This window comes from Pantoea vagans, from assembly GCF_004792415.1.
Taxonomy (GTDB): domain Bacteria; phylum Pseudomonadota; class Gammaproteobacteria; order Enterobacterales; family Enterobacteriaceae; genus Pantoea; species Pantoea vagans.
Window position 1 is genome coordinate 1,030,887 of the sequence record NZ_CP038853.1, and the last position, 57,671, is coordinate 1,088,557.

Below are 57,671 nucleotides of genomic sequence, written 5' to 3' on the forward strand. Positions count from 1 at the left end.
TTGCCGGAGGTTTAAGGCGGGTCACAAAATTTTGTTACTTATAGATTCTTTTCATCAGGAACGTTACTTTATAACATTATGAAATGCGCACTCTTTGCCTTACTGATGGTATTAAGTCCGGCTCTGCTGGCCCATCCTCACAGCTTCATCGACATGAAAACCGAGCTGGTGGTGCAGGGTGACACCTTTACCGGATTGAAGATGACCTGGACTATGGATGAGATCACCTCCGCCGACCTGCTGTATGACGCGGGCGAGGCGAAGCCAGGCAGCGTGGTGTGGAAAAAGCTGGCGGCGGGCGTGATGGCGAACGTACTGGGCCAGCACTACTTTTCTGAAATCTGGCACAACCAACAGCGGGTAAAGTTTTTGAATCTGCCAACGGAATATAATCTGTCACGTAGCGGTCACAAAGCGGTGCTGGAATTTGTTCTGCCACTGGCGGAACCCCCGACGCTGGCCGGGCAGCGCTTTGAGATCCTGACCTTCGATCCCACTTACTTCGTCGATATGTTCTATGACAATCCCGGCGCGTTAACGCTGCCGCCGGCGTTGCAGACCCGCTGTAAATTTGCGCTCAATACGCCAAAACCCAATGACTCTCTGAAGCAGTATGCGCTGTCGCTGGATAAAGCCGATGCGCCTGCGGAGGAGATGGATTTAGGTCGCCAGTTCGCACAAACGGTGGTACTGACATGTCAGTAATCTCCGCACCCCTGCGGGCTTCCCGGCTCTGGCCGCTGTGGTTACTGGCGGGACTCTTCATCGGCGGCGCATTGCTGGTCTGGCTTTACTGGTCGCAGATTCTGCTGCAGAGCGTGTTGTGGCAGAAAGATCTGCACCGGCAGATGACCCAGCTGTTACAACGGGTGGCGGAGCAGCCCAACAAGGCTGGCCTCTCGCTGGTGATATTCAGCCTGCTCTATGGCGTGCTGCACGCGCTGGGACCGGGCCACGGCAAAGTGGTGATCGCGACCTTTCTGGCGACTCATCCTGCAAAAGTGAAAACCAGTATCAGGCTGACGCTACTCGCCTCGCTGTTGCAGGGTTCGGTGGCGATTGGGCTGGTGACGGTGATGCTGGTGGTGCTGAAAACCTCGTCGCGCCAGCTGCATCTCAGCAGTTTCTGGCTGGAGAGGGGCAGTTATCTGCTGGTGATTGGGCTGGGCGTGATGATCGGGTATCGGGCGCTGCGTTCACTGTGGCGGGCATTGCGTCCAGCTCCGGTATTTCGTGCCTTCCGGCCCCACCACGAGCATGATGAGCATTGCGGCTGCGGACATGCGCATCTGCCGACGCCGCAGCAGATGAGTGGCAATGTCAGCTGGAAAACCCAGCTGCTGGTGGTGGTGTCGATGGGATTACGTCCCTGTTCCGGCGCGATTATGATGCTGCTGTTTGCCAAAGTGATTGGCGTTTATGGCTGGGGCATTCTCTCTGCTGCCGTGATGGCGGTCGGCACGGCGCTGACCATTTCGGCGATTGGCCTGCTGGTGCAGCAGGCGCGTTCAGTGGCGCAACGGCTGGCACAGCCTGGTGCAGTCTCAGGCATCTCGCGACTATTGATGCCAACGCTGGCTTTAACCGGCAGCCTGATTTTAATTGTGGCAGGTATCGTCTTATGGCAGTCAGCACAGCTGACGGCAGGTGGCGGAATTCGACCTTTCTGACTATAAACGCAGCGGGAATAAAATTCCCGCGGTTATGCTTACCTCGCTAATTATCTCTTAATTCATCTCTTTATTTTTTTCTCTGGGCAGTTTAGTGGAGAAATGACTATTCCCTGTCTACGCTGTTAATACCAAAACGGCATTCCGCCGTCGGGATGATAAAAGATCAGAACAGCTTTCTGTTTATTGCGAGGAGTATATTTCATGGCTGATACCCGTATTAATAATGGCTACACCGAAACGCTGGCGACCGGGCCGGCAGGACTACCGTTAAAACGTATTTCCTGGAGCGCGGTGTTTGCCGGTGTTATTTGTGTATTAATCGTTCATATCATTCTGACGCTGCTGGGAACCGCCATTGGTGCTACCACCATTGATCCGATGAAAGAACAGAATCCGCTGGACGGCCTTGGTACTGGCGCGCTGGTCTGGACAGCCATTGAAATGCTGGTCGCGATGGCGGCGGGTAGTTATGTTGCCGGTCGACTGGCACAGCGTGAAGGCGCACTGCACGGTTTACTGATGTTTGGCCTTAGCACAATTTTCACTATTTACCTGGCAATTGCGCTGGCAACCAGCGTATTAGGTGGCGCGATGAATATTGTGGGTTCAGGCTTCCAGGCACTGGGTAGTGGTATTTCCGCCGCTGCGCCTTCGGTCACTCAAATGGCAAAAGAAAAGCTGCAGGAAAATAATATTAATTTAGACAACCTGCAGAACGAACTTGAAACCACATTACGCCAGACCGGTAAGCCGGAATTACAGCCAGAGAATCTGAAGCAGGACGCAAATAAAGAAGCGCAGAATGCGGAAAACCAGGCTAACAACACCGCGAACCATCCGCAGACAGCCGATACCGATCTGACCAACTGGGTAAAAGGTGTGATGGATCGTCATTCAGATACCCTGCAGGCAGCCGATCGTGACGCACTGAAAAATATCATCAAAGCGCGCACCGGTAAAAGCGATGAGGAAGTGGATCAGATCGTTGCGAAAACCGAGCAGAGCTATCAGCAGGCCGTTCAGAAGTATAATGAACTGAAACAGCAGGCTGAGCAGAAAGCACGTGAAGCGGGTGAAAAAGCCGCTGCTGCGACTGCTAAAGCGAGCTGGTATGCCCTGATTCTGCTGATCATCGAAGCCGTACTGGCTGGTGTGATGGGTATGGTGGGTCGTCGTACTCAGCCCCGTCAGGTGCTGGCACACGAACGTCGTTAATCATCACTGATTCGCAGGCAATAAAAAAGGCGGCTGATAAGCCGCCTTTTTCTGTACTGAAACTCAGCGTTTTAACGCTTCGCTCAGTTCATCACGCATGTTCGACAGCATCGCTTTCACCACGCGCGGGTTACCCGCGACAAGGTTACCTGACAGCAGATAGCCGTGGTTACCGGTGAAGTCAGTGACCAGACCGCCCGCTTCACGAACCAGCAGTTCACCCGCCGCGAAATCCCACGGCTTCAGGCCAATCTCAAAGTAGCCATCTACGCGACCCGCAGCCACATAGGCCAGATCCAGCGCAGCAGAACCGGTGCGACGGAAGTCAGCGCACTGGGTGAAGAGTTTGGTCAGGATGTTCATGTAAGCAGGCGCGTGCTGCTTCATTTTGAACGGGAAGCCCGTTGCCAGCACGGTGCCATCCAGATCGCGGGCAATGCTGCCACGCAGACGATAGCCATTCAGCTGAGCGCCCTGGCCACGTGAAGAGGTGAACAGTTCATTGCGCATTGGATCGTAAACGACGGCGACTTCAGTGCGGCCTTTGATGCGCACAGCGATAGAAACAGCAAAGTGGGGCAGACGTTTGATGAAGTTGGAGGTGCCATCCAGCGGATCGATAACCCATTGAACATCCTGATCTTCGCCCGCCAGTTCACCGCTTTCTTCAGTGATGATGGTATGTTTCGGGTAAGATTTACGAATAATTTCGATAATCAGGCGTTCTGCTTCGCGGTCAACATTGGTTACGAAGTCGTTGCTGCCTTTCTGGCTGGCTTCGACGGCGTCCGGGGTTTCATAATATTTGGCAATTAAATTTCCGGCCTTGCGCGCTGCGCGCACGGCAATGTTGAGCATTGGATGCATCGGTATCTCTCGCTGGATGTTAAAGAACGGGGAAAACGGCGCGGAGTATAGCAGCGTGTTCGGTAAATGTCCTGCTTTATGTTACGATTCTCTCCACTGATTTTACTGACCCGTTTCTGAGTATCCCTAATCATGTTGCAAAATATTCGTATCGTGCTGGTCGAGACTTCTCACACCGGTAACATGGGCTCCGTTGCGCGCGCCATGAAAACCATGGGCTTAACCAACCTCTATCTGGTTAATCCGCTGGTCAAACCCGACTCACAGGCGATCTCGCTGGCCGCCGGTGCCAGTGACGTTATCGGCGACGCAAAAATCGTCGATTCACTGGATGAGGCAATCGCCGGATGCAGTCTGGTGGTCGGCACCAGCGCACGTTCACGTTCGCTGCCCTGGCCGATGCTGGATGCACGTGAATGCGGCGTAAAAAGTGTGGAAGAGGGCCAGCAGGCACCGGTCGCACTGGTGTTTGGTCGTGAGCGCGTTGGCCTGACCAACGAAGAGTTGCAGAAGTGTCATTATCACGTCGCGATTCAGGCTAACCCGGAGTACAGCTCGCTGAACCTGGCGATGGCAGTACAGATTATCGCCTATGAAGTGCGCATGGCATGGTTACAGTCGCAGGAGCAGGCCAGCCCGCCGCCGAAGTTTGAAGAATCGCCTTATCCGCTGGTGGATGACCTTGAGCGCTTTTATCAGCATATGGAACAGATGATGCTGAACAGCGGCTTTATCCGTGAAGCCAATCCAGGCCAGGTGATGAGCAAACTGCGTCGTCTTTATACCCGTGCCCGTCCGGAACGTGATGAACTGAACATCCTGCGCGGTATGCTTTCGTCGTTTGAAAAGCGAAAAAACGAGAAAAAAGAAGCAGATAATAGTTGAGTAAATTACCTGGTTAAATACCTGACTAATTTACCAGGTTAAATAGTTGACCAATTTACTCGGGAATGTCAGACTTCATGGCATCTGTTGCTAATCCTCCGATAACCGGACGCTATTGAGGTCGTACGCTATGAGACTGACATCCAAAGGACGTTATGCCGTTACTGCAATGCTGGACGTTGCCCTTCACTCCCATGAAGGTCCGGTCCCGCTGGCTGATATTTCAGAACGTCAGGGCATTTCGCTCTCCTATCTGGAGCAGTTATTCTCCCGACTGCGTAAAAACGACCTGGTTTCCAGCGTTCGTGGCCCGGGTGGCGGTTATCTGCTGGGTAAAGCGTCAGACACCATCTCTGTCGGCGAAGTGATTACTGCGGTTGATGAGTCGGTTGATGCCACCAAATGCCAGGGCAAAGAAGGCTGCCAGGGCGGCGAGCGTTGTCTGACTCACGTGCTGTGGCGCGATCTGAGCGTGCGTATCAGTGACTTCCTGAACAATATTACGCTGGCTGAGCTGGTGAATAATCAGGAGATTCTGGATGTGGCCGATCGTCAGAATGCGATCGATAATCGTCGCTTCCAGAGCCCGCGTTCGCAGGAAATTAACGTCAACCAGCGCGCATCGTAATCCCCGCTGTTGCGGCCCTTACTGCTAACGCGGTCAGGGCCGAATCTGCTATAAAGACGTATGATTTTCTATACGGAGCTGTAGCGCAATGAAATTACCGATTTACCTGGATTATGCCGCCACCACGCCGGCCGATCCGCGTGTGGCCAGCAAAATGATGCAGTTTCTGACGCTGGATGGCACGTTCGGTAATCCGGCTTCGCGATCGCACCGTTTTGGCTGGCAGTCTGAAGAAGCGGTCGATGTTGCCCGCAATCAGATTGCCGAACTGGTCAACGCCGATCCGCGCGAAATCGTCTTTACCTCTGGCGCCACCGAATCCGATAACCTCGCGATTAAAGGCGCAGCCCACGCCCATCAGGCGCGCGGCAAACATATCATCACCAGCCAGACGGAACACAAAGCGGTGCTCGACAGCTGTCAGCAGCTGGAGCGCGAAGGTTTTGATGTCACGTATCTGACGCCGGCAGCTAACGGCATTGTCTCGCCTGAACAGCTGCGTGCGGCGCTGCGCGATGACACCATTCTGGTTACTCTCATGCACGTCAATAATGAAACCGGCGTGGTTCAGGATATCGCCGCCTTTGGCGAACTCTGCCGCGAGCGTGAGATTCTGTTTCATGTGGATGCGACCCAGAGCGTCGGTAAGTTGCCCATCGACCTCAGCCAGTTACCGGTCGATTTGATGTCATTTTCGGCCCACAAACTCTATGGTCCGAAAGGCATCGGTGCACTCTATGTGCGGCGTAAACCGCGCGTGCAGATTGCTGCGCAAATCCACGGCGGCGGGCATGAACGCGGGATGCGCTCCGGCACCCTGCCGGTGCATCAGATTGTCGGCATGGGCGAGGCCTATCGTATCGCGACAGAAGAGCGCGAAACTGAGATGGCGCGTCTGCAGGCGCTGCGCGATCGTCTGTGGCAGGGTATCAGCGTATTGCCGGATGTGACACTCAATGGCGATCCGCATCAGCGTGCGCCGAACATTCTTAACATCAGTTTCGCTGACGTTGAGGGTGAATCCCTGATCATGGCGCTGAAAGATCTGGCGCTCTCTTCCGGCTCGGCCTGTACCTCTGCCAGCCTGGAGCCTTCCTATGTTTTACGCGCGCTGGGCGTAAGTGAGGAGCTGGCGCACAGTTCGCTGCGCTTCTCGCTGGGACGCTTCACGACCGAAGAAGAGATCGACTACGCCATTGCCCTGGTGCAGAAGTCGGTGACCCGGCTGCGGGCCTTAATGAAATCCTGATACCCGGTCATAATCCGGAAACTGCGCCAATATGGGCGCTTCGCTGGCAACGTCCGGCGGAATCTGTTATCAGGTCTCTGTGAAATACATTTAACATCTTATTAAAGCCGTCATAACAATCAGGCTGGATGAAACAGATAACGATTACGGAGCTTTTCGATGACCACACAACCCATGAACATTACGCTTAGCAGCCAGCCCGCCGATGCGCGCTGGGGCGAAAAAGCGATTCTGAGCAGCAACGACAGCGGCATGACGCTGCATCTCACCGGCGCGGATGCGCTGAATACTATTCAGCGTGCGGCGCACAAAATCGACAGCCAGGGCATCCGCCACGTGGCGCTGACCGGCGAAGGCTGGCACCTGGAGCAGTGCTGGGCATTCTGGCAGGGCTTCCGTGGCCCGAAAGGCCAGCGCCAGGTTGAGTGGCCAGCGCTGGGCGAACATGAGCAGGCGGAGTTTGATCGCCGTCTGAAAATCATCGACTGGGTCCGCAACGTGATTAACCTGCCTGCAGAAGACCTGGGGCCGGAACAGCTGGCGCATACTGCCGTCGATCTGATCAGTGAAGTGGGCGGCAGCGCTGTGAGCTATCGCATTACCAAAGGCGACGATCTGCGCGTTCAGGGCTATATGGGCCTGCACACGGTGGGACGGGGTTCAAATCGCCCGCCGGTTTACCTGGCGCTCGACTACAACCCAACCGGCGATGAGAATGCACCGGTCTACGCCTGTCTGGTCGGTAAAGGCATCACCTTTGATACCGGCGGCTACAGCCTGAAGCAGAGCAGCTTCATGGACTCAATGAAGTCTGACATGGGCGGCGCGGCGACCGTTACTGGCGCACTGGCAATGGCGATTTCGCGTGGCCTGAACAAGCGCGTCAAACTCTACCTCTGCTGTGCCGATAACATGGTCAGCAGTAACGCCTTCAAGCTTGGCGACATCATTCGCTATCGCAACGGCAAATCGGTGGAAGTCATGAACACCGATGCGGAAGGTCGCCTTGTCCTGGCCGACGGTTTAATCGACGCCAGCGAGCAGAACCCGACGCTGATCATCGATGCTGCCACGCTGACCGGCGCGGCTAAAACGGCGCTGGGCAACGACTATCATGCGCTGTTTACCTTTGATGATGTGATGGCGCAGTCGCTGATGGGCAGCGCGGTAAGTGAGAACGAGCCTTTCTGGCGCCTGCCGCTGGCTGAATTCCATCGCAGCCATCTGCCGTCTAACTTCGCCGATCTCAATAACATCGCCAGCCCGTCTCATGCGGCAGGCGCCAGCAGTGCAGCAGCGTTCCTGTCCCACTTCGTGAGCAACTATCAGCAGGGCTGGCTGCACATCGACTGTTCCGCCACCTATCGCAAAGGGGCGGTTGATCAATGGGCGGCGGGTGCAACAGGTCTTGGCGTGCGAACCATCGCTAATCTGCTACTGAAATAAGAAGGGCTCAGCGGTGGCAGATGCCGCCGCTGTTCAGAGGGAAACTATGAACCGTCTTGAAGAGGTGCTGAAGCTGGCAGCCACCGAGCCTGCCCATCGGCCCGAATTTTTTCAACTGCTGCTGGAGTCTGATGTCTTTGTTCCAGGCGAAAGCACTACGCAACAGCTTGATGCCAGCACGCCCGTTGATCTGCAGCACTGGGAAAAAGAGGATGGCAGCAGCATCATTCCTTTTTTCACGTCTGAAGAGGCGATGAGTGAAGCGGTGAGCGGTGAGCAGTCCTGGCTGCGTCTGCCGGTCCGGACGCTGTTTGAGATTACACGTGGCGAGACGCTGTTTCTCAATCCCAAACTGCCTTCCGGTAAAGAGTTTACTGCAGCCGAAATCACCCATCTGCTGGCTGAAGAGGGCAGTGCGCTAAGCCAGCAAACCGTGCTGGAAGGAGGACAGTCCCTGCTGCTCTCTGAAGTGGCCGAGCCGCCTGCGCAGATGATCGATTCGCTGACGCAGCTGTTCAGTAAGCATAAACAGGTGCGCCGGGCGTTTATCGCCAGCATTCGTGAGCGGGCAGACGAAGCGCCCAATCTGCTGATTGGTATTGAAGCAGACAGCAACATTGAGGCGATTATTCAGGCGGCGGGCAGTGTGGCAACGGACACGCTGCCGGACGATGCACCGATTGATATCTGTGAAGTCACGCTGCAGGACCGTGGCATCAGCCACTTCTTTACCGCCCACATCACGCCATTTTATGAGCGTCGCTGGGGCAGTTTCCTGCGTGACTTCAAGGGCAGTGAGCGGATTATCTGACGCACTAAAAAAACAGGCGGCTCATAGGTCGCCTCAGACAGTTGATAATCCCGAATCAGAGTGAATCTGGCCGCAACGAATAAGCTTAACGCGCAGGGCACAGGGTCAGAAGAGGAAAGCGTCCCGCGCCATGGACAAAAATGCCGGGAGTGTTTTTGAACAACGCGAAGCGTTGGCCCGGCTACGGGCGCACCTCAGGGATGAGGTGCGTAATCGCGCGGGACGAGCGGCCAGGGATTGGCTTAAGCGACTTTCCGATCTGACCCTGTTTCCTGTGCAGCGTCGGTATTACAGCTGAACGAACCAGGCATTATCAAAAAATCAGGCGGCTCATAGGCCGCCTGTTTTTTATTTCGCTATCGGTAAGTCGTCGCGACTGCCCCATTCGCCCCAGGACCCGTCATACAGCGTGACATCCCGAGCGCCCAGCGCCGTCAGCGCCAGAATCAATACCACCGCCGTTACGCCAGAGCCACAGCTGGCGACCACCGGCTGGGTAATATCCACGCCCGCGTCAGCAAACAGCCTGCGCAGTTCCGCTTCCGGCTTCAGTTTTCCCTGCTCAACCAGCGTATTCCACGGCACGTTCAGGCTGTTGGGAATATGTCCGCGATGCAGGCCGGGACGCGGTTCGTCCACTTCAGCGTTAAAGCGATTAGCGGCACGCGCATCAACAATCTGTGCACCGCCTTCATGACTGATCAGCAGCACGTCCGTCAGGCGTTTAACCCGGCTTTCATCTGCGTGCGCTTCAAACTCACCTTCCGGCAGATTCACGTCGCCGGTTGCCAGCGCAAAACCGGCTTCTTTCCAGCCCTGCAAACCACCGGCCAGAATCGACACCTGCGCCACGCCAAAGGTCTTCAGCATCCACCAGGCGCGCGGCGCGGAAAAGAGATTGCCCTCGTCATAGACCACCAGATGCTTATCACTGCTCACGCCCAGCTCGCGCATCGCGACGGCAAAGGTCTCGGCACGCGGCAGCATGTGCGGATAAGGGCTTGTGTGATCGGAGAGCGCTTCAATATCAAAGTAAGGCGCGTCGGGTAGATGACCTGCCAGATATTCAGCCTGGACATCGCGAACCGCTTCCATTCCGGGTGGCAACAGACGTGCATCCAGCACCTGAAGCCGCTCATCGTTGTAGTGCTCTTGTAACCAGTCGGCGTACACAAACAGTGGCGTCGTCATAACAACCTCATCTCAGCAATCTGTCATACCAGTGTCAGGGAATGTGCGCACCATCTCAAGAGAAGCGTTGATTAAATGCGAGCATTGATATGAAATTGCGTAGCGTAATCAAACGACACTCCCTGCGTCCCGGTGAAGGAACTACCATGAAGAAACGCACTACCCGGCTGCTGCTCAGCATGCTGATCGGTGGCTCGCTGCTGTCAGCGACCCTGTTACCTGCTTTGCCTCTCCAGGCAGCAGAGGCACCTGCAACCAAATATGTCAGCAAGCCGCTGACGATTATCGATCTCTCGGAACTGCAGATCGACGGTGCGGCGGCCCTGGTCTTAACCTTCAGTCAGCCGCTGGATGACAAACAGGATATCGCGCAGAAAGTCAGGCTGACCGACGACAAACAGGGACGGGTGGATGGCGGCTGGGAGCTTTCTGCTAACCGTAAAACGTTGCGCTTCCGCCATCCCGAACCGTCGCGCCACTTCACCGTCACGGTGGATGCGGGACTGCGTGCGGCCAGCGGTGAGACGCTCGCCGCCGATTACAGTAAAAAAATCGCGTCCAGCGATATCCAGCCGATGGTGGGCTTTGCCAGCCGCGGTTCACTGCTGCCGCTGCGTATCACGCAGGGCCTGCCGGTACTGGCGCTGAATGTTAACCAGGTCGATGTCGATTTCTTCCGCATAAAAAATGCCGGCCTGGCGGAATTTCTCTCGCAGTGGAATTACGGCAATAACCTCTCCAGCTGGCAGTCACAGGATCTGCTGAAAAGCAGCCAGCTGGTCTACACTGGTCGCTTTGAGCTTAACCCGGCGCGAAACACCCGTGAAAAACTGCAGCTGCCGATGAGTGACATCAAGGCGCTTCAGCAGCCCGGCGTCTATCTGGCCGTCATGAAGCAGGCCGGGACTTATCACTACAGCCAGCCCGCCACACTCTTCACTCTGAGCGATATTGGCCTGTCACTGCACCGCTTTCCGACTCAGTTCGAACTCTTCGCCCAGAGTCTGGCAAACGGCCAGCCGCTCTCCGGCGTCAGCGTCAGGTTGCTGGATGAGAAAGGGCAGGTGCTGCAGAGCGACACCAGTGACAGTACCGGTCATCTGCGCCTGAAAGCGGACGAAAAAGGCAAGCTCCTGCTGGCCGTGCAGGGTGAACAGACCTCAATGATCGATCTGGCGCGTCCGGCGCTGGATCTGGCGGAGTTTCCGGTAGCCGGGCCGCAGGGCTATGACAAACAGCTGTTTGTCTTTGGCCCGCGCGATATCTACCGGCCCGGCGAAATCGTCATCGTCAATGCGCTGCTGCGCGATGCCGACGGACGCCCGCTGCCCACCCAGCCGATCAAAGCGGAGCTGGTGCAGCCTGACGGCCAGGTGATGCGGACCTTTGTCTGGCAGCCAGAAGCGGGACTCTATCAGCAGCGACTGGCACTGCCCGCGTCCGCCATGACCGGCGACTGGATGCTGCGGCTCAATACCGGCGATAACCTTAAGCGTGAGTGGAAATTCCACGTTGAGGATTTCCTGCCGGAGCGCATGGCGTTAACCCTGAAAAATGATCCTCAGCCGCAGCCTGCTGATGCCAGCGTTGAGTTCGGTATTGAAGGACGCTACCTCTATGGCGCGCCAGCTGCCGGGAACACCTTACAGGGGCAACTCTATCTGCGACCGGCTCGTGAAGCCGTGGCTGCACTACCGGGCTACCAGTTTGGTGACATCACCGAAGAGGGATTAAAGCGCACGCTGGATGAGGTGGACCTCAAGCTCGATGCCAGCGGTAAAGCGCAGCTTACGGTAGAGAATCAGTGGGATCAGCTGCACTCCCCGCTTAACCTGATCCTGCAGGCCAGCCTGCTGGAGACCGGCGGTCGACCGGTCACACGTCGCGCTACCCAGGCTATCTGGCCCGCTGACGCCCTGCCGGGTATCCGGCCGTTATTCGGTAATAAGGCAGTTTATGACTACCGCAGCGACCGCTATCACGACGAGCCTACGGTGCCGGAAGAGAGCCTTGCCGAATTCGACATTGTCTATGCCAACAGTCAGGGCAGGAAACTGGCGGCAGACAAGCTGGATGTGCGCCTGATCCGTGAGCGCCGTGATTATTACTGGAGCTTCTCTGACAGCGAAGGCTGGCAGTCGCAGTATGGCGACAAAGATCTGCAGGAAGATGAACGCGCCATCTCAATCCCGGCTGACGGCAGCACCAAAGTCAGCTTCCCGGTCGAGTGGGGCCACTACCGGCTGGAAGTGCAGGCGGGCGAGAAGATCGTCAGCAGCGTGCGGTTCCAGGCCGGTTATGACTGGCAGGACAACACCAACGGCACGGGCGCATTGCGTCCGGATCAGGTCAGACTGAAGCTGGATAAAGCGGCTTACCAGCCGGGCGATACCGTGCATCTGCAGGTCGAGTCACCGGCTGCCGGTAAAGGCTACCTGATGGTGGAGTCGAGCAGCGGCACGCTCTGGTGGCAGCCGCTGACCGTACCAAAGGGCGGCACAACGGTGGATGTGCCGGTGGCTGAGAGCTGGCGGCGTCACGATCTCTACTTCAGCGCTATTGTGGTGCGTGATGGCGATAAAGTCAGTGGTGCCACACCCAAACGCGCGGTAGGGCTGTTGCACCTGCCGATGGCGACCGAAGCAAGTCGCTTAAACCTGACGCTTGCGGCACCCGATAAAATCCGTCCTGAGCAACTCCTGACGGTTAAGGTTCATGCCAGTCGTGACGGCGGTCCGCTGCCAGAAAAAGTGAATGTGCTGCTGTCAGCCGTGGACAGTGGCGTACTTAGCGTAACGGATTTTAAAACGCCCGATCCGTGGCAGGCTTTCTTTGGCCGTAAACGCTACAACGTCGATCAGTACGACGTCTTTGGTCAGCTGATCGAAGGCGGCGGCCGGCTGGCGGCGCTGCGTTTTGGTGGTGATGGCGAAGATGAATCGATGACGCGCGGCGGTAAAAAGCCGGTGACGCACGTTAATATCGTCGCGCAGCAGTTACAGGCGGTGACGCTGGATAAAGAAGGCAACGGGTCGATTACGCTGCCGATCCCGGCGTTTAACGGTGAACTGCGGCTGATGACGCAGGCCTGGAGCGATGACAGCTTCGGTGCCGCAGAGCGCAAACTGGTGGTCGCGGCACCGCTGATCAGCGAGCTGGCTACCCCACGTTTCCTTGCCAGCGGCGATACCGCATCCCTGGCGCTGGATCTCACTAACCTGACCGATCTGCCGCAAACCCTGAAGGTTGATCTCTCCAGCAGTGGCCTGTTGGATCTGGCCGGTGCTGCCAGTCAGAGTGTGACGCTGGCTAAAGGTGCACGCACCACGTTACAGATTCCGGTTACGGCGAAAACCGGCTTTGGTGATGGCGAGGTTACCGTACAGATTTCCGGTCTGAACCTGCCGGGTGAGCAGGTGAAGCCCGGCAGACAGCAGTGGAAAATGGGTGTCAGACCGCCTTATCCGGCGCAGACGCTGAACTTTGATGCCGTAATCAATCCCGATCAGCCCTGGGAGATCGCGGCGGCGGCGCTGACGGGGCTGGATGCACAAACCCTGAGCGGCCAGCTGACGCTGAGCAATCGTCCGCCGCTGAATATCGCCAGCTATATCAGTGCGCTTTACGCCTATCCCTACGGCTGCCTGGAACAGACCAGCAGCGGACTCTGGCCTTCGCTTTACACCAGCCATGCTGAGTTGACCGCCATGGGTATTAAAACCAGCAGCGATGAAGCACGACGGGCCGCCGTCGACACCGGCATTGCCCGTCTGGCAGGCATGCAGCGCGCCAACGGCAGCTTTGGGCTGTGGGATAAACAGAGTGAAGAGGAGTTCTGGCTGACGCCTTATGTGACGGACTTCCTGCTGCGCGCCAGCGAGGCGGGCTATGCGCTGCCGGATAATGTGGTGGAGCGCGCTAATGCCCGGCTACTGCGCTATCTGCAGGATCCCTCGCAGATCAGCGGCGGCGGTGATAACAACGCCGCGCTACAGTTCAGCGTACAGGCTTACGCCGGGCTGGTGCTGGCGCGTCAGCAACGTGCCCCGCTGGGTGCGTTGCGCGCCTTGTATCAGCAACGTGAGAAGGCCCGCTCCGGCCTGGCGCTAATGCAGCTTGGCGTCGCGCTGAAGCTGATGGGCGACGGACAGCGTGCACAGCAGGCGATCATGCAGGGTGCCACGCTGACGCGTTCGGACAAAGAGTGGTATGGCGACTACGGCAGTACGGTGCGCGATCAGGGGATGATGATTGCGTTGCTGGCGGAAAATAAGCTGCAGCCGGATGTGCAAAACAGTCTGCTGCTGTCGCTGTCTAGGGAGGTCAATGGCAAACGCTGGTTCTCGACTCAGGAAAATAACGCACTTTATCTGGCAGCTCACACTCTGCAACGTGCGCAGGGCAGCAGCTGGCAGGCGCTATTGTCGGGCAATCCTGAACCGCTGCAGGGCGATGCGCCACTGAATAAAGGGCTGTCTGCTGACCGCCTGTTACAGGGCTTAGCCATCCGTAATCCGGGCAGTGCGCCGCTGTATGGTCGTCTGGACGTCACCGGTTATCCGCTGGCCGCCCCGCAGCCGGAGAGCAATGTGCTCGGGATAAAACGTGAATACTTCACCCTGGATGGCAAAGCCGCCGATCTCAGTAATCTGCGCAGCGGGGAGTTGCTGGTGGTGCGTCTGACCGTTTCGTCAAAGCGCAGCATCAGCGATGCGCTGGTGGTGGATCTGCTGCCTGCCGGTCTGGAGCTGGAAAACCAGAATCTGGCCGACAGCAGCGCCAGCCTCGGCGACAGTGCGGATGCGCTGAAAGAGAGCATGGGCGATATGCAGCAGGCTGACATTAAGCACATTGAGTTCCGCGACGATCGCTTTGTCGCGGCGCTGGCGGTAGATACTTATCGTCCCGCAACGCTGGTCTATCTGGCGCGGGCGGTCACACCGGGTCGCTTCCTGATACCGCCGCCGCAGGTCGAGTCGATGTATGTGCCGGAGTGGCGCGCCATCGGCAGTACGCCGTCGCAGTTGCATATTCAGTAAGTGACGCGACGCGTGTTAAAACCTCGCACCCTTAAAAAGTGGTGGCTCGCGCTGCCGCTTTTTTTTGTGGTGTTATGGCTGGTGACGTGGGGACTGGATCGGCTGTTCCCGCTGCCGCTTAAACAGGTGCAGCCTGCGCGGGTCATTGTGGCCAGCGATGGCACGCCGCTGTGGCGCTTCGCTGACAGCAAGGGCATCTGGCGCTATCCGGTTACACCAGAAGAGGTGGCACCGGCCTATCTGCAGGCGCTGCTCACCTACGAAGATCGCTGGTTCTGGTATCACCCCGGCATCAATCCCCTGGCGCTGGTGCGCGCGGCCTGGCAGGATCTGCGTCATCAGAGTGTGATTTCCGGCGGCAGCACCCTGACCATGCAGGTGGCACGCCTTGTCGACCCGCAACCCCGCACGTTGCGGGGCAAGCTGATTCAGGCGTGGCGTGCGCTACAGCTGGAGTGGCATCTTTCCAAACGAGACATCCTGACGCTCTATCTTAATCGTGCGCCCTTTGGCGGTACGCTGGAAGGGGTGGGCGCGGCAAGCTGGAGCTGGCTGGGCAAAGCCCCGTCACAGCTGACGCCGGGTGAGGCGGCGCTGCTTGCCGTGTTGCCGCAGGCACCCAGCCGTCTGCGGCCCGATCGCTGGCCGGAGCGGGCGGAAGCCGCTCGCAATAAAGTGCTGGATCGGCTGGCGGAATACCACATCTGGTCCGCGGAACAGGTGGCGGAAATTCGTCAGGAGCCGGTGTGGCTGCCGCCGCGACAGATGCCGCAGATGGCACCGCTGCTGGCCCGGCGGCTGCTGTCGATCAGCCGCAGCGATAAGATTGTTTCCACGCTCGATCCTTCACTGCAGCGCGAACTGGAAAGCCTGGCGCTGAACGTTAAAAACCAGCTGCCGCCGCGCACCTCACTGGCGATGCTGGTGGTGGATCACACCACCATGGCCGTTCGCGGCTATGTCGGCTCGGCCGACTTTACCGATGACAGCCGTTTTGGTCATGTGGATATGATCGCCAGCGTGCGCTCGCCAGGTTCGGTGTTAAAACCCTTTATCTATGGCATGGCGCTGGACGAGGGACTGATTCATGCCGAATCGCTGCTGCAGGATGTGCCGCGTCGCTTTGGTGATTACCGGCCCGGCAACTTTGACACCGGCTTTCACGGACCGGTCAGCGCCAGCGATGCGCTGGTGCGCTCCCTGAATCTGCCCGCCGTTCAGCTGCTGGAGGCGCTGGGGCCGAAAAACGTCGCGGCGCGTCTGCGCAATGTGGGTCTGAATTTACGTTTTCCGCCTGGCGCTGAACCCAATCTTTCATTGATTCTTGGCGGCACCGGGGCGCGCATGGATGAAATTGTCGCGGCCTACAGCGCCTTTGCCCGCCACGGCAATGCCGCTCAGCTGCGCTGGACGCCCGATCAACCGTTGCAGCAGCGACCGCTGCTATCAAAGGAATCAGCGTGGATCATCCGGCGTATCCTGGCCGGGGAAGCGCAGCCCGCAGGCAACGGCAGCGTACCCGATGTGGTGCCGCTGGCCTGGAAAACCGGCACCAGTTACGGCTATCGCGACGCCTGGTCGGTGGGTATCAATCCCCGCTATCTGATTGGCGTCTGGGTCGGACGACCTGATGCGACGCCGGTTGCCGGCCAGTTTGGTTTTGCCTCAGCCGTGCCGATCATGAATCAGATTAACAGCGTGCTGATGAGCCGCCTCGGCAGGCGTGACGTGCCAGGCGATCCGCGTCCGGCTTCGGTCACGGTCGCGACCATCTGCTGGCCTGGTGGTCAGCCGCTGCCCGCCGGAGATGAAAACTGTCGTCAGCGGCGGCAAAGCTGGGTTGCTTCGGATACGCTGCCGCCAACGCTGCTGGCACCCGGCCAGGAGAGCCTCAGCGGATTACGCCTGAGTTACTGGCAGAATGCGCAGGGGCTGCGCGTTGCTGCCGACTGTCCCGGCGCTACCCGTCACGAACGGCTGGTCTGGCCGCTGCCGCTGGAAGCCTGGCTGCCGCCTCAGGAGCGGCGGGCGCAGCGTCTGCCACCTGTTGATATGCACTGTCCACCGTTACAGCAGGGCAGCAGTGCACCGCTGATCGTCACCGGCGTCATTGAGGGGCAAATCGTTAAGCCGCTGCCGGGCAGCAGTGCGCTGGCGATCCCGGTCGCGGTGCAGGGCGGGCAGGGTGCGCAGCGCTGGTGGTTCCTGAATGGTGAGCCTCTCATAACGCAAAATGCCGCAGAGATGTCGCTGCATCTCGATCATCCGGGCGAGTATCAACTGGTGGTGATAGATGAAGAGGGTCAGCTTGTCTCGGTCACTTTTAGCCGGGGCTGACGCTTTTCTGCGCTAAATCATAACCGTTGCGCTTCTGCTTCGACTCAGATCAAGAATTTTCAACAAATCAGGGATCTCTGGTAGGCAATGCCGGACTCAGCCCCTATAATCGGCGCCGTTTATTAACCGGGGCGAACGCCACCGGTTTCTTCAGAACGTCAAGACAGAGGTCATCATGGCAATCGAACGTACTTTTTCTATCATCAAGCCAAACGCCGTCGCTAAAAATGTGATTGGTGCTATCTACAACCGTTTTGAAAGCGCAGGCTTCAAAATCGTTGGCGCAAAAATGCTGCAGCTGAGCAAAGAGCAGGCTGAAGGCTTTTACGCTGAGCACCAGGGCAAGCCATTCTTCGATGGTCTGGTTGAATTCATGACCTCTGGCCCGGTTGTTGTTTCCGTGCTGGAAGGTGAAAATGCCGTTCAGCGTCACCGTGACCTGATGGGTGCCACTAACCCGGCAAACGCACTGGCTGGCACACTGCGTGCTGACTACGCTGACAGCTTCACCGAAAACGCGACCCACGGTTCAGATTCTGCGGAATCTGCTGCCCGCGAAATCGCTTATTTCTTCGGCGAAAACGAAATCTGCCCACGTACTCGTTAATCGCCTGGCGATAAACGTTACAGCGGCTTTACAAAAATCTGCGTAGGGGAGGTCACTCTCGCCTGTTATCAGGCCGCAGATGTTGTACAATATTGCGCCTTCATTGACATCGCTTAATGAAGGCGCAATTTTTTCACCTATCCCTGAACAGCGCCATAACGTGTAACAACGAGGCCAGAGAATATTATGTCCGAACAGATTGTGACGTCCGCGTCCGCATCCCCTATTGTCGTCTCCCCCAAAAGCCAGAAAATCAACCTGCTGGATCTCAACCGTCAGCAGATGCGCGAATTCTTCCTGTCGCTGGGTGAAAAGCCGTTCCGTGCCGATCAGGTCATGAAGTGGATTTATCACTACTGCTGCGATGACTTCGAGCAGATGACCGACATCAACAAAAAGCTGCGTAACCGGCTGATGGAGCTGACGGAGATCCGCGCGCCAGAAGTGGCGGAAGAGATGCGCTCTACCGACGGCACCATCAAATGGGCCATTCGTGTCGGTGACCAACTGGTGGAAACGGTCTATATCCCGGAAGGCGACCGCGCTACGCTCTGTGTTTCGTCACAGGTGGGGTGTGCGCTGGAGTGTAAATTCTGTTCGACCGCACAGCAGGGCTTTAACCGTAACCTGCGGGTGTCAGAAATTATTGGTCAGGTGTGGCGTGCGGCGAAAATTGTCGGCGCAGCGAAAATCACCGGCCAGCGTCCTATCACCAACGTGGTGATGATGGGCATGGGCGAGCCGCTGCTCAACCTCAATAACGTGGTCCCGGCGATGGAAATCATGCTGGATGACTTCGGCTTTGGTCTGTCGAAGCGTCGCGTGACCCTCTCTACTTCGGGTGTCGTTCCTGCGCTGGATAAACTGGGCGATATGATTGACGTCGCGCTGGCCATTTCCCTGCATGCGCCGAACGATAAGCTGCGCGATGACATCGTGCCGATCAACAAAAAGTACAATATCGAAACCTTCCTGGCGGCGGTGAAACGCTACATTGGTAAATCCAACGCCAATCAGGGACGTGTGACCATTGAGTACGTGTTGCTGGATCACGTCAACGACAGCACCGACGATGCGCATGAACTTGCCGCATTACTGAAAGAAACACCGTGTAAAATCAACCTGATTCCGTGGAACCCCTTCCCGGGCGCGCCGTATGGCCGTAGCTCAAACAGCCGCATCGATCGTTTCTCCAAGGTACTGATGGACTATGGTTTTACCACCATCGTGCGTAAAACCCGTGGCGACGATATTGATGCCGCCTGTGGTCAGTTAGCCGGAGAAGTGATCGACCGTACCAAGCGAACGCTGCGTAAAAAAATGGCGGGTGAAGCCATATCTGTGAAGGCTCTCTAGAAGAGTGACAGAGTGCGTTTCCTGAAGTGATGACGCGTGGCAGGCTGCAGCCTTTCAACGTCAACCGGATGGAAACGATTATGCATAACGGATTACCTGCAGTTTTACTGGCGCTGTTTGTTGTAAGCGGGTGTGTCAGCCAGCCGTATGAACCCGGCGCTGAAGAGGTGCGTCTGCAGTTAGGGATGCACTATCTGGCCGGTGGAGACTATGCCGCAGCTGAGCGAAACTTTCTGCGTGCACAGGCCGCCGCGCCCGAAGACTACCGGGTCTCGCTTGCACTGGCACGGCTGGCACAGCAGCAGGGTAATCAGACAGCGGCGCAGGCACGGTTTATACTGGCACAGCAGCAGGCCCCGGATAATGGTTTTGTTGCTAACAATTACGGTGCGTTTCTCTGCGCTTTAAGGCAGTATGACGAAGCGCATCAACAGTTTAGTCGGGCTGGCGCTGCACCTCAGTTTGATGCACGCAATGACGCGCGTGAACTGGCAGGGTTTTGTTATCTGCAGGCGGGCGATGTTGCCGCTGCCCGCAGGACGTTACGCCAGGCCCTTGAGGCCGACAGACGCAAAGCGGATTCGCTGCTGTCGGAAGCTGAAAAGCTGATGGCAGATAACCAGCTGGCAAAGGTGCAGGTTTTGCTCGACGTTTACCAGCAACAGTTGCCCGAAACGGCACGAAGTCTGGCGTTACACTTACGTTTCGCCGCGCTACAGGGAAATGCCGCTGACGTTTCACGTTATGGCGACCAGTTAGCGCGACGTTTTCCGCAATCGATACAGTACCAGCGTTATTTAGCTAATGAATACTGAAGCCACTCAAGAAAACTCTGCATTACATTCAACAGGTGAACGCCTGCGTCTGGCCCGTGAGCAGATGGGGCTGACGCAGCAGAACGTCGCTGAGCGCCTGTGCCTGAAACTCTCTACCGTGCGTGACATTGAGGAGGACAAATCGCCTGCCGATTTAGCCTCTACGTTCCTGCGCGGCTATATTCGCTCTTACGCGCGTCTGGTGCACATTCCTGAAGAGGAACTGCTGCCAATGATGGCGAAACAGACACCGGTTCGGGCTGCAAAAATCGAACCGATGCAAAGTTTCTCACTGGGTAAGCGCCGCAAAAAACGCGACGGCTGGCTGATGATTTTCACCTGGCTGGTGGTGTTTGTGGTGGTGGGGCTGACCGGCGCCTGGTGGTGGCAGAATCATAAGGCGTCGCAGGATGATCTGGTGCCGATGACCGATCAGAACAGCAGTAGCAGCGACAATGGCCAGTCGATTCCGCTGGGTGAATCCAGCGGTGACAGCGCGGCACCCGCCGCGCCGGACGAAAGTAATACCACTACCAGTAACAGCGCGGCCAGCACGCCAGCGAGTGCGGCTCCGGCCGCCAGCGCCAGCAATAGCGCGACTGCCGCACAGCAGGACACCAGCAGCAATGCGGTGGTGTCACCGAGTCAGGCACCTGTGGAAAACACGGCGGCTGCCCCTGCAGCCACCCAGTCCGTTACCAGCACAGCACCTCAGATGCCAGTAGGCGCAGCCGCAGTCAGTGAGCCGGCTGCTGATCCTAACGCAGTGGTCATGACCTTTAACGCCGACTGTTGGCTGGAAGTGAGTGATGCGACCGGTAAAAAACTGTTCAGCGGTATTCAGCGCAGTGGTGGTAAACTCAGCCTCGCAGGAACGCCTCCGTATCGTCTGAAAATTGGCGCGCCGTCCGCGGTTCAGGTGCAATATCAGAATCAGCCCGTTGATTTAAGCCGTTTTATCCGTAATAACCAGGTTGCTCGCCTGACGTTGGGTGCGCAATAACAGCGTATCGCGTACCGGGCAATTGTGGAGAAGAAATATGCATAACGAAGCACCCATTATCCGCCGTAAATCCAAACGCATTTACGTCGGCAAGGTGCCGGTCGGTGACGGCGCGCCAATCGCCGTTCAGTCGATGACCAACACCCGCACCACTGACGTGGAAGCGACGGTAAATCAGATCAAAGCCCTTGAGCGCGTCGGTGTCGACATCGTGCGTATCTCGGTGCCTACCATGGATGCCGCAGAAGCATTCAGACTGATCAAACAGCAGGTAAACGTGCCGCTGGTTGCAGATATTCATTTTGACTACCGCATCGCCCTGAAAGTCGCCGAATATGGCGTCGACTGCCTGCGCATCAATCCTGGTAATATCGGGAACAATGAGCGCATCCGTATGGTGGTCGACTGCGCACGCGACAACAATATTCCGATTCGAATTGGCGTGAACGCCGGTTCGCTGGAAAAAGATCTGCAGGAAAAGTATGGCGAGCCGACGCCACAGGCGTTGCTGGAATCCGCTATGCGCCATGTCGATCATCTCGACCGCCTTAATTTCGATCAATTCAAAGTCAGCGTTAAAGCGTCTGACGTCTTCCTCGCGGTTGAATCTTATCGCCTGCTGGCGAAACAGATCGAACAGCCTCTGCATCTCGGCATCACCGAAGCGGGTGGCGCACGTGCGGGCGCGGTGAAATCGGCGATTGGCCTGGGTCTGCTGCTGTCAGAAGGGATCGGCGATACGCTGCGCATCTCGCTGGCGGCCGATCCGGTTGAAGAAGTGAAAGTCGGTTTCGATATCCTGAAATCACTGCGCATTCGCTCTCGTGGCATTAACTTTATCGCCTGTCCGACCTGTTCACGTCAGGAATTTGACGTTATCGGTACGGTCAACGCGCTGGAGCAGCGTCTGGAAGACCTGATCACCCCAATGGATGTCTCCATTATCGGCTGTGTAGTCAACGGACCCGGCGAAGCGACCCTCTCTACGCTGGGCGTTACCGGCGGCAGCAAGAAGAGTGGTTTCTACGAAGATGGTGTGCGTCAGCGCGATCGTCTCGACAACAATGACATGATCGATCAGCTGGAAGCGCGCATTCGTGCTAAAGCGTCGATGCTGGATGCCAGCCGCCGTATTGATGTGCAGCATCTGGAAAAATAATGGCGTGCGCGGCCTGCGTACGTGACTTTTTTGACTGAACCTGTGCGGTTTCATCCTCATAAGGTATGATGCCGGACAGGTTTTTTTGCATTAAGAGATTTTAACGTGGCGAAGAATATTCAGGCAATTCGCGGGATGAACGACTACCTGCCTGCGGATACTGCCCTCTGGCAACGGATTGAAGGCGTTCTCAAGCAGACGCTGGCGAGCTACGGTTACAGCGAAATTCGCTTACCGCTGGTAGAGCAAACCCCACTGTTTAAACGCGCTATCGGTGAAGTCACCGATGTGGTTGAAAAAGAGATGTATACCTTCGATGACCGCAACGGTGAAAGCCTGACGCTGCGTCCGGAAGGCACGGCTGGCTGCGTACGCGCCGGTATCGAACACGGTTTACTCTACAACCAGGAACAGCGCCTGTGGTACATGGGACCGATGTTCCGCTACGAACGTCCGCAGAAAGGTCGCTATCGTCAGTTCTATCAGATCGGTGTGGAAGTGTTTGGTCTGCAGGGACCGGACATCGATGCTGAACTGATCATGCTGAATGCCCGCTGGTGGAAAGCCCTGGGTATCTCTGAGCACGTTCGTCTGGAACTCAACTCTATCGGTTCGCTGGAAGCCCGTGCTCACTATCGTGACGCGCTGGTCGCCTTTCTTGAACAGCACAAAGACGTGCTGGACGAGGATTGCAAACGCCGCATGTACAGTAACCCGATGCGCGTTCTCGACAGCAAAAATCCCGATGTTCAGCAGCTGCTGAATGATGCGCCACAGCTTGGCGACTATCTGGATGACGACTCCCGCGAGCATTTCAGCGGCCTGTGTGCCCTGCTGGATGACGCAGGTATCAGCTACACCGTCAATCAGCGTCTGGTACGCGGCCTGGATTACTACAACCGCACCGTGATTGAGTGGGTTACCGATAGCCTGGGTTCACAGGGCACGGTGTGTGGCGGCGGTCGCTACGATGGCCTGGTTGAGCAGCTCGGTGGTCGTGCAACGCCTGCCGTAGGTTTCGCCATGGGCATGGAGCGTCTGGTGCTGCTGGTTCAGGCGGTTAATCCTGAATTTGAACCGACGAGCAATGTGGATGTCTATGTTATCGCTTCAGGTCAGGGCGTGCAGTCTGCTGCGATGCAGCTGGCTGAGAAATTGCGTGATGAGGCGCCGGAACTGAGGCTGATGACTAACTTTGGCGGCGGCAACTTCAAGAAGCAATTTGCCCGTGCTGACAAGTGGGGCGCACGCGTTGCCCTGGTGTTAGGCGAAGACGAAGTCAAAGCCGGTCAGGTCGTGATTAAAGATCTGCGCCGTGGCGAGCAGCAAACGCTGGATCAGGCAGAGGCTGCTGCTGTATTGCGCACGCTGTTACAGTAAGCGTGACACAGCACCAACCATTGAAAGGAGAGGGATTGCGTGGAAGTGTATAGCAATGAGAACGAGCAGACCGACGCGCTGCGCAACTTTTTTGCCAGTAATGGCAAAGCGTTAGCCATTGGCGTAGTCATCGGCATTGCTGCGCTGGGTGGCTGGCGTTACTGGAGCAGTCATCAGGATGATACGGCGAAATCCGTGTCCGCGCAGTATCAGCAGCTCACCAGCGCCATGCAGGCGGGTAAACCGGAAACGCTGGAAGCGGTCAGCCGTTTTGCCAGTGAAAACAGCAATACCTACGGTGCGCTGGCTGCGATGGATCTGGCGAAACAGTATGTTGACGCCGGTCAGCTTGATAAGGCCGCGACGCTGCTGCAAAACGGACTGAAAGACACCAAAGATGCCAATCTGCAGGCGGTGATTAACCTGCGCCTGGCACGCATTCAACTGCAACAGAATCAAGCGGATGCGGCGCTTAAAACCCTTGACGGTGTGAAGGGTGATGGCTGGACAGCCATTGTGGCCGATATTCGTGGCGAAGCGCTGCTGACCAAAGGTGACAAGCAGGGCGCGCGCGATGCCTGGAGTAAAGGAGTCGAATCTGACGCCTCTCCGGCATTGAAGCAAATGATGCAGATGAAGATGAAGATGAATAACTTAAGCTAAGCCAGTCAAGAGAGCGCACATGGAATTACGTAAATACCTGCTGCCAGGACTGATTTCAGTCACTTTGCTCAGCGGTTGTTCGCTGTTTAGCGGCGAAGAAGATGTAGTAAAAATGGCCCCGTTGCCGAAGGTAGAAAACCAGTTCACGCCACAGAAAGTGTGGAACACCTCGGTAGGCGATGGCGTTGGTGATTTCTACTCAAATCTGCATCCTGCCTGGCAGGACAACACCGTTTTTGCAGCCGATCGTTTTGGTATTGTCAAAGCGCTGGATGCTGCAGACGGTAAAGAAAAATGGAAAGTCGATCTCTCTGAGAAAACCGGCTTCTTCTCTAAAAACCGCTCAGCGCTGTTATCAGGCGGCCTGACCGCTGATGGCGATCGGGTTTATGTCGGTAGCGAGCGCGGCAAAGTTTATGCCCTGAACAGCAGTGATGGCAGCCTGGCCTGGCAGACCAGCGTCGCAGGTGAAGCGCTGTCTCGTCCTGTCGTCAGCGATGGCCTGGTACTGGTGCATACCAGCAACGGCATGCTGCAGGGACTGGATCAGAGCAGCGGTGCGGTGAAGTGGAGCGTCAACCTGGATATGCCAGCGTTGTCTCTGCGCGGTGAATCTGCACCTGCTGTCGCCTTTGGCGGCGCGATTGTCGGTGGCGATAATGGTCGTGTCAGCGCCGTTGTGCTGAACCAGGGACAGCTGATCTGGCAGCAGCGTATTTCTCAGGTCAGCGGTGCTACTGAGATCGACCGTCTCAATGACGTCGATACCACGCCGGTTATCGTTAATGGCGTAGTGTATGCACTCGCTTACAACGGTAACCTGTCGGCGCTGGATCTGCGCTCCGGCCAGATTTTGTGGAAACGCGAAATTGGCGGTGTGAAAGATCTGATTGTCGATGCCGGTCGCATCTATCTGGTCGACCAGGATGACCGTGTGATTGCGCTGAACGCTGACGGCGGTGTTGCCATCTGGCGTCAGAGCGATCTGCTGCATCGCAACCTGACGTCACCGGTGCTCTACAACGGCTACCTGGTGGTCGGCGACAGCGAAGGTTATCTGCACTGGCTGAACACCACTGATGGTCGTTTTGTCGCACAGCAGAAACTGGATAGCTCAGGCTTCCAGACTGAGCCGGTGGTCGCCAGCGATAAGCTGCTGATCCAGTCGAAAGACGGCGAGGTGTATGCGATTACCCGTTAACGGGTAAACGTCTGGCAGGTGAAATCCTCCGTTCCGACGGCTCCTGATTTAATCAGGGGCCGTTTCGTTTTTAGTCAGGCATGGTATTCTTTGCGCCTTAAGCCTGAACTTAGCGGCCAGAGCCGTTATAATCACGCCATTCGGGCGATTCATTATTTATTGAGGCATTTTGTTATGGTACCTGTGGTCGCGCTGGTTGGGCGTCCCAATGTGGGAAAATCTACGCTATTTAACCGCTTAACCCGCACACGTGATGCGCTGGTAGCGGATTTTCCTGGACTGACTCGCGATCGCAAATATGGTCGCGCCGAAGTGGAAGGGCGCGAATTTATTGTTATTGATACCGGTGGTATCGACGGCACCGAAGAAGGTGTTGAAACGCGGATGGCTGAGCAGTCACTGCTGGCGATTGAAGAAGCCGATGTTGTGCTGTTTATGGTCGATGCACGTGCGGGCATGATGGCCGCCGATCAGCAGATCGCTAAACATCTCCGTTCCCGTCAGAAAGCGACTTTCCTGGTGGCGAACAAAACTGACGGTCTCGATCCGGATCAGGCGATTGTCGACTTCTATTCACTGGGCCTGGGCGAGATTCATGCTATTGCAGCCTCGCATGGTCGTGGTGTGAGCAGCCTGATAGAAGAGGCACTGCTGCCGTGGATGGAAAAAGTCGAGACGGTCGAGCTCACTGAAGAAGAAGAGAACCAGGCTTACTGGGCTGCGCTTGAAGCTGACGAAATTGCTGAGCAGGAAGCCGCAGAGGAAGAGGAAAACTTCGACCCGACTGGCTTGCCAATCAAACTGGCGATCGTTGGCCGTCCTAACGTAGGTAAGTCAACGCTTACTAACCGCATCCTCGGTGAAGACCGCGTGGTGGTCTACGATATGCCGGGCACCACCCGCGACAGTATCTATATTCCGATGGAGCGTGATGGACGTGAATACGTTCTGATCGACACCGCAGGCGTGCGTAAGCGTGCCAAAATCTCTGACACCGTTGAGAAATTCTCGGTAATCAAGACGCTGCAGGCAATTGAAGATGCCAACGTCGTGATGCTGGTGATTGATGCCCATGCCGGTATTTCCGATCAGGATCTCTCGCTGCTGGGCTTCATTCTTAACAGTGGTCGCTCGCTGGTGATTGTGGTCAACAAATGGGATGGCCTGTCGCAGGAAGTGCGTGATGAAGTGAAAGAGACGCTGGATTTCCGTCTGGGCTTTATCGATTTCGCCCGCATCCACTTTATCTCTGCGCTGCACGGCAGCGGCGTAGGTAATCTGTTTGAGTCGATCACGGAAGCCTATGATTGTTCGACCCGACGCGTTAACACCTCGCTGCTGACCCGCATCATGAACATGGCGGCAGACGATCACCAGCCGCCGCTGGTACGCGGTCGTCGCGTTAAGCTTAAATATGCGCATGCTGGTGGCTATAACCCGCCTATCGTGGTGATCCATGGTAACCAGGTTAAGGATCTGCCTGATTCTTATAAACGCTACCTGATGAACTATTTCCGTAAATCACTTAATGTGATGGGAACGCCAATTCGCATTCAGTTCAAAGAGGGTGATAACCCTTATGAAGGCAAACGTAACCTGCTGACGCCAACGCAGCAGCGTAAACGTAAGCGTCTGATGGCGCATATGAAAAAGAATAAGCGTTAATAGAATGAGGGCCATCTGGCCCTCTTTTTTTGCGCTGAATAACGCAGGAGGGTGAACACAATGCGTGTGCTTTGTGAAAAATGTCAGCAACCGCTGTCGCTGAGCGACGGTGAATTTATCTGCACAGCCTGTGGAGCGCATCCCTGCTGTCCTGAGTGTCATCAGCCACTTGAGGTGCTGAAAGCCTGCGGCGCAGTGGACTATTTTTGCCGCAACGGACATGGTCTGATCTCCCGCAAGCGCGTACTTTTCCAGCTACCCGGTCACTGACCTCGCTTTCAGCTACGCTTAAAATGTCAGATAACGCAGAGTGACCCTTGGCCCTTTTTTGTAGCAAAAATGCTATTACGCCGTAACAAACGCGTTGTATATGTTCACTCTGTAATGTACCAGGTGGTACAATCCTGCCGCGTCGTGGGAGGGGTCAGCCACATCCGTGCTCTTCCGGCCCACAGATTCTCACGGACGCGGGTCTGTTTATATTCGATTTGAAACAGAGCAATGCTCTGCGCGGACGTGCATAACGCGCCAGAGTCCGGACGGCATCTGTCCGGATGCTCTGTTTATTCAGGAGAGTAAGTGTTATGGCTGAAACATCCTCCCGCTCCGGAAAGGGGCTGGGAATCGCATCCGTGCTGCTCGGACTGGTGCTGCTTGCCACCGGTCTGTTCTTTGCCATTGGCGGCGGTAAACTGGTAGCCCTTGGCGGCAGCTGGTACTTTTTAATTGCGGGTATCGTCACTGTACTCTCCGCAATTCAATTCTTCCGTCGCAAATCATCGGCAGTGGTTCTGTTCCTGCTGGTCTTTGTCGGCACCCTGATCTGGTCACTGTTCGATGCGGGTCTGGAGTTCTGGCCACTGGTTTCGCGCCTGATGGTGCCAGCCGGACTGATGCTGCTGGCCTTCCTGATCTGGCCTTCACTTCGTAAGCACGAAGGTAAGCACTCACTGGCAAAACCTTCATACGCCTTCTCTGCGCTGCTGGCGGCAGGCATGGTGGTGACGCTGGTGCAGATGTTCCAGCCACATCCTACCGTTGCAGCGACCGGCGAAGAGCTGCCACTGATCCCGGTTGATAAAGCGAAACAGCAGAAAGACTGGGATAACTACGGTAATACCCCGCAGGGCAGCCGCTTTGTGGCGCTGGACCAAATCACCCGCGACAACGTGAAAGATCTGCAGGTCGCCTGGACCTTCCATACCGGTGATACGCCTGTCAGCCCGACCGGTAACGGTGCCGAAGATCAGCAGACACCGTTGCAGATTGGCAACACCCTTTACCTCTGTACGCCGCACAACAACGTCATCGCGGTTGAAGCCAACAGCGGTAAGCAGATCTGGAAACGTGAAATCAATGCCAAAGCAGAAGTCTGGCCACGCTGCCGTGGTCTGGCTTACTTTGACGCAACTAAACCGCTGCAACAGCCGGATAAGCCGGGCTCTTCACCTGTACCTGCCGCTGTGCTGCCAGCCGGTGACAGCTGCCAGCGTCGCATTCTGATGAACACCATCGACGCGCGTCTGATTGCGATTAACGCCGACAACGGTGAATTCTGTGAAAACTTCGGCGAGCACGGCATCGTTGATCTTAAAGCGGGACTGGGCCAGGCACCGGATCCACAGTATCAGCTGACCTCTGCGCCAACGCTGGCGGGCACCACCGTCGTGGTGGGTGGTCGTGTCGCAGATAACGTACAGACCGATATGCCAGGCGGTGTGCTGCGTGGCTTTGACGTTATCACCGGTAAAATGCGCTGGGCGTTTGACCCAGGCAACGTTGACCCGAATGCGATTCTGATGCCGGGTAAAGATTACACCCGCAGTACGCCGAACTCCTGGGCGCCGATGTCGTACGACCCGGCAATGAACACGGTGTTCATCCCGATGGGCAGTTCGTCGGTTGACCTCTGGGGTGCGAACCGTACCGAACTGGATCACAAATATGGTGCTTCAGTGCTGGCGCTGGATGCGACTACCGGTAAAGAGAAGTGGGTTTATCAGACCGTACATAACGATCTGTGGGACTTCGACCTGCCAATGCAGCCAAGCCTGATCGACTTCCCGCAGAAAGATGGCAGCACCACGCCAGCGGTGGTGATTGGTGGTAAAACCGGCATGATCTTCGTGCTTGACCGTATGACCGGCAAGCCGCTGACCAAAGTCGAAGAACTGCCGATGCCGCAGGGCCATATCCCGAACGAGCAGTACACGAAAACACAGCCACACTCGACCGGTATGCCGCAGATTGGCAACCAGACGCTGAAAGAGTCTGACATGTGGGGTGCAACGCCGTTCGATCAGCTGGCCTGCCGCATTGGCTTTAAATCAATGCGCTATGACGGCCTGTTCACCGTGCCGGACACCGACAAGTCGCTGAGCTTCCCGGGTTCGCTGGGTGGTATGAACTGGGGCAGCATGTCGATCGATCCGAACAACCATCTGCTGTTCGTCAATGACATGCGTCTGGGCCTGTGGGTTCAGATGATCCCGGCGGATACCAGTAACATTGCCCGTGGCAGCAACGGCGGCGAAGCAATCAACACCGGTATGGGTGCCGTTCCGCTGAAAGGCACGCCATATGCTGTGAATAAAAACCGCTTTATGTCGCCTCTGGGCATTCCTTGTCAGAAGCCACCATTTGGTACGCTGTCGGCGATTGACCTGAAAACCCAGAAAATCGTCTGGCAGGTGCCGGTCGGCACCGTGCAGGATACCGGTCCGTTTGGCATCAAAATGCGTGTGAAAATGCCGGTTGGCATGCCAACGCTGGGCGGTACGCTGGCAACACAGGGTGGCCTGGTGTTCATCGCCGGTACGCAGGATTACTATCTGCGCGCCTTTGACTCTTCAACCGGTAAAGAGGTATGGAAAGCACGCCTGCCGGTCGGCAGTCAGGGTGGCCCGATGAGCTACGTTTCACCGAAAGATGGTAAGCAGTACATCCTGATCTCGGCAGGTGGCGCACGTCAGTCACCGGACCGCGGTGATTACGTGATTGCTTACGCGCTGCCAGACAGCAAGTAACAACGCATAAGGAAAAGGGCCGACATTGTCGGCCCTTTTTATTTGCTTATTTTCCGTCGTGCCACAGCGCCTTTAGCTCAGGCGGGGCTATCTGTTCCGGGATCAGCAGCACAATGGTGCCCGCCTCACGGCGGGTGGCATACTGAATCTGGATGCGAAAATAACGCTGGTCGCCACTGCCCACCTGTGCGGCTTTCTCCTCGGGTTCGCCCAGCGGCATAGCCTGCTCAAGCGCGTGGCAGACGCGCTGTTTTTCAGGGGGTGGCAGCTCGCCCAGCATAAAACGACGTTCGGCGCGCAGCCCCGGAATAAAGGCCATGCCGCCTTCACGCGCGACGACGATGGTCGCATCATCGGTGAGTTCGGGCAGGTCACTCATAGCACGCCAACCTCCTTCCACGCCTGTTCAATGGCACTGCTGACTGACGGGTTAAACCGCTTTTCACCATGCTTAATGGTGAAGCGGGCAAAGGTTTTAAAATCTGCATCCTGTGGCAGTTCGTCGTCACACACCGTGTCATACCAGGCATATCCCGCCTGTTCCCACGCATGACCACCCAGCGCTTTGGCCGCCAGATAAAAAGCCCGGTTAGGAATGCCGGAGTTGATATGCACGCCGCCATTGTCTTCGCGGGTTTTCACATAGTGATCCATGTGGGCCGGTTGCGGGTCTTTGCCCAACAGCGGGTCATCGTAGGCGGTACCGGGTTCGGACATCGACCGCAGACCACGCCCGTTAATCCCCTTCGCCAGCAGCCCTTCACCAATAATCCAGTCTGCTTCATCCGCACGCTGCTTTTTGCTGAACTGTTTTACCAGCGAGCCAAAGACATCCGACAGCGATTCATTCAGTGCGCCAGCCTGCTCAAAATAGATCAACCCGGCTTCGTTTTCCGTGACGCCATGTGCCAGTTCGTGGGCCACAACGTCAATCGCAATGGTGAAGCGATTAAAGATTTCGCCGTCACCATCGCCAAATACCATCTGCTGACCGTTCCAGAAGGCGTTCTGGTATTTCTCACCGTAATGCACGGTACCCAGCAACTTCAGGCCCTGACCATCCAGCGAGTTACGCTGATACGCCTGCCAGAAGAAGTCATAGGTGACGCCAAGGTAGTCCCAGGCTTCTTCAGTCGCGACATCATCATTACCCGGCTGGCCCTCCTGACGAATCAGCTTACCCGGCAGCGTCTCCTGGCTCTGGGCATCATAAATTTCACGATCAACGTGACCGCCCGCCGCCGTTTTCACGCCGGTCGGTTTTTGCCAGTGTTCCGCCATCAGGTGCTGAACGTGCGTCAGAGTGCGGCGCGCCTGCTCCTGCTGGTGGCCGGAACTGTGAGCGATGATCTTGCGAAGGATATAGGGAGGAATAACGCAGTAAGCCATGTGAGACTCCTTGGCAAAAAGGAATGAGTCAAAAGTATAGACCCGTCTGGCTGGTTAGACCTCATTAGCGAGGCCAGCGGTAAATGGAAAAATGTGAGGTGGCGCGCAAAGTCAGTGTCAGGGGCGGATTGGAGATGGCGCTTATTTTTCAGACAACCATTCTGACGGGTTCTATGAGAATTTATGGCAGCAAAAATCAGTCATAAACACAATCGGTCAGGCTGGATAGACCTCATGAATGAGGCCAGCGTTAAGTGGATAAGTGTTAGCTGGCGGAGAGCGTCAGGAAGCGGTTTTACGGCGCCGCTTCTTTTCAGGCAACAGCTGTGTCACCTGGCTTTCAACCCAGCCATCATCCAGACGGGTGCGCAGCAGGTCGCCGCTCTGTAGCTGTGCGGTTTTCTTCACCACCTGACCGGCGGTGTCGGTAGTCACGCTAAAACCACGTGCCAGCGTCGCCAGCGGGCTGACACCTTCGAGCTGTGCGACCAGCTGACCAAACTGCTGTTTATTACTGCTCAGCTGCGTTGACATGCTCTGCTGCAGGCGATAGTGCCAGCTTTGCAGCTGTTTTTGCGCCTGGAACAGACGCTGCTGCGGCTGTTGAGCGTTGAGCCGATGTGCCAGGCGATCCTGCTGACGTGTGGCCTGACGCAGGCGGGTTTCCATCGCTTCCCCCAGACGCTGCTGCAGGCGGAACAGAGCAGTCTGCTGACGGGCCAGACGCAGCTGTGGATGCTGCTGCTGCAGTCGATGCTCAAGACGCGTGTAAAGCCGCTGCTGGCGCGCCAGATAGTAATCCATCGCCATCTCCAGCCGCTGCTGCTGCGACTGCAACTGGCGCAGCAGTTCCAGCTGGTTCCGGCTGACGATTTCTGCGGCTGCTGAAGGGGTAGGGGCGCGTAAATCGGCGACGAAGTCCGCGATGGTGACATCCGTTTCATGACCGACGGCGCTGACGATAGGAATGCGGCTGGCAAAAATGGCGCGCGCCACGCGTTCGTCGTTAAAGCTCCATAAATCTTCCAGCGAACCGCCGCCGCGCCCGACAATTAACACATCGCATTCGTTACGCAGGTTGGCAATTTCAATCGCCCGGACGATAGCCGCTGGCGCATCGACACCCTGAACCACGGTCGGGTAGATGACCACAGGCAGGGAGGGGTCACGGCGATGCAGCACACGTAACACATCATGCAGCGCCGCGCCGGTGGAGGAGGTAATAACCCCAACCTGACGCGCCGGTTCCGGCAGCGGTTGCTTATGCTGCGGCTCAAATAAGCCTTCGCTCGCCAGCTTTGCTTTCAGCAGTTCAAACTGCTGTTGCAGCAAACCTTCACCCGCCGGATGCATGCTTTCAGCAATCAGCTGATAGTCACCGCGAGGTTCATAGAGCGTGATGTTGGCGCGAACCAGCACCTGCTGACCATGCTGCGGCCGAAAGGTGACGCGACGGTTGCTGTTGCGGAACATGGCACAGCGAACCTGAGCGCCATCATCTTTCAGCGTGAAGTACCAGTGACCGGAGGCCGGTTGCGTGAAGTTGGAGATCTCGGCGCTGATCCAGACCAGGCCCATCTCTTTCTCCAGCAGCTGACGCACTGTCGTATTGAGACGGCTGACGGTAAAAATATTGGCGGTAGATGGCAGCGACATGTGACGAAGATCAAATTCCAAATCAGCAGGTTAATTCATCGATACTACAGGGCTGTCAGTGCGGATCAAGAGTTTTTCGTAAATAATGCTGGAGGCAATCGATTACGGCCTGTATAATGCCGCGGCAATATTTTATCTAATCTCAATCACCCGAGGTGGAGTATTGCCATGTTAAGAATCGCTAAAGAAGCACTCACTTTTGACGACGTTCTGCTCGTTCCTGCTCACTCCACCGTCCTGCCCAATACGGCCGATCTCAGCACTCAGCTGACCAAAAATATCCGTTTAAACATTCCTATGCTCTCAGCTGCCATGGATACCGTGACCGAAGCGGGTCTGGCGATTGCGCTGGCACAGGAAGGCGGCCTTGGCTTCATCCATAAAAACATGTCGATTGAGCGCCAGGCAGACGAAGTACGCAAGGTGAAGAAACATGAGAGCGGCGTGGTTACCGATCCCCAGACCGTGCTGCCAACCACGCCACTGGCTGACGTTAAAGCCCTGACCGAGCGCAACGGCTTTGCGGGCTACCCGGTTGTTAACCTCGACAACGAACTGGTCGGTATCATCACCGGTCGTGACGTACGCTTTGTCACCGACCTTTCTCAGCCGGTCTCTGCGGTTATGACCCCGAAAGATCGTCTGGTGACGGTGAAAGAGGGCGAAGCGCGCGACGTCGTGCTGCACAAAATGCATGAGAAGCGCGTTGAGAAAGCGCTGGTGGTGGATGACAGCTTCCATCTGCTGGGCATGATCACCGTTAAAGACTTCCAGAAAGCCGAACGTAAACCTAACGCCTGTAAAGATGCGCAGGGTCGTCTGCGTGTCGGTGCGGCAGTAGGCGCGGGCGCCGGTAACGAAGAGCGTATCGATGCGCTGGTCGCTGCGGGCGTTGACGTGCTGCTGATCGACTCTTCACACGGCCACTCTGAAGGTGTCCTGTCACGTATCCGTGAAACCCGTGCTAAATATCCTGACCTTGAAATCGTTGGCGGCAACGTTGCTACCGGCGCAGGCGCACTGGCGCTGGTCGCGGCAGGCGTCAGCGCTGTTAAAGTCGGCATCGGTCCAGGCTCTATCTGTACGACCCGTATCGTGACCGGCGTGGGCGTTCCGCAGATTACTGCCGTTTCTGACGCCGTGACCGCGCTGGAAGGGACCGGTATTCCGGTTATCGCCGATGGCGGTATTCGTTTCTCCGGCGACATCGCCAAAGCGATCGCCGCAGGTGCCTCCTGTGTGATGGTCGGTTCGATGCTGGCGGGGACCGAAGAGTCACCGGGCGAAATCGAGCTCTATCAGGGCCGTTCATTCAAATCCTATCGCGGTATGGGTTCACTGGGCGCGATGTCTAAAGGCTCTTCTGACCGTTACTTCCAGACTGATAACGCCGCAGACAAACTGGTGCCGGAAGGCATCGAAGGCCGCGTTGCCTATAAAGGCCGTCTGAAAGAGATCGTACATCAGCAGATGGGCGGCCTGCGTTCGTGCATGGGCCTGACCGGTTGCCCGACCATTGACGACCTGCGCACCAAAGCGGAATTTGTCCGCATCAGCGGCGCGGGCATCAATGAGAGCCACGTGCATGACGTGACCATCACCAAAGAGTCACCGAACTACCGCATGGGTTCATAATCCCGATTTCCCGCCCGGCTTCAGCCGGGCGCTTTATTGATCAAGTCACCGTTCTGGAAACCCCTCAATGACGACGGAAAATATCCATAAGCACCGCATTCTGATTCTCGATTTCGGCTCACAATATACTCAGCTGGTTGCCCGCCGCGTGCGCGAACTCGGCGTTTATTGTGAACTCTGGGCATGGGATGTCACCGAAGAGCAGATCCGCCAGTTCAACCCAAGCGGCATCATCCTTTCCGGCGGCCCGGAAAGCACCACCGAGCTGAACAGCCCGCGTGCACCTGACTATGTCTTCAACGCTGGCGTGCCGGTGCTGGGCGTCTGCTACGGTATGCAGACCATGGCGATGCAGCTGGGCGGCACCGTTTCAGGATCAAATGAGCGCGAATTTGGTTATGCGCAGGTCGAAGTCACCACGCCAAGCGCGCTGGTTCGCGACATCGAAGATGCGATCAGCGCCGCCGGTAAACCACTGCTGGATGTCTGGATGAGCCACGGCGACAAAGTCACGGCGATCCCGGCTGACTTCGTGACCGTTGCCAGCACAGAAAGCTGTCCGTTCGCCATCATGGCCAACGAAGAGAAGCGTTTCTACGGTGTGCAGTTCCACCCGGAAGTGACCCATACCCGCCAGGGTCTGCGGATGCTCGAGCGCTTCATCATCGACATCTGTGAATGTGAAGCCCTGTGGACCCCTGCCAAAATCATTGAAGATGCCGTTGAGCGCCTGCGTGAGCAGGTGGGTAACGACAAAGTGATCCTCGGTCTGTCAGGTGGCGTGGACTCCTCTGTGACCGCAATGCTGCTGCATCGCGCTATTGGTGACCGTCTGACCTGCGTGTTCGTGGATAACGGCCTGCTGCGTCTGAACGAAGCACAGCAGGTGATGGATATGTTTGGCGACCACTTTGGTCTGAACATCATCCATGTACCGGCTGAAATGCGCTTCCTGGATGCGCTGGCGGGTATTGATGAACCTGAAGCCAAGCGTAAAACCATTGGTCGCGTCTTTGTGGAAGTGTTCGACGAAGAAGCGCTGAAGCTGCAGGACGTGAAGTGGCTGGCGCAGGGCACCATCTATCCGGACGTGATTGAATCGGCGGCGTCTGCCACCGGTAAAGCGCACGTGATCAAATCGCACCACAACGTCGGTGGCCTGCCGAAAGAGATGAAGATGGGCCTGGTTGAGCCGCTGAAAGAGCTGTTCAAAGACGAAGTACGTAAGATTGGTCTGGAGCTGGGCCTGCCGTACGATATGCTGTTCCGCCATCCATTCCCGGGTCCGGGTCTGGGCGTGCGCGTGCTGGGCGAAGTGAAGAAAGAGTATTGCGACCTGCTGCGTCGTGCTGATGCCATCTTCATCGAAGAGCTGCACAAAGCGGATCTCTACAACAAAGTCAGCCAGGCGTTCACCGTCTTCCTGCCGGTTCGTTCCGTCGGCGTGATGGGTGATGGCCGCAAATATGACTGGGTTGTCTCGCTGCGTGCGGTGGAAACCATCGACTTTATGACCGCACACTGGGCGCACCTGCCGTATGATTTCCTGGGCCGCGTCTCTAACCGCATCATCAATGAAGTCGACGGTATTTCCCGCGTGGTGTACGACATCAGCGGTAAGCCACCGGCGACGATTGAGTGGGAATAAACCGATTCGCGCCGATTAAACCCTGATGCCTAAAAAGCCCGCTTCCAGCGGGTTTTTTATTGCCTGAACCACACGCAGATGTGCCGTTTTAACCTTTCGGCACATCCGGGTTGCGATCTGGCGGTTTTCTGTTCACTTTGCCGGGAATTACGCTATCCTCCATGCAGTAAAAGCTGCACTTCACTTCAGCTGTGTCCCGCTTTCACCGATCTATCCCAACGCCACCGCTTACTGAAACCGCCTGCTGATCGGGCGTTTCGTGATTCTTACGTCATCAGGAATGTTGTCATGCTCTCACTGAAAGTGTTCAGCCTGTTTTTTGTTGCCGTACTGCTGTTATCGCTCGGAGCCAGCATTGCGCAGGCAACGCGTCACGGCGAAAGTTCAGAGTCAGGTGGCTGGGCGACTGCCCGGCGTGATTCGGCTGGCATAGCGCCCGATCCGCGCGCTTTATATAGCCTGGCTATCATCCAGGTCTATGCCGCGCCAACCTATGGCTGGAAAGGGCGGGTGGCGGTGCATCCCTGGATCATCTTCAAGCGTGCGGGTGAAACGCGCTACACGCGCTATGAAGTGATTAGCTGGGGCAGTGGCGACAAGGTCCGCCGCAACACCAACCTGCCGGATGGCTACTGGTATGGCGCAAAACCGCGGCTGCTGGTGGAACATCGCGGACCGGAAGCTGAAGCGATGATTCCGCAGATAGAAGCCGCCATTAAATCGTATCCGTGGCCGACAACCTATCGTGCGTGGCCTGGACCGAACAGCAACACCTTCCTGGCACACATTGGCCGCGAAGTGCCCGCCCTGAGGCTGGATCTCCCCGCCAATGCGCTGGGCAAAGATTACCGGCCACTGTGGCGTCCTGTCGGACTGCCGCCATCCGGGCGCGGTGTGCAGGTGTCGATTCTGGGCGTGGCGGGCGTGACACTGGGTGCAGAAGAGGGATTTGAAATGAACCTGCTGGGTCTGAACATGGGACTCGATTTTTCGCCGTTCCGGCTGCGGCTGCCATTTATTGGCGGTCTGGGCAACGACAATCTTCAGCAGGACAAGCCCTGACAATATGGCCCCGTCAGGGGCCGTTTTGCCTCAGCACACGCCAAAGTCACCTTCTTCGTGATAGAGGTTGACGCTCTCTGCCTTCACTTCGATCTCTTTCTTAGCCGCATCATCAACGCGCGCGCACCACAGGGTGTCGCCTTCCACGCGCAAAACCTGCATTTTAGGGCCGCCGGTTTTCGACTGAACAAAATCCTCTGCTTTAAACATATTGCCTCCATTAATTATCGTTACTGCTGCCGATCGTTTTTTGCGTGACGTTTTCCAGTTTATACCCTGACTGTTTTACTGCGAGAAAAAGTCTCCGCATGCTGAGCCATATTAAGAAATATTCATTGAGTTGTCAGTTGACAACTGATTCATTCGGCGTCAGCATAGGGGCACATATGGCAAGGAAGCGGCATCCCAGTAAAGAGATAGAGATGGCGTTACGTTACGCCGAATCCCACGGCTGGCTGGTGGTTACCGGAGGCCATCATGCCTGGGGCAAAATGTACTGCCCGAAAAATCTGTTGATGTGCCGATGCGGGGAGTTCTGTCTGACCTGTATCTGGAGCACACCGAAAAATGTACATCAACATGCCCGTGCGCTGCGGCGCGTGGTCGATAACTGTCACTATCTGAAGTCCTGACACAGCACAAGGAGAGGCATATGGAATATTGTTTTACGCTGCGGTTCAGCCTGCCGGACGGGCATGCGCCGGTGGATGAGATGCTGGAAACGCTGGCAGCAGCAGGCTGTGATGATGCGCTGATCGGTCTGGGGATGCCGGGACGAATTGCACTGGAGTTCACCCGGGAGTCTGACTCTGCAACGGACGTATTAAAGCAGGCGGAAGAGGATGTACTGCGCGCGATACCGGGTGCCACACTGGTGGAAGCAGCTCCCGATTTTGTGGGCCTGACAGATGTGGCGGAGATCATCGGCATGACGCGACAGAATATGCGCAAGCTGATGCTCAGCCACCGCCCGCCGTTTCCGCTGCCGGTGCATGACGGTAAAACCGCCATCTGGCACTTAGCGGATGTACTGGAGTGGCTGAGCCAGCGCGGTAATTATACGCTACCAACGGCGACCCGTGAGCTGGCACAGGTGACGCGACAGCGCAATCTTAACGGGTCGCTGCAACGTTACGGCCTTCGCGGCTAATCAGTGCGGCAGCAGGAAGATTGTCGCCAGCCCCAGGAAGATAAAGAAGCCACCGGTATCGGTCAGCGCGGTGATCAACACGCTGGAACCCACGGCCGGATCGCGCTTCATTTTGGTCATCACCAGCGGCACCAGCACGCCCATCAGCGCGGCCAGCAGCAGGTTCAGCGCCATGGCCAGCATCATGACGCCGCCCAGTGCCATATTGTCATACATGAGCCAGGTAATGCCGCCCATGATGCCGCCCCAGAACAGGCCGTTGATCAGTGCCACGCCAAGCTCACGGACGATCAGGAAAGAGAAATTTCCCGGTTCAACCTGATGTAAGGCCAGCGCCCGCACAATCATGGTGATGGTCTGGTTACCGGTGTTGCCGCCGATACCCGCGACAATCGGCATCAGAGTAGCGAGGGCAACAATTTGCGAAATCGTCCCCTCAAACAGCCCGATAACGCGCGAGGCGACAAAGGCGGTACAGAGATTAATCGCCAGCCAGGCCCAGCGTTTACGCACCGATTTACGCACCGGCGCGAAAACATCTTCTTCCTGACTGATACCGCCCATTTTACGGATGTTGCTTTCGTTTTCGGCATTCACCAGATCGATGATGTCTTCAATGGTGACACGGCCAATCAGTTTGCCTTTTGCGTCAGTGACGGCGGCAGAGATCAGGTTATAACGCTCAAAGGCACTGGCGGCGTCTTCGGCCTTATCGTTGAGCTGGAAGGTGGTCGGGCGCGCATTCATGACGTCGCTCACCAGGGTTTTAGGTTTGTTAAGCAGGATATCTGTCAGCATCAGCTCGCCCAGCAGCTGATTATCTTTATTGGTGATAAACAGCTTATCCGTGCCGCCTGGCATGTCTTTACGCTTACGCAGAAAACGCTGCACCGTTGCCAGCGTGACATCGTCGCGCACCGTCAGGATATTGAAATCCATCACCCGGCCTACGCGATCGCGGTCGAGCTGCACCATATCAAGCATGCGGGCGCGCAGGGCTGGCTCTACGGTCGCCAGCAGGCGTCCGGTCAGGTCACGTGGCAGATAACGCGCCAGCCAGACCTGGTCGTCGATATCCAGCGGCTGAATAGCACGCAGAATATCGCGATCGCTCATCTCCTCGGTGAGGCTGGCCCAGACCGTTTCAGATGCTTCAACCAGTATATGGCCGCGCCGCTCATTTGGCACCAGCCGCCACAGCGCCTGACGCTCCTCTTCGGGCAGGGCTTCGAGAATATCCGCGAGGTCAGCGGCATGCAGTTGCAGAATGTCCTGTTCCAGCGCATCACGCTGGGCCGCATTTTCACGTTGCTGCTCAGGATTGAGATCGCCGGATTTCTCCAGCAGAGCATCAACCAGATCGTGCTCGTTGAGCAGCAGCGTCAGAATGCGATGACGTATTTCACTTAAACGTTGAGAGTGAGAGGCAGACACAATGAGATCCCTTTAGTCTGAAAGCACCAGCACGAAGTGTAGCGTTTCGCCTGAAAAAGGGATGCAAAAAAGAGTCCAGTTGTCTGGATAACATTTACTTTTAAGGCGTCTTTCAGGCGAAAAGTCAGTATTCGTTAGCGCGTATCACCTGATGTAACGGTAACCGGTTCAGGAATCGCTTTCTGTTGCTGATGATGCTCGAAGGCAGCGGGCAGGATAAATATCAGGCGACTAAAGAGAATGATAAAACTGATCAGCAGCACAATACGGGTCATGGTGCCGGTTTTTTGACGTCTTCGGGGAGAAATAGCGCTGTTCACGCGGGGTGGTTCCTGTAATGACCCCATCAGGGGCGACTGCAATATTTAGTCACAGTCGCCTGATGAAATCAATCGCTGTTGAAAAAAACAGCAGATAAAGATCAGTAACTCGCTTTTTGCGCCAGCAGCGTAGCAAAGCGGCAGGTAATGCGGTTGCCATTTTCATCTTTGCGATGCAGCTGGCCGGGATGTTCGTTGTACTTCACGATGTGCCAGTTACGGTAATAGTGGCTCAATTCGCCCGACTTAAAAGCAAAGGAAAAATCAGCCGGGCAGGGCATATCTTCCGTATTCATCGCCGCCACAATCAGGTTGAAACCATCCCTGACCGTACAGGCCTGCATGTCAGCAATCAGCTGTGGAATGGTCTGCGGCTGCAGAAACATCATCACCACGGTCGACAGCACAAAGTTAAAGCCGCCATTAAAGCGCGTGTTGTTCAGGTCGCGCTGCTCGGTGTGAATCCCGCTGAGATTTTCCCGGGCAATAATTTCCTGCAGGCGCGCCAGGCTTTGCGGATTATGGTCCCATGCCGTGACGTCAAAGCCGTGCTGGTTCAGAAACAGCGTATTGCGTCCCACGCCACAGCCCAGATCCAGCGCCTTGCCGACGTTGAGCTGAGGCAGAGCCGAAACCACTTCAGAGTGGGGCGGCGTCAGGCCATAGGTTTCGGCAAAATAGTTTTCGCCTGAAAGTGGTGCAGTTGGTTGTGTCATATTCATCAATTCAGTTAAACGGGCGCCAGGCGCCCGGGTTGTCAGGCTTCTTCTTCGAGGATCAGCTTCCATCCTGTGACGTCGTTCCAGTAAACCTGCTCACGTTCCAGATCGAGCTGAACCAGGTTGTTCTGGTTGAAGTAGCCCGCCGGGAAAATCAGCGTCCAGTGGCCGTCATCGCATTTTAGAGTTAACGCATCCGGACGCGTAGTGGCCTGGCGCTGATTGTTCAGCAGGGTACCCAGGCGCAGCAGGAAAATCAGCGGCACAAACTGCTTTTTCTTGAACAGCGTAACGCGCGGCAACTCGTCGAGCTTCACCGCTTTGCGGTGGAATCTGACCAGCGCCGCCAGCAGCATCTGCTGATCCTGATTGAAGCCCGGCAGATTGGTATTTTGCAGGATATAGGCTGAATGACGTTGCAGGGCGCTGTGATTAATCGTCAGGCCCACTTCGTGCAGCATCGCCGCCCACTTCAGCAGGGCGGCCAGCTGCGGATTAGCCAGTTTCGGGTTCTGCTCGCTCCACTGCAGATAAAGCTGCTCGGTGGTGTCCAGCACGCGGCGCGCCTGATCGCTGTCGATGGCGTAATGATTCGCCAGACTTTGCGCCGTACGGCTGCGAATATCCTGATGGCGGAAACGTCCTTCCATTTCATAGAGCACGCCTTCACGCAGCGCACCGTCAGAAAGACGCAGCTCGCGAATCGCCAGCGCATCAAACACGCCACAGAGAATCGCCAGTCCGGGCACAAACACCCCTTTGCGCTCCTCTGACAGGCCCGGCAGGCTCAGGGCCGCAAAGGATTTGTGCTTCATCACCTCGTCGTAGAGCTTGTCGAGGCGCTCAGGCGTAATCAGCTTCTCTTTCTCATCCATCGCCTGCAGCACTTCGCAGGCGGCCTTGATGGTGCCGGACGCACCCAGCGCATATTGCCAGCCATGCAGACGGTATTGCCACGCCAGCGTTTCCAGCTTCTGCGCAGCCGCTAAACGGGCGCGACGGAAGTTTTCACGACTGATTTCCCCTTTCGGGAAATAGAGCTGGGCGAAACTGACGCAACCCATGCGTCGGCTCTCAACCAGTTGCGGTTCAAAATCCTCGCCAATCACCAGCTCGGTGGAGCCGCCGCCGATGTCGATCACCAGCTTGCGACCTTTCTCCGGCTGCGTATGCTCGACGCCCATAAAGATCAGACGCGCCTCTTCATGACCTGAAATCACTTCGATCGGATAGGGGATCACCTCAGCAGCCCGCTGCAGGAAGGTTTCGGCGTTGACCGCCTCACGCAGCGTATGAGTGCCGACAATCGTCACGTTGCTGGGACTGAAGCCCTGCAGGCGCTCGGCGAACAGGGCCAGACAGGCTAATCCCCGCTCCATTGCCTCTTCGCTGAGGTTGTGTTGAGCATCCAGCCCGTCAGCCAGATGGACGCGCTGTTTAAGGCGGCCCAGTACCTGCATCGCACCATCGACGACCCGCGCAATCACCATATGGAAACTGTTCGAGCCCAGGTCAATCGCCGCAAACTCCTGGGGTTTTGGCGTACTTTTATGAGAAATTGGCATAGGATTTATTCAGGTTGTTCCAGTTTCTTGATGTAATCATAGATGGCCAGCTGCGAGCGCACTTTACGACGGTTGCCGCGCTGGACGTAATGGTTACTCAACTCTTTATCGACGATGCGGGCTTTCACCGTATCACTCAACTGAATAGCAATAATGTCGAGTATGCGCTGCCGGATGTGGGGATCGAGAATCGCCACGGCCACTTCGATGCGGTAATCGATGTTACGTGTCATCCAGTCAGCGGAGGAGAGGAACACCTTCTTATCGCCGCCATTCTCAAAAATATAGACGCGATCGTGTTCCAGATAGCGGTCAACAATACTGATGACACGAATATTTTCACTGATCCCCGGCAGGTCCGGGATTAATGAGCACATTCCGCGCACCAGAAGATTAACCTTCACCCCTACGCTGGAGGCTGTATAAAGCCGATCTACCAGACCTTTGTCCACCAGATTGTTGATTTTCAGAGTAATGCCGCAGGGCTTATTCTGCTGTGCATTGGCAATTTCGGTGTCGATCAGTTCATACAGCATCCGGCGCGAGTTCTGTGGCGACACCATCAGGTGATCGAACGTCACGGGCCGGTAAGGATTCTCAATAAAGTTGAACACCCGGCGTACTTCATTGGTGATGCGCGCATCCGCGGTCAGCAACGAGTAGTCGGTATAAAGCCGCGCGGTCTTCTCATTAAAGTTGCCGGTGCCGATATGCGCGTAGCGCACAATCTCTTCGCCTTCGCGGCGTGAGATCAGGAACAGCTTGGCGTGAATTTTCAGGCCGGGTGCGGAGAAAATGACATGCACGCCCGCTTCGGTCAGGCGTTTCGCCCAGTAAATATTGGCTTCTTCATCAAAGCGTGCCTGCAGCTCAACGACCACCGTGACTTTTTTACCGTTATAGGCGGCATGGATCATCGCATCCATGATGCGCGAGTGTTTAGCGACGCGGTAGATGTTGATTTTGATCGCCAGCACGCTGGGGTCAAACGACGCCTGACGCAGCAGTTCCAGCACGTGCTCAAAGGTGTGGTACGGATAGTAGAGCAGTACGTCGCGGTCGCGTATCGCATCAAAGCCGTTGCGGAAACCATCAAAACCGATGTGGCGAATCTGCGGCAGCGGGCGGTTAACCAGGTTGTTTTTACCGACGTTCGGGAAGCCGATAAAGTCTTTGAAGTTGTGATAGCGGCCACCCGGCAGTATTGAGTCAAAGTTGGAAATCGAGAGCTTGTGGCACAGCAGCTCAACCATCGCCTCTGGCATGTCACGCTGATAGACAAACCGCACCGGCTCCGCCGTCAGTCGCTGCTTCAGGCTGGAGGACATCAGCTCCAGCAGGCTCGACTCCATCTCCGTCACCAGATCGTACTCGGCGTCACGCGTCATTTTCATTGAATAGGCGTTAAGCGCGTCGTAGTCATAGAAGCCTTTGAAAATATCATCCAGGCAGTAACGTAAGATGTTGTCCAGCAGGATCATTGGCTTGCGACGGCGCGGTGGCTCTGCCGGTAAATTGATGAAGCGCGGCACTTTATCGGACGGGATCTCCAGCAGTGCATAACGAATATCGTCACCACGGATAATCTCTACTGCCAGGTAGGTGTAATCATCTTTAAGGAATTCGGTCAGGTCAGTTTCATGGGTGATCAGAATCGGAGAAATATGCTGACGCAGTTCATGTTTGAAGTAGTGGCGCAGCCACGCCTGCTGATTGGGCGACAGCTGGCGTTCATTGATCAGGAAGATCTGGTTACGTGCCATCTCCAGCAGCAGGTCGTTATAAAGTGCGTCAAACTCCTGATCGGACTTCATCACCCGCTGCTGAATTTTCTTAAACAGATGGCGTGGCGTACTTGCGGAACCCTGCTCTTCACCAATCAGAATGCGGCGTTTGAGGTCGGCGAAACGCACTTTATAGAATTCGTCGAGATTGTTGGAGTAGATGCCCAGAAAGCGCATCCGCTCAATCAGTGGATTGCTTTTATCTGCTGCTTCCTGCAAAACCCGTTCATTAAAGGATAACCAGCTTAATTCTTTTTCTATATAAAGCTTTACCTGACCCATTCTCACTCCATTTAGCGGTTGCAGGACTGAAGATCCAGTATCCACCAACATTATGGCGAGAGTATGGCAGCGTTGTCCAACGCCAGGAGTTGTCTTATCAATCGGCTACGGGCAACATAGCGGCTTATTTTGGCCTGCTACCGGAACCGCATGAGCGCAAACCACATTCCTGTCCAATTCAGCGATCGCAAGCGTCGAGCCGTTGATCGTCTGACGCGGCGGCTGATCACCTGCTGTGGCGTCGCGATCCTGCTGCTGATGCTGCTGCTGTTCTGCTGGCTGATTGGCGTGGTATTACCGCTGTTTAATGCGCCGGGCCTGCAAATCGCGGCCAGCCAGCAACTCTGGGATCGTACGCCCGCTTTAGCGATAGGCAATCAGGGCAATATTGGCTGGCGTATCAGCGCGCACGGTGCAGCACGTTTTATTGCGCTGGATGGTCAGCCTGCGGAACCGGCGCTGGCGCTGACCCCGGCGCCCGATGAGGTGGTGCAGAGTGCCGATGGGCAGACGCTGCTACTGAATATGCAGGGCGCGCTGACGCTGATGCAGCCTGCGACCGACGAGCAGTGGCGCTTCCCGCTGGGCGACAAACCCTTTCATCTGCCTGATGGCGCAGTGACAAAGATGGCGCTGGCGACGCGTCATGCGGGTCAGTGGCGCATCGCTGCTCTCACTGAGGCCGGACTGCGGGTGCTGACGCTGGGCACCGATCGTCAGGCGTCGGTTATCCCGCTGCCGCAACGCCAGCTTGATCTGCTGGCGCTCTCGCCCTCCGGCGATCTGCTCTACACCACCGAAGGCACGCTGCTGCGGGTCTGGCAGCTCGACGATGACCGTGCCCTGCTGCGCGAAACGCATACTCTGTCGCAGCTCCCAAAAAGTCTGCATCTGCTGGTGGGCGGAAAAAGCCTGCTGATTCAGGATCGCAGCGGTGTCACCCAGTGGTTTGCTATCGCCAGCGATCAGGGGCCGCGCCTGCAGCGTATCCGGACCTTTGCGCACAGCGATGGCGAGACGATTCTGGTGACAGAATCACAGCGTCGCGTGTTTGCGACGCTCAGTAAACAGGGGATGCTGCGACTGTTCGCCAGCAAGCAGACTGGCCCGATACTGCAGCGTCAGCTTGAACCCGGCATCGTGCAGGCGCAGTTTTCACCCCATGGCGACAGCCTGCTGATTGAGCGGGCGGGAAGCTGGCAAACCCTGCGGCTCGATAATCCGTGGCCGGATGTAACCTGGCGTAATTTCTGGCAGAAAATCTGGTATGAAAACTACCCCGGACCCGACTGGGTCTGGCAATCCACCGCCGCCGGTGACAGCTATCAGGCCAAGTTCAGCCTGATGCCGATGGTCACGGGAACGCTGAAAGCGGCCAGTTTAGCACTGCTGTTTGCCACGCCGCTGGCGCTGGCCGCGGCGATGTACACCGCGTGGTTCATGGCACCGGGCCTTCGGCGCTGGGTTAAACCAGCCATTGAGATGATGGGCGCGCTGCCAAGCGTAGTGGTGGGGCTGATTGCCGGGATCTGGCTTGCGCCACATATTGGTCAGGCGCTGGTGGGGGTACTGCTGCTGCCCCTGACGCTGGCAGGCGCGCTGCTGCTGTGTGGCGTATTCAGCGCGCGTTTACCGCCGCGCTGGCGTCAGCCGGGCCGGGAAGTAGTGATTCTGCTGCCGCTGTTGCTGCTGGTTACACTGCTGACACTGTGGCTGCCCACGCTGTTTATACCGGATGCGGGCGACTGGCTGCCGCATTACGAGCAGCGCAATCTGCTGGTGGCCGCGCTGGCGATGGGCTTTGCGCTGGTGCCGCTGATCTTCACCCTCTCTGAAGATGCGCTGTTCAGCGTACCTGCGGCGCTGGGCCAGGGTTCGCTGGCACTGGGCGCAACGCCATGGCAAACCCTGACCCGCGTCGTTCTGCCGGGCGCCTCCGCCGGGATTTTTGCCGCGCTGATGATCGGTCTGGGACGCGCCGTGGGAGAAACCATGATTTTGCTGATGGCGACCGGGAACACGCCGCAAAGCGAAGGTGGCCTGTTCAACGGTCTTCGCGCATTGTCCGCCAACATCGCCATTGAGATGCCGGAAGCCGCAGCGGGCAGTGCGCACTATCGCGTACTGTTTCTCAGTGCCCTGATGCTGCTGCTGTTTACGCTGGTGATAAACACGGTTGCCGAACTGATCCGCCAGCGGCTGCGTCAGCGTTACAGCCAGCAGGAGGAGCAGGCATGAAGGCGATGCGACAAAACGATCGCTGGCGCTGGTTAACCGCGGGTGCCGTCGCCGTCTGCCTGCTGGCCTTTACGCTGCTGATTGGGCTACTGGCGTGGCAGGGCGTCCGTGCTTTCTGGCCGCAGCGCGTGGATCTCTATACCTTCAGCCAGCCTGAAGGCGGTGAAACGCGCCTGCTGGGTGAAACCCTGGAACATCAGCGGCACTTTCCAGCGCCGGCCGATGAGCAGGGCAACAGCGGTGGTCAGGTGAATCGCTATCTGATTAAAACCGGTAACCGCGACTGGGACGCCCCCGATTTCCGCGTGGTCTACAGCCGTGCAGCGGCAACAATCAGTCAGCCGCCGGACGTCATGGTGCTGCAGCGCCGCAGTCACGGTCAGGCCTATGGCTGGTTTGTCGGCCTGCGTGAAGATAATGAAGAGTTAACTGCACAGAATCCCGATGCGCTGCTGCATCAGCGGCTCGGTCAGGTACAGATGCTGGTGCGGCAGGCTAACCAGATTCGCCGGGTGGATATGGCGCGCCTCAATAGCCAGCGTGAAGAGCTTGATGAGCAGGCGGCCACAAACCGGGCTGCCGGACGCTTTGATCTGCAGGCAGAGTCAGAATATCAGGCGAATCAGGCCGCACTGCAGCGCCGCTTTAATCAGCTGAGTGAGACACTGGCTTCTCTGCAACAGCAGAGTCAGCGCGATCTGTTAATCCTGCGGGATGGGCAGGGCCATGAACATGCGATTCCGCTGACCGAAATCGTCGACAGCTGGAAGCCGAACGCGATGACGCTGACCGGCAAAACCGGACATTTTCTGCATCAGCTGTGGCGTTTCGTCAGTGATTCCCCTGCCGGGGGCGAAAGTGAATCCGGCGCGTTTCCGGCGATCTTTGGTACCGTGCTGATGGTGCTGCTGATGTCGGTGGTGGTGATGCCGCTGGGCGTCGTCGCCGCTATCTGGCTGCATGAATATGCCGGACGCAATGCGCTGACCAGGCTGGTGCGCATCGCGGTAGTCAACCTGGCCGGCGTCCCTTCCATTGTTTATGGCGTGTTTGGTCTGGGCTTCTTTGTCTGGCTGGTGGGCGGCACGATTGATCAGCTCTTTTTTGCCAGCGCACTGCCCAATCCCACCTTCGGCACGCCAGGTTTACTCTGGGCGTCGCTGACCCTGGCGTTACTGACGCTGCCGGTGGTGATTGTGGCGACCGAAGAGGGACTATCGCGTATTCCCAACAGCCTGCGGCAGGGTTCGCTGGCGCTGGGCGCGACCCAGGCGGAAACGCTGTGGAACGTGGTGCTGCCGATGGCAGTGCCGGCCATGCTGACCGGCCTGATTCTGGCGGTGGCGCGTGCAGCAGGTGAAACCGCGCCGCTGATGCTGGTGGGCGTGGTGAAAATGGTGCCGGAACTGCCGGTCGACGCGGTGTTCCCTTATCTGCATCTGGATCGCAAGTTTATGCATCTGGGCTTCCAGATTTACGATCTGGCGTTTCAGAGTCCGAATATTGAAGCTGACCGGCCGCTGGTGTTCGCTACCGCGCTGCTGCTGGTGCTGATTATTCTGTCGCTTAATCTGCTGGCGATGGGCCTGCGTCACCGTCTGCGTGAACGCTATCGCCTTATGACTCAATAACAGGCTATGACTATGACGTCCGACACGGATATCGCGCTGACCGTTAACCATCTGTCGCTGTGGTATGGCGAGCGCCAGGCGCTGCAGGATATTTCGCTGCAGGTGCCGAAAAACAGAATTACCGCGCTGATTGGCCCCTCGGGCTGCGGCAAGTCGACGCTGCTGCGCTGCTTTAATCGCATGAACGACGTGATTGATCACTGCCGGGTAGAGGGAGAGGTGTTGCTGGGATCGCAGCCGATCCTGCGCCCCGAACAGGATCTTTCCGCGCTGCGCCGTCGGGTCGGCATGGTGTTTCAGCGGCCTAATCCTTTTCCAAAATCGATTTATGAAAATGTGGTTTACGGGCTGCGTTTACAGGGTGTGCGCGATCGGCGGGTACTGAACGAAGCCTGTGAGCGTGCGCTGCGTGCGGCGGCGCTGTGGGGTGAGGTGAAAGATCAGCTGTCACAGAATGCGCTGACGCTCTCGACCGGACAGCAGCAGCGGCTGGTGATTGCCCGCGCCATTGCCATTGAGCCGGAAGTACTGCTGCTGGATGAGCCGACCTCCGCGCTGGATCCGATCTCCACGCTGGTGATTGAAGAGCTGATGACCACGCTGAAGCAGCATTTCACGCTGGTGCTGGTGACGCACAACATGCAGCAGGCGTCGCGCGTGTCCGATTACACCGCGTTTATGCATCAGGGCGCGTTAGTGGAGTTTGATGAGACCGACCGGATCTTTACCGCGCCGAAACAGCGACGGACCGAAGATTACATTACGGGGCGTTACGGCTGAGAAAGGAGATACAGCGGATTTTTGTGCGGGGCGAATGAAGCACCGGCTCAGGGAGCCAGTGCCCTTCGTAAAGACGCTTTAAGCTTTTCAGCCGTTTGTGGGAAAACCTGTCACGGCTTTTAGAACGTCAGTCGTTAGCATAGCCCTGCGGCGGCAGCGGTTCGCCATCCAGCCAGGCCTTGCCGTCACGCATCAATAGCCGACCCTCAACAAACCAGCCGATTACCAGCGGATAGATCGCGTGTTCCTGATGCTGCACCCGCTCGGTAATCTCCGCTTCACTATCGCCAGGAAAGACCGGGACTTTAGCCTGCAGGATCACCGGACCGCCATCCAGTTCATCCGTCACGAAATGCACGGACGTGCCGTGTTCGCTGTCGCCATTTTCCAGCGCCTGACGATGCGTATGCAGTCCTGGATATTTCGGCAGCAGGGAAGGATGGATGTTCAGCAGGCGATCGTGAAAATGCGCTACGAACGCGCTGCTGAGAATGCGCATATAACCGGCCAGCACAATCAAATCCGGACGGTAGGCTTCGATTTCAGCAATGAGCTGACGATCAAAAGCGTCGCGGTCAGCGAAGTCGCTGGCGGCAAGCGCGTGGGCGGGGATCCCCGCCTCCTGCGCCCGCGTCAGGCCATACGCGGCGGCACGGTTGCTGAACACGGCAGCGACGCTGCCGTGAATCCGCCCGCTTTCACAGGCGTCAAGGATGGACTGAAGGTTACTTCCGTTGCCGGAAATCAGTACAACCAGCTTTTTCATCCGTTGATGACCACTCGCTCTTCAGCATCCGACGCTTTAATCACGCCGAGCTTCCAGGCTTTCTCGCCTGCGGCCTGCATCAGCGCAATCGCTTTGTCCGCGTCTGCCGGGCTCAGTGCGATGATCATGCCGACGCCACAGTTAAAGGTACGATACATCTCGAAACGGCTGACGTTGCCCGCCTGCTGTAACCAGCTGAAGACCGCCGGCCACTGCCAGCTCTTCTCGTCGATGACAGCCTGGGTGTTGTCGGGCAGGACGCGCGGGATATTTTCCCAGAAGCCGCCGCCGGTCAGGTGCGCGATAGCGTGCACATCGACCTGCTCAATCAGGCTCAGGATATTTTTCACGTAGATGCGGGTCGGTTCCAGCAGATGATCGGCCAGCGGTTTGCCTTCCAGCTGTTCAGCCAGCGGATCGGTGTTGCTGACTTCCAGAATCTTACGCACCAGCGAATAGCCGTTGGAGTGCGGGCCGCTGGAGCCGAGGGCGATCAGTACGTCGCCATCCTGCACCTTGCTGCCGTCGATAATTTCTGACTTTTCCACCACGCCGACACAGAAACCGGCCACGTCGTAATCTTCGCCGTGATACATGCCTGGCATCTCAGCGGTTTCACCGCCCACCAGCGCACAACCTGACTGCAGACACCCTTCCGCGATGCCGGTGATCACCGCAGAGGCGGTATCCACATCCAGTTTGCCGGTGGCGTAGTAGTCCAGGAAGAAGAGCGGCTCGGCGCCCTGAACTACCAGGTCATTGACGCACATCGCGACCAGGTCAATACCAATGGCATCGTGACGTTTGAGATCCATCGCCAGACGCAGCTTGGTGCCCACGCCATCGGTGCCGGAGACCAGCACGGGTTCACGGTATTTTTGCGGCAGCGCGCAAAGCGCACCAAAACCGCCCAGTCCACCCATCACTTCCGGGCGACGCGTCTTTTTCACTACGCCTTTAATACGGTCAACCAGAGCGTTACCAGCATCAATATCAACACCGGCGTCTTTGTAACTGAGAGAGGTTTTGTCGGTCACTGCGAGGTCCCCACGCGAGTTGCGGTTGGTGGTTTAAAATAAAGCGCGGCAATTCTATCAGTGCAGGCAAACGTTTGCGAGTCCGGCATTGCGCATCGGGCGATTTTCATTAATCCTCTATTTGTCCCCATAAAATCCGCGGCTTTGCGCAAGAGCAGGTGGCGCAGCGTGCAAAAGGCGGTATAATCCCGCGATTTTTTTTTAGCTCAACTCATTCCGGGAGAACACCAATGAAGATCGTGGAAGTCAGACACCCGCTGGTCAAACATAAACTGGGCCTGATGCGTGAGCATGATATCAGTACAAAGCGTTTTCGCGAGCTGGCCTCTGAAGTGGGCAGCCTGCTGACCTACGAAGCGACCGCCGATCTGGAAACAGAGCGCGTGACCATTGAGGGCTGGAACGGCCCGGTAGAGATCGATCAGATCAAAGGCAAAAAAATCACGGTGGTCCCGATCCTGCGTGCCGGCCTGGGCATGATGGAAGGGGTGCTCGAGCACGTTCCCAGCGCCCGTATCAGCGTGGTGGGTGTTTACCGTGATGAAGAGACGCTGGAGCCGGTTCCCTATTTCCAGAAGCTGGTCTCTAACATTGAAGAGCGCCTGGCGCTGGTGGTCGACCCGATGCTGGCGACCGGTGGTTCCATGATTGCCACCATCGACCTGCTGAAGAAAGCGGGCTGCACCAGCATCAAAGTGCTGGTTCTGGTTGCCGCGCCAGAGGGGATTGCCGCGCTGGAGAAAGCGCATCCTGACGTCGAGCTTTACACCGCGTCAGTGGATCAGGGACTGAACGAAAAGGGTTACATCATTCCCGGGCTCGGCGATGCCGGGGACAAGATTTTCGGAACCAAATAAATCGCACAGCCGACCAGAGAGTCGGCTTTTTTTTGACAAAAAAACGCCCCGAACGGATTCGGTCTGCCGCAAGGCGCACCGGCTTGCCTGCTGCTGTGCCAGAGGCGCGAACCCATGGGGATACAAAACATAAGGGGATAAATGATGACTCGTCGCGCCATTGGCGTCAGTGAACGACCGCCGTTACTGCAAACCATTCCACTCAGCCTGCAACACCTGTTTGCCATGTTTGGTGCCACGGTACTGGTGCCGATTCTGTTCCACATCAACCCGGCGACGGTGCTGTTGTTTAACGGCGTCGGCACACTGATTTATCTCTTTATCTGTAAAGGCAAAATTCCCGCCTACCTCGGTTCCAGTTTTGCCTTTATCTCGCCGGTGCTGCTGCTGCTGCCACTGGGTTACGAGGTCGCGCTGGGCGGATTTATCCTGTGCGGCGTGCTGTTCTGTATCGTGGCGCTGATTGTGAAACGCGCGGGCACCGGCTGGCTCGACGTGATGTTTCCCCCGGCGGCGATGGGCGCGATTGTCGCCGTCATCGGTCTGGAGCTGGCGGGTGTCGCCGCCAATATGGCTGGCCTGCTGCCCGCTGAAGGCAGTGCGCCCGACAGCAAAACCGTGCTGATTTCGCTGGTCACGCTGGCGGTAACGGTCTTCGGTTCGGTACTGTTCCGTGGCTTCCTGGCGATTATCCCTATTCTGGTCGGTGTAGTGGCAGGCTATCTGCTCTCTGCCTTTATGGGCATCGTTGACTGGAGTGGCGTGGTGAAAGCCCCGTGGTTTGCCCTGCCAACCTTCTATACACCGCGTTTCGAGTGGGTGGCAATGCTGACGATTCTGCCTGCGGCGCTGGTGGTCATTGCCGAGCATATCGGTCATCTGGTGGTTACGGCCAACATCGTGAAGAAAGATCTGATTCGCGACCCTGGCCTGCATCGTTCGATGTTCGCCAACGGCTTATCCACCGTTATTTCTGGCTTCTTTGGTTCGACGCCGAATACGACCTATGGGGAAAATATCGGCGTGATGGCGATTACCCGCGTCTATAGCACCTGGGTGATTGGCGGCGCGGCGATTCTGGCGATTCTGCTCTCCTGCGTCGGCAAACTGGCGGCGGTGATCCAGGCGATCCCGGTGCCGGTGATGGGCGGTGTGTCGCTGCTGCTGTATGGCGTCATTGGCGCATCCGGTATCCGCGTGTTGATCGAATCCAAAGTCGATTACAACAAAGCGCAGAATCTGATCCTGACCTCGGTGATCCTGATCATCGGCGTCAGCGGGGCGAAGGTACATATCGGCGCGGCAGAGCTGAAAGGCATGGCACTGGCGACGATCGTGGGCGTTGGCCTGGCGCTGATCTTCCGCGTGATCTCGCTGTTGCGCCCGGAAGAAGTGGTGCTGGAGGCTGAAGAACCGCGCGAACATTGATCGCAGCGCGCCTGACAGGATCCGGGGCAGGGACGCCCCATTCATCTCTTTCTGAAAACTGTGTTAGACTTCCCCCGATTTTTTGCTTGTTCTCTTGCTGAGGTGCTTCTGAACACGCCGGCACAATTGTCATTGCCACTCTATTTACCCGACGATGAAACCTTCTCCAGCTTCTGGCCGGGGGAAAACCCGTCGCTGATTGCCGCACTCAAAGGCGCTCTCAACCAACAACATGGCAGCTATCTCTACTTCTGGTCACGCGAAGGCGGTGGGCGGAGCCATCTGCTGCACGCCGCGTGCGCCGAAATGTCCGCGCGCAGTGAAGCGGTCGGTTACGTTCCGCTGGATAAACGCACCTGGTTTGTTCCGGAAGTGCTGGAAGGGATGGAGCAGCTGTCACTGGTCTGCATCGATAACATCGAGTGCATTGCAGGCGAACCGGAGTGGGAGATGGCGATCTTCGATCTCTATAATCGCATTCTGGAAACCGGCAATACGCGCCTGTTTATTACCGGCGATCGTCCGCCACGTCAGCTGAATCTGCAGCTGCCCGATCTTGCCTCGCGGCTGGACTGGGGGCAGATCTATCGCCTGCAGCCGCTCTCCGATGAAGACAAACTGCAGGCGCTGCAACTGCGTGCCGGATTACGTGGATTTGAACTGCCGGAAGATGTGGGTCGCTTCCTGCTGAAGCGACTGGATCGGGAAATGCGCACGCTGTTTGATACGCTGGATCGGCTTGATCGCGCCTCGATCAGCGCGCAGCGTAAACTCACTATTCCCTTCGTTAAAGAGACGCTCGGCCTTTAAACAATGTCGAGCACCGCTTCTGGCGGACGTCCGATCCGCGCTTTATCGCCATTGATCACAATCGGCCTTTCAATCAGCACCGGATTTTCTACCAGCGCATCCAGCAGCGCACTTTCGTTTTTATCGGCGAGTGCCAGCTCGCTGTAGAGCGCCTCTTTGGTACGCATCAACTCTCGTGCACTCTGCATTCCCAGTTTCTGTAGCAGAATTTGCAGCGTCTCGCGATCGGGCGGCGTCTGCAGATAGAGCACCACTTCCGGCTCAATGCCGCGGGCGTTCAGCAGCGCCAGCGTTTCGCGGCTCTTGCTGCAGCGCGGGTTGTGGTAAATCGTCACCATTTCAGACTCTCCTTTTATTTTTGGCATGTCAGCTACGTCGTTTCTCAGCCTTTCTGATACTGCTTAAAGCGCTGCTGCAACTGGCGCAGCTGATCGATACGGGCATCGTAGCGCGCCTGCTTCAGGCTGCCGAGTGGCACCTGTGCGCTGGCGCTGCCTAACGCGGCGATGGCCTGATCAAGCTGGCCATTCAGCGCCAGGCTCTCTGCCCGTGCCGACAACTCTTCATCATTCAGTCCCTGCTGTGCAGAAGCCTGGGCCAGTAAATCCCAGCCGTTGGGATCGTCTTTATTGGCCCAGGTATAGCGGTTCAGAATACGACTGGCACTGGCATACTGCTTCGCTTCCACGTAGGCGTTCGCCAGGTTTAACTGCACCACCGGGCTGTTTTTGGCACCGGTTGCGGCGGTGAGCAGGGCGATCGCCTGTTGTGGCTGGTTCAGGCCGATGTCGATGTCCGACATGATATCCAGGAACCAGACATTATTAGGCTGTTTCGCCAGCAGCGGCGTCATGATGCGCTTCGCATCGGCATAGCTCTTGGCCTGTAAAAACTGTATGGCTTTGCCATATTGTGATGCCAGCTGTTCACGCGCATTGCCGCTGGCATACTGACTCAGCAGTTCATCGGTAAGCTGATTACGCCCGGTGGCGTACATCCCCAGCGCACGCACCTTCGCCAGGTAAAAATCTTCAGTGGACTGCACGACGACCGGGCGCATCTGGTTAGCACGGTTGCGGGCATCCGCCAGACGGCTGTCGGGCAGGGGGTGCGTCAGCAGAATTTCAGGTGGCTTGGAGGAGAAGCGGCTCTGATCGGCCAGCTTCTGCAGAAAGTTCGGCATCGCCTGGGGATCGAAACCGGCGCGCTGCAGCACCTGAATGCCGATGCGGTCAGCTTCCTGCTCATTACCCTGGGTGAAGCTGATAATCCCCTGCTGCGTACCCGCCAGGGTGCCGGTCAGTGCGGCCATACCCGCCTGCGGACTCGCCATCGCCAGCAGTATCGAGCCCAGCGCACCGACCCAGGTGAGTGGGGCATTGCGCTTCTGATCTTCCATGGCGCGCGCCAGATGGCGCTGGGTGACGTGTGAAATTTCATGCGCCATCACGGATGCCAGCTGACTTTCGTTTTCGGTAAAGCGAAACAGCGCGGAGTGCAGCACCACGTTGCCACCGAAGAAGGCAAAGGCGTTGAGCTCATCGTTCTGAATCAGAAAGAAGTGGAACGGGGTTTTGACGGAGTCAGCATGCGAGACCAGCCGCTGCCCCAGCTGATTAATATACTGATTAAGCAGCGGATCGTTGATCAGCGGCGCACTGGCACGCAGCTGGCGCACATAGAAGTCGCCCATCTGCAGTTCCTGATTAATCGACAGCGTCGAACCGGCCGTGGTGCCAATATCGGGAAGCGAGTCACTGACATCGGCCCTGGCAGGTGTCAGAGTGGTGAAAATGAGCGTCGGGAGTAGCGCGGCGATCAGCGTTTTCTTTAACCGGTTCAACATGCCTTAATCCTGTAGAGAGGCCCTGAAAATGGACAGGTGCGCAGCGGGAATGTTCCATTTTTCGCAGATAACGGCGGTTCGGGACTATCTTAACCAGAGCATCAAAAGAAAGAAATGTCGTTTTCTGGCGAGTGCCTGGCGTAATTTGTGCAAGATCGCAGATTTTGACGAAAAAAACTGAACATCCCGCCAACTTAAACCGCAGTTAAACGAGGTAAATCCGGCGAGGTTTTCCCGGGGTCCTGAGCCGCTAATTTGCCTCTTATCTGTTCATTCCCGTCGTGCTTCGACCGAATAAAGCAGAATCTGCTGACAGATATCCGGAACCGTAATCATTATTTTTTTAAAGTTATGTAAATTCAATCAGAAAAACTGAATATGGCACGCGTTTTTCCAGGTCTACTCTGAAAAAACAGGCCACGCTGCGCCGCAAAATGTTTCTGCACCATTGATTAATTAAATCGTATTACCTGCAACACTCTTCCTGATTCCAGCTATGCCTGGCTGTTATTTTCTCGCATCAACTTAACAGACAGAGATTAAATTCGTGATAGTCAGATCCACTGCGGCTAAGACCTTTTTTTCTGCATGATGAAAATCTTCGATTAATTCTCTGAGTGAATAATTTCAGCGGTTATCAATAGCGCGTTGACCTGAATTTACAGAAGCGAGAATTAAACCTGCGCTGTGGTATAGATAGCCGACCTGATTCAGCCCTGAATCTGACAGACATTATTTGCCGGAGAGAAGTGTTATGCGTTCAGTGGTTTCATACGCGTTAATCGCCATTATTGGCGGCGTCGTTGGCGCGGCTGTCACACAGAGTGGCGATATTTACGACAAAGTGACACGTCATTTTGCAACCGAGCCACAGGAAGCGCCTGGATTCTGGAGTACCCCGGCGATTGAAGGCTACGGCAAAATTCATTACGAGCCTGACGCCGCGTTTAAACCGGTGGCGGGCCTGAGCAACAAAATCGTTTTCCAGATTACCCGCAGCGACGGCGCGATGACCGCACCGAATCTGGGACTGGAGCGTGTGGCGCGCGTGGTGAATTTGTATATCGCCTCTGGCGTGCCGGCCGACCAGCTGAAATTTGTGGTTTCGGTCACTGGTGACGCAACGCCTGCCATGCTCGATAACGCCCATTTCAAACAGTTTTATGGCATCGAAAATCCAAACCTGAAGCTGATTAATGAGCTGAATCAGGCGGGAGTGAAAGTCTCGGTCTGCGATCAGTCCGTGGCATTCCATCACTATCCGAATAACTGGATTGATAAATCTGTCATCCATGCGCTTTCCAGTCCAACCACGGTATCAACCCTGCAAAACCAGGGGTACGCGTGGCTGGCAATGTAATTGATGTTTTAAACGACCAGGAGAAGAGTGAATGCGTCCAGCAGCGTTAGTAGTAATG

General features: G+C 56.6%; 49 protein-coding genes (1 of these 49 only partly in view). 34 read left to right on the forward strand and 15 right to left on the reverse strand.

Annotation, left to right across the window (positions count from 1 at the left end; genetic code table 11):
* The first annotated feature begins 78 nt into the window (after positions 1-78).
* The 3 genes from EGO56_RS04980 (at position 79) to EGO56_RS04990 (ending at position 2,888) form a co-directional block, all read left to right on the forward strand.
* Positions 79-705 carry a DUF1007 family protein gene (locus EGO56_RS04980; protein WP_135907848.1) on the forward strand — a complete coding sequence of 209 codons (627 nt, stop codon included), beginning with the start codon at positions 79-81 and terminating at the stop codon, positions 703-705.
* The gene (locus EGO56_RS04985) at positions 696-1,670 is read left to right on the forward strand and encodes a nickel/cobalt transporter (protein ID WP_135907849.1); all 975 of its coding nucleotides are present in this window, start codon (positions 696-698) and stop codon (positions 1,668-1,670) included. Before EGO56_RS04980 ends, EGO56_RS04985 begins: the two co-directional genes overlap by 10 nt.
* A gap of 204 nt (positions 1,671-1,874) precedes the next feature.
* Complete coding sequence (locus tag EGO56_RS04990; RefSeq protein ID WP_135907850.1) at positions 1,875-2,888, forward strand: TIGR04086 family membrane protein; 1,014 nt, start codon at positions 1,875-1,877, stop codon at positions 2,886-2,888.
* Between the two features lie 63 nt (positions 2,889-2,951).
* Here the strand turns inward: EGO56_RS04990 and suhB are convergent, their stop codons facing one another.
* Positions 2,952-3,755 (reverse strand): inositol-1-monophosphatase, encoded by an 804-nt coding sequence (suhB, locus tag EGO56_RS04995; RefSeq protein WP_013358738.1) that lies wholly within the window; start codon positions 3,753-3,755, stop codon positions 2,952-2,954.
* 132 nt (positions 3,756-3,887) lie between these two features.
* Here suhB and trmJ point away from each other — a divergent pair, with 132 nt between their 5' ends.
* The 5 genes from trmJ (at position 3,888) to sseB (ending at position 8,774) form a co-directional block, all read left to right on the forward strand.
* Positions 3,888-4,640: a tRNA (cytosine(32)/uridine(32)-2'-O)-methyltransferase TrmJ gene (trmJ, locus tag EGO56_RS05000; RefSeq protein WP_135907851.1), complete on the forward strand. Its 753-nt coding sequence runs from the start codon at positions 3,888-3,890 to the stop codon at positions 4,638-4,640.
* 130 nt (positions 4,641-4,770) lie between these two features.
* Positions 4,771-5,268, forward strand: a complete 498-nt coding sequence (gene iscR, locus EGO56_RS05005; RefSeq protein ID WP_013358736.1) for a Fe-S cluster assembly transcriptional regulator IscR — start codon at positions 4,771-4,773, stop codon at positions 5,266-5,268.
* 88 nt (positions 5,269-5,356) lie between these two features.
* Positions 5,357-6,517, forward strand: a complete 1,161-nt coding sequence (locus EGO56_RS05010; RefSeq protein WP_135907852.1) for an IscS subfamily cysteine desulfurase — start codon at positions 5,357-5,359, stop codon at positions 6,515-6,517.
* Between the two features lie 159 nt (positions 6,518-6,676).
* Positions 6,677-7,963: an aminopeptidase PepB gene (pepB, locus tag EGO56_RS05015; RefSeq protein WP_135907853.1), complete on the forward strand. Its 1,287-nt coding sequence runs from the start codon at positions 6,677-6,679 to the stop codon at positions 7,961-7,963.
* 46 nt (positions 7,964-8,009) lie between these two features.
* Positions 8,010-8,774 carry an enhanced serine sensitivity protein SseB gene (gene sseB / locus EGO56_RS05020; protein WP_033733530.1) on the forward strand — a complete coding sequence of 255 codons (765 nt, stop codon included), beginning with the start codon at positions 8,010-8,012 and terminating at the stop codon, positions 8,772-8,774.
* A 348-nt stretch (positions 8,775-9,122) separates the two neighbouring features.
* On the opposite strand, the gene sseA is transcribed toward sseB, so the two are convergent.
* Positions 9,123-9,965: a 3-mercaptopyruvate sulfurtransferase gene (sseA, locus tag EGO56_RS05025; RefSeq protein ID WP_135907854.1), complete on the reverse strand. Its 843-nt coding sequence runs from the start codon at positions 9,963-9,965 to the stop codon at positions 9,123-9,125.
* 146 nt (positions 9,966-10,111) lie between these two features.
* On the opposite strand from sseA, the gene EGO56_RS05030 reads away from it, so the two are divergent.
* The 13 genes from EGO56_RS05030 (at position 10,112) to EGO56_RS05090 (ending at position 30,216) form a co-directional block, all read left to right on the forward strand.
* Complete coding sequence (locus tag EGO56_RS05030; protein ID WP_135907855.1) at positions 10,112-15,004, forward strand: alpha-2-macroglobulin family protein; 4,893 nt, start codon at positions 10,112-10,114, stop codon at positions 15,002-15,004.
* A gap of 12 nt (positions 15,005-15,016) precedes the next feature.
* Positions 15,017-17,341, forward strand: coding sequence for a peptidoglycan glycosyltransferase PbpC (gene pbpC / locus EGO56_RS05035; protein WP_135907856.1), 2,325 nt, complete (start codon positions 15,017-15,019; stop codon positions 17,339-17,341).
* A 175-nt stretch (positions 17,342-17,516) separates the two neighbouring features.
* Entirely contained in the window at positions 17,517-17,948 is a 432-nt protein-coding gene (gene ndk, locus EGO56_RS05040; RefSeq protein WP_003848684.1) for a nucleoside-diphosphate kinase, read from the forward strand.
* A gap of 186 nt (positions 17,949-18,134) precedes the next feature.
* Positions 18,135-19,304 carry a dual-specificity RNA methyltransferase RlmN gene (gene rlmN, locus EGO56_RS05045; RefSeq protein ID WP_013358729.1) on the forward strand — a complete coding sequence of 390 codons (1,170 nt, stop codon included), beginning with the start codon at positions 18,135-18,137 and terminating at the stop codon, positions 19,302-19,304.
* Positions 19,305-19,384: 80 nt separating this feature from the next.
* Complete coding sequence (pilW, locus tag EGO56_RS05050) at positions 19,385-20,119, forward strand: type IV pilus biogenesis/stability protein PilW (RefSeq protein ID WP_135907857.1); 735 nt, start codon at positions 19,385-19,387, stop codon at positions 20,117-20,119.
* The gene (rodZ, locus tag EGO56_RS05055) at positions 20,109-21,122 is read left to right on the forward strand and encodes a cytoskeleton protein RodZ (protein WP_135907858.1); all 1,014 of its coding nucleotides are present in this window, start codon (positions 20,109-20,111) and stop codon (positions 21,120-21,122) included. The genes pilW and rodZ overlap by 11 nt, the downstream gene beginning before the upstream one ends.
* A 37-nt stretch (positions 21,123-21,159) precedes the next feature.
* Entirely contained in the window at positions 21,160-22,281 is a 1,122-nt protein-coding gene (gene ispG / locus EGO56_RS05060) for a flavodoxin-dependent (E)-4-hydroxy-3-methylbut-2-enyl-diphosphate synthase (protein ID WP_003848692.1), read from the forward strand.
* A 105-nt stretch (positions 22,282-22,386) separates the two neighbouring features.
* Positions 22,387-23,661 carry a histidine--tRNA ligase gene (hisS, locus tag EGO56_RS05065; protein WP_135907859.1) on the forward strand — a complete coding sequence of 425 codons (1,275 nt, stop codon included), beginning with the start codon at positions 22,387-22,389 and terminating at the stop codon, positions 23,659-23,661.
* Positions 23,662-23,700: 39 nt separating this feature from the next.
* On the forward strand, positions 23,701-24,324 hold the full coding sequence (locus tag EGO56_RS05070; RefSeq protein WP_135907860.1) for a YfgM family protein: 624 nt from the start codon (positions 23,701-23,703) through the stop codon (positions 24,322-24,324).
* Positions 24,325-24,343: 19 nt separating this feature from the next.
* Entirely contained in the window at positions 24,344-25,525 is a 1,182-nt protein-coding gene (gene bamB / locus EGO56_RS05075) for an outer membrane protein assembly factor BamB (protein WP_135907861.1), read from the forward strand.
* Positions 25,526-25,699: 174 nt separating this feature from the next.
* Positions 25,700-27,190: a ribosome biogenesis GTPase Der gene (gene der, locus EGO56_RS05080; RefSeq protein WP_135907862.1), complete on the forward strand. Its 1,491-nt coding sequence runs from the start codon at positions 25,700-25,702 to the stop codon at positions 27,188-27,190.
* Positions 27,191-27,250: 60 nt separating this feature from the next.
* Complete coding sequence (locus tag EGO56_RS05085; RefSeq protein ID WP_135907863.1) at positions 27,251-27,460, forward strand: zinc ribbon domain-containing protein; 210 nt, start codon at positions 27,251-27,253, stop codon at positions 27,458-27,460.
* A 314-nt stretch (positions 27,461-27,774) separates the two neighbouring features.
* Positions 27,775-30,216 (forward strand): glucose/quinate/shikimate family membrane-bound PQQ-dependent dehydrogenase, encoded by a 2,442-nt coding sequence (locus EGO56_RS05090; protein WP_135907864.1) that lies wholly within the window; start codon positions 27,775-27,777, stop codon positions 30,214-30,216.
* A gap of 46 nt (positions 30,217-30,262) precedes the next feature.
* Here EGO56_RS05090 and EGO56_RS05095 read toward each other — a convergent pair whose 3' ends face one another.
* The 3 genes from EGO56_RS05095 to xseA all read right to left on the reverse strand — a co-directional run bounded on the left by EGO56_RS05095 (position 30,263) and on the right by xseA (position 33,261).
* Positions 30,263-30,595 (reverse strand): protealysin inhibitor emfourin, encoded by a 333-nt coding sequence (locus EGO56_RS05095; protein ID WP_033733520.1) that lies wholly within the window; start codon positions 30,593-30,595, stop codon positions 30,263-30,265.
* Entirely contained in the window at positions 30,592-31,605 is a 1,014-nt protein-coding gene (locus EGO56_RS05100; RefSeq protein ID WP_135907865.1) for a M4 family metallopeptidase, read from the reverse strand. Before EGO56_RS05100 ends, EGO56_RS05095 begins: the two co-directional genes overlap by 4 nt.
* 282 nt (positions 31,606-31,887) lie before the next feature.
* On the reverse strand, positions 31,888-33,261 hold the full coding sequence (xseA, locus tag EGO56_RS05105; protein WP_135910527.1) for an exodeoxyribonuclease VII large subunit: 1,374 nt from the start codon (positions 33,259-33,261) through the stop codon (positions 31,888-31,890).
* A 168-nt stretch (positions 33,262-33,429) separates the two neighbouring features.
* Between xseA and guaB the strand changes: the two genes are divergently transcribed.
* The 3 genes from guaB to EGO56_RS05120 all read left to right on the forward strand — a co-directional run bounded on the left by guaB (position 33,430) and on the right by EGO56_RS05120 (position 37,606).
* Positions 33,430-34,896: an IMP dehydrogenase gene (gene guaB / locus EGO56_RS05110; RefSeq protein ID WP_135907866.1), complete on the forward strand. Its 1,467-nt coding sequence runs from the start codon at positions 33,430-33,432 to the stop codon at positions 34,894-34,896.
* Between the two features lie 67 nt (positions 34,897-34,963).
* The gene (gene guaA, locus EGO56_RS05115) at positions 34,964-36,544 is read left to right on the forward strand and encodes a glutamine-hydrolyzing GMP synthase (RefSeq protein ID WP_135907867.1); all 1,581 of its coding nucleotides are present in this window, start codon (positions 34,964-34,966) and stop codon (positions 36,542-36,544) included.
* Between the two features lie 288 nt (positions 36,545-36,832).
* Positions 36,833-37,606: a DUF3750 domain-containing protein gene (locus tag EGO56_RS05120; protein WP_135907868.1), complete on the forward strand. Its 774-nt coding sequence runs from the start codon at positions 36,833-36,835 to the stop codon at positions 37,604-37,606.
* Between the two features lie 30 nt (positions 37,607-37,636).
* Here EGO56_RS05120 and EGO56_RS05125 read toward each other — a convergent pair whose 3' ends face one another.
* On the reverse strand, positions 37,637-37,816 hold the full coding sequence (locus EGO56_RS05125) for a hypothetical protein (protein WP_022624131.1): 180 nt from the start codon (positions 37,814-37,816) through the stop codon (positions 37,637-37,639).
* 176 nt (positions 37,817-37,992) lie between these two features.
* Here EGO56_RS05125 and EGO56_RS05130 point away from each other — a divergent pair, with 176 nt between their 5' ends.
* Positions 37,993-38,238 (forward strand): hypothetical protein, encoded by a 246-nt coding sequence (locus tag EGO56_RS05130; protein ID WP_135907869.1) that lies wholly within the window; start codon positions 37,993-37,995, stop codon positions 38,236-38,238.
* 20 nt (positions 38,239-38,258) lie between these two features.
* Entirely contained in the window at positions 38,259-38,756 is a 498-nt protein-coding gene (locus tag EGO56_RS05135) for a helix-turn-helix transcriptional regulator (RefSeq protein WP_135907870.1), read from the forward strand.
* Here EGO56_RS05135 and mgtE read toward each other — a convergent pair whose 3' ends face one another.
* From mgtE to ppk1, 5 genes are all read right to left on the reverse strand, one after another.
* A complete protein-coding gene (mgtE, locus tag EGO56_RS05140) occupies positions 38,757-40,190 on the reverse strand; it encodes a magnesium transporter (protein WP_135907871.1) in 1,434 nt (477 codons plus the stop codon). It lies immediately after the preceding gene.
* Positions 40,191-40,324: 134 nt separating this feature from the next.
* Entirely contained in the window at positions 40,325-40,510 is a 186-nt protein-coding gene (locus EGO56_RS05145; RefSeq protein ID WP_013358709.1) for a YfgG family protein, read from the reverse strand.
* A gap of 101 nt (positions 40,511-40,611) precedes the next feature.
* Positions 40,612-41,226: a tellurite resistance methyltransferase TehB gene (gene tehB / locus EGO56_RS05150; protein ID WP_135907872.1), complete on the reverse strand. Its 615-nt coding sequence runs from the start codon at positions 41,224-41,226 to the stop codon at positions 40,612-40,614.
* A 41-nt stretch (positions 41,227-41,267) separates the two neighbouring features.
* Complete coding sequence (gene ppx / locus EGO56_RS05155) at positions 41,268-42,794, reverse strand: exopolyphosphatase (RefSeq protein ID WP_013358707.1); 1,527 nt, start codon at positions 42,792-42,794, stop codon at positions 41,268-41,270.
* Positions 42,795-42,799: 5 nt separating this feature from the next.
* Positions 42,800-44,860, reverse strand: coding sequence for a polyphosphate kinase 1 (ppk1, locus tag EGO56_RS05160; protein WP_033733510.1), 2,061 nt, complete (start codon positions 44,858-44,860; stop codon positions 42,800-42,802).
* Between the two features lie 150 nt (positions 44,861-45,010).
* Here ppk1 and EGO56_RS05165 point away from each other — a divergent pair, with 150 nt between their 5' ends.
* The 3 genes from EGO56_RS05165 to pstB are packed head-to-tail and all read left to right on the forward strand — an operon-like array spanning position 45,011 to position 49,509.
* Complete coding sequence (locus EGO56_RS05165; RefSeq protein ID WP_135907873.1) at positions 45,011-47,098, forward strand: ABC transporter permease subunit; 2,088 nt, start codon at positions 45,011-45,013, stop codon at positions 47,096-47,098.
* Positions 47,095-48,729, forward strand: a complete 1,635-nt coding sequence (gene pstA, locus EGO56_RS05170; protein ID WP_135907874.1) for a phosphate ABC transporter permease PstA — start codon at positions 47,095-47,097, stop codon at positions 48,727-48,729. The genes EGO56_RS05165 and pstA overlap by 4 nt, the downstream gene beginning before the upstream one ends.
* A gap of 12 nt (positions 48,730-48,741) precedes the next feature.
* On the forward strand, positions 48,742-49,509 hold the full coding sequence (gene pstB / locus EGO56_RS05175) for a phosphate ABC transporter ATP-binding protein PstB (RefSeq protein WP_135907875.1): 768 nt from the start codon (positions 48,742-48,744) through the stop codon (positions 49,507-49,509).
* A gap of 127 nt (positions 49,510-49,636) precedes the next feature.
* On the opposite strand, the gene purN is transcribed toward pstB, so the two are convergent.
* Both purN and purM read right to left on the reverse strand, forming a co-directional pair.
* Entirely contained in the window at positions 49,637-50,275 is a 639-nt protein-coding gene (purN, locus tag EGO56_RS05180; protein WP_135907876.1) for a phosphoribosylglycinamide formyltransferase, read from the reverse strand.
* Positions 50,272-51,312 (reverse strand): phosphoribosylformylglycinamidine cyclo-ligase, encoded by a 1,041-nt coding sequence (gene purM, locus EGO56_RS05185; RefSeq protein ID WP_135907877.1) that lies wholly within the window; start codon positions 51,310-51,312, stop codon positions 50,272-50,274. The genes purN and purM overlap by 4 nt, the downstream gene beginning before the upstream one ends.
* Before the next feature lie 230 nt (positions 51,313-51,542).
* Between purM and upp the strand changes: the two genes are divergently transcribed.
* The 3 genes from upp (at position 51,543) to hda (ending at position 54,407) form a co-directional block, all read left to right on the forward strand.
* Positions 51,543-52,169 (forward strand): uracil phosphoribosyltransferase, encoded by a 627-nt coding sequence (gene upp / locus EGO56_RS05190; protein ID WP_009088774.1) that lies wholly within the window; start codon positions 51,543-51,545, stop codon positions 52,167-52,169.
* A 144-nt stretch (positions 52,170-52,313) separates the two neighbouring features.
* Complete coding sequence (uraA, locus tag EGO56_RS05195) at positions 52,314-53,597, forward strand: uracil permease (RefSeq protein WP_033733504.1); 1,284 nt, start codon at positions 52,314-52,316, stop codon at positions 53,595-53,597.
* A gap of 108 nt (positions 53,598-53,705) precedes the next feature.
* Positions 53,706-54,407: a DnaA inactivator Hda gene (gene hda, locus EGO56_RS05200; RefSeq protein ID WP_195719715.1), complete on the forward strand. Its 702-nt coding sequence runs from the start codon at positions 53,706-53,708 to the stop codon at positions 54,405-54,407.
* Here hda and arsC read toward each other — a convergent pair.
* Both arsC and bepA read right to left on the reverse strand, forming a co-directional pair.
* Positions 54,404-54,745 carry an arsenate reductase (glutaredoxin) gene (arsC, locus tag EGO56_RS05205; RefSeq protein WP_135907878.1) on the reverse strand — a complete coding sequence of 114 codons (342 nt, stop codon included), beginning with the start codon at positions 54,743-54,745 and terminating at the stop codon, positions 54,404-54,406. The genes hda and arsC overlap by 4 nt on opposite strands.
* Positions 54,746-54,789: 44 nt before the next feature.
* Positions 54,790-56,253 carry a beta-barrel assembly-enhancing protease gene (bepA, locus tag EGO56_RS05210; protein ID WP_135907879.1) on the reverse strand — a complete coding sequence of 488 codons (1,464 nt, stop codon included), beginning with the start codon at positions 56,251-56,253 and terminating at the stop codon, positions 54,790-54,792.
* Between the two features lie 754 nt (positions 56,254-57,007).
* Here bepA and EGO56_RS05215 point away from each other — a divergent pair.
* Positions 57,008-57,613, forward strand: a complete 606-nt coding sequence (locus EGO56_RS05215; protein ID WP_013358697.1) for a DsrE family protein — start codon at positions 57,008-57,010, stop codon at positions 57,611-57,613.
* Positions 57,614-57,644: 31 nt separating this feature from the next.
* A protein-coding gene (locus EGO56_RS05220; RefSeq protein ID WP_033733500.1) for a DsrE family protein crosses the window boundary here: on the forward strand, positions 57,645-57,671 show its beginning. It continues 582 nt past the right edge of the window; the window shows 27 of its 609 coding nt (coding positions 1-27); its start codon is at positions 57,645-57,647; the stop codon falls past the right edge of the window.

Coding starts and splice junctions, on each gene's coding strand:
- EGO56_RS04980 (WP_135907848.1), top strand. CDS start 79: ATGAAATGCGCACTCTTTGCCTTACTGATGGTATTAAGTCCGGCTCTG.
- EGO56_RS04985 (WP_135907849.1), top strand. CDS start 696: ATGTCAGTAATCTCCGCACCCCTGCGGGCTTCCCGGCTCTGGCCGCTG.
- EGO56_RS04990 (WP_135907850.1), top strand. CDS start 1,875: ATGGCTGATACCCGTATTAATAATGGCTACACCGAAACGCTGGCGACC.
- suhB (WP_013358738.1), bottom strand. CDS start 3,755: ATGCATCCAATGCTCAACATTGCCGTGCGCGCAGCGCGCAAGGCCGGA.
- trmJ (WP_135907851.1), top strand. CDS start 3,888: ATGTTGCAAAATATTCGTATCGTGCTGGTCGAGACTTCTCACACCGGT.
- iscR (WP_013358736.1), top strand. CDS start 4,771: ATGAGACTGACATCCAAAGGACGTTATGCCGTTACTGCAATGCTGGAC.
- EGO56_RS05010 (WP_135907852.1), top strand. CDS start 5,357: ATGAAATTACCGATTTACCTGGATTATGCCGCCACCACGCCGGCCGAT.
- pepB (WP_135907853.1), top strand. CDS start 6,677: ATGACCACACAACCCATGAACATTACGCTTAGCAGCCAGCCCGCCGAT.
- sseB (WP_033733530.1), top strand. CDS start 8,010: ATGAACCGTCTTGAAGAGGTGCTGAAGCTGGCAGCCACCGAGCCTGCC.
- sseA (WP_135907854.1), bottom strand. CDS start 9,965: ATGACGACGCCACTGTTTGTGTACGCCGACTGGTTACAAGAGCACTAC.
- EGO56_RS05030 (WP_135907855.1), top strand. CDS start 10,112: ATGAAGAAACGCACTACCCGGCTGCTGCTCAGCATGCTGATCGGTGGC.
- ndk (WP_003848684.1), top strand. CDS start 17,517: ATGGCAATCGAACGTACTTTTTCTATCATCAAGCCAAACGCCGTCGCT.
- rlmN (WP_013358729.1), top strand. CDS start 18,135: ATGTCCGAACAGATTGTGACGTCCGCGTCCGCATCCCCTATTGTCGTC.
- pilW (WP_135907857.1), top strand. CDS start 19,385: ATGCATAACGGATTACCTGCAGTTTTACTGGCGCTGTTTGTTGTAAGC.
- rodZ (WP_135907858.1), top strand. CDS start 20,109: ATGAATACTGAAGCCACTCAAGAAAACTCTGCATTACATTCAACAGGT.
- ispG (WP_003848692.1), top strand. CDS start 21,160: ATGCATAACGAAGCACCCATTATCCGCCGTAAATCCAAACGCATTTAC.
- bamB (WP_135907861.1), top strand. CDS start 24,344: ATGGAATTACGTAAATACCTGCTGCCAGGACTGATTTCAGTCACTTTG.
- der (WP_135907862.1), top strand. CDS start 25,700: ATGGTACCTGTGGTCGCGCTGGTTGGGCGTCCCAATGTGGGAAAATCT.
- EGO56_RS05085 (WP_135907863.1), top strand. CDS start 27,251: ATGCGTGTGCTTTGTGAAAAATGTCAGCAACCGCTGTCGCTGAGCGAC.
- EGO56_RS05090 (WP_135907864.1), top strand. CDS start 27,775: ATGGCTGAAACATCCTCCCGCTCCGGAAAGGGGCTGGGAATCGCATCC.
- EGO56_RS05095 (WP_033733520.1), bottom strand. CDS start 30,595: ATGAGTGACCTGCCCGAACTCACCGATGATGCGACCATCGTCGTCGCG.
- EGO56_RS05100 (WP_135907865.1), bottom strand. CDS start 31,605: ATGGCTTACTGCGTTATTCCTCCCTATATCCTTCGCAAGATCATCGCT.
- xseA (WP_135910527.1), bottom strand. CDS start 33,261: ATGTCGCTGCCATCTACCGCCAATATTTTTACCGTCAGCCGTCTCAAT.
- guaB (WP_135907866.1), top strand. CDS start 33,430: ATGTTAAGAATCGCTAAAGAAGCACTCACTTTTGACGACGTTCTGCTC.
- guaA (WP_135907867.1), top strand. CDS start 34,964: ATGACGACGGAAAATATCCATAAGCACCGCATTCTGATTCTCGATTTC.
- EGO56_RS05120 (WP_135907868.1), top strand. CDS start 36,833: ATGCTCTCACTGAAAGTGTTCAGCCTGTTTTTTGTTGCCGTACTGCTG.
- EGO56_RS05125 (WP_022624131.1), bottom strand. CDS start 37,816: ATGTTTAAAGCAGAGGATTTTGTTCAGTCGAAAACCGGCGGCCCTAAA.
- EGO56_RS05130 (WP_135907869.1), top strand. CDS start 37,993: ATGGCAAGGAAGCGGCATCCCAGTAAAGAGATAGAGATGGCGTTACGT.
- EGO56_RS05135 (WP_135907870.1), top strand. CDS start 38,259: ATGGAATATTGTTTTACGCTGCGGTTCAGCCTGCCGGACGGGCATGCG.
- tehB (WP_135907872.1), bottom strand. CDS start 41,226: ATGACACAACCAACTGCACCACTTTCAGGCGAAAACTATTTTGCCGAA.
- ppx (WP_013358707.1), bottom strand. CDS start 42,794: ATGCCAATTTCTCATAAAAGTACGCCAAAACCCCAGGAGTTTGCGGCG.
- ppk1 (WP_033733510.1), bottom strand. CDS start 44,860: ATGGGTCAGGTAAAGCTTTATATAGAAAAAGAATTAAGCTGGTTATCC.
- EGO56_RS05165 (WP_135907873.1), top strand. CDS start 45,011: ATGAGCGCAAACCACATTCCTGTCCAATTCAGCGATCGCAAGCGTCGA.
- pstA (WP_135907874.1), top strand. CDS start 47,095: ATGAAGGCGATGCGACAAAACGATCGCTGGCGCTGGTTAACCGCGGGT.
- pstB (WP_135907875.1), top strand. CDS start 48,742: ATGACGTCCGACACGGATATCGCGCTGACCGTTAACCATCTGTCGCTG.
- purN (WP_135907876.1), bottom strand. CDS start 50,275: ATGAAAAAGCTGGTTGTACTGATTTCCGGCAACGGAAGTAACCTTCAG.
- upp (WP_009088774.1), top strand. CDS start 51,543: ATGAAGATCGTGGAAGTCAGACACCCGCTGGTCAAACATAAACTGGGC.
- uraA (WP_033733504.1), top strand. CDS start 52,314: ATGACTCGTCGCGCCATTGGCGTCAGTGAACGACCGCCGTTACTGCAA.
- arsC (WP_135907878.1), bottom strand. CDS start 54,745: ATGGTGACGATTTACCACAACCCGCGCTGCAGCAAGAGCCGCGAAACG.
- bepA (WP_135907879.1), bottom strand. CDS start 56,253: ATGTTGAACCGGTTAAAGAAAACGCTGATCGCCGCGCTACTCCCGACG.
- EGO56_RS05215 (WP_013358697.1), top strand. CDS start 57,008: ATGCGTTCAGTGGTTTCATACGCGTTAATCGCCATTATTGGCGGCGTC.